58 protein-coding genes and 3 pseudogenes (2 of these 61 cut by a window edge) are annotated in these 57,671 nt (G+C 42.2%); 45 read left to right on the forward strand and 16 right to left on the reverse strand.

The genetic code is table 11. The features are described 5' to 3' along the window. On the reverse strand, nucleotides 1-1,264 hold the 5' portion of the coding sequence (locus ACWJJS_RS09730; RefSeq protein ID WP_043867149.1) for a S8 family peptidase. 65 nt of this gene lie to the left of the window's left edge; the window shows 1,264 of its 1,329 coding nt (coding positions 1-1,264); it begins with the start codon at nucleotides 1,262-1,264; the stop codon falls past the left edge of the window. A 178-nt stretch (nucleotides 1,265-1,442) separates the two neighbouring features. Here ACWJJS_RS09730 and ACWJJS_RS09735 point away from each other — a divergent pair. From ACWJJS_RS09735 to ACWJJS_RS09745, 3 genes and pseudogenes are all read left to right on the forward strand, one after another. Then, nucleotides 1,443-1,678: pseudogene (locus ACWJJS_RS09735) on the forward strand (hypothetical protein). Nucleotides 1,679-1,933: 255 nt separating this feature from the next. Next, nucleotides 1,934-2,641, forward strand: a complete 708-nt coding sequence (locus ACWJJS_RS09740) for a poly-gamma-glutamate hydrolase family protein (RefSeq protein WP_146283508.1) — start codon at nucleotides 1,934-1,936, stop codon at nucleotides 2,639-2,641. Nucleotides 2,642-2,701: 60 nt separating this feature from the next. Next, nucleotides 2,702-3,154: an OsmC family protein gene (locus ACWJJS_RS09745; protein WP_070081858.1), complete on the forward strand. Its 453-nt coding sequence runs from the start codon at nucleotides 2,702-2,704 to the stop codon at nucleotides 3,152-3,154. Between the two features lie 13 nt (nucleotides 3,155-3,167). On the opposite strand, the gene erbB is transcribed toward ACWJJS_RS09745, so the two are convergent. From erbB to ACWJJS_RS09760, 3 genes are all read right to left on the reverse strand, one after another. Then, nucleotides 3,168-3,521 carry an SMR family multidrug efflux transporter EbrB gene (erbB, locus tag ACWJJS_RS09750; RefSeq protein WP_003154073.1) on the reverse strand — a complete coding sequence of 118 codons (354 nt, stop codon included), beginning with the start codon at nucleotides 3,519-3,521 and terminating at the stop codon, nucleotides 3,168-3,170. Between the two features lie 16 nt (nucleotides 3,522-3,537). Further along, nucleotides 3,538-3,852, reverse strand: coding sequence for an SMR family multidrug efflux transporter EbrA (gene erbA, locus ACWJJS_RS09755; RefSeq protein ID WP_003154071.1), 315 nt, complete (start codon nucleotides 3,850-3,852; stop codon nucleotides 3,538-3,540). Nucleotides 3,853-3,990: 138 nt separating this feature from the next. Further along, the gene (locus tag ACWJJS_RS09760; RefSeq protein ID WP_015239898.1) at nucleotides 3,991-4,296 is read right to left on the reverse strand and encodes a hypothetical protein; all 306 of its coding nucleotides are present in this window, start codon (nucleotides 4,294-4,296) and stop codon (nucleotides 3,991-3,993) included. Nucleotides 4,297-4,396: 100 nt separating this feature from the next. On the opposite strand from ACWJJS_RS09760, the gene ACWJJS_RS09765 reads away from it, so the two are divergent. The 9 genes from ACWJJS_RS09765 (at nucleotide 4,397) to ACWJJS_RS09805 (ending at nucleotide 11,165) form a co-directional block, all read left to right on the forward strand. Next, nucleotides 4,397-4,801 carry a YmaF family protein gene (locus ACWJJS_RS09765; RefSeq protein WP_070081859.1) on the forward strand — a complete coding sequence of 135 codons (405 nt, stop codon included), beginning with the start codon at nucleotides 4,397-4,399 and terminating at the stop codon, nucleotides 4,799-4,801. 98 nt (nucleotides 4,802-4,899) lie between these two features. Further along, complete coding sequence (gene miaA, locus ACWJJS_RS09770; RefSeq protein WP_015388203.1) at nucleotides 4,900-5,844, forward strand: tRNA (adenosine(37)-N6)-dimethylallyltransferase MiaA; 945 nt, start codon at nucleotides 4,900-4,902, stop codon at nucleotides 5,842-5,844. A gap of 39 nt (nucleotides 5,845-5,883) precedes the next feature. Beyond that, nucleotides 5,884-6,105 (forward strand): RNA chaperone Hfq, encoded by a 222-nt coding sequence (gene hfq, locus ACWJJS_RS09775; protein ID WP_003154064.1) that lies wholly within the window; start codon nucleotides 5,884-5,886, stop codon nucleotides 6,103-6,105. Between the two features lie 96 nt (nucleotides 6,106-6,201). Beyond that, on the forward strand, nucleotides 6,202-6,477 hold the full coding sequence (locus ACWJJS_RS09780) for a YmzC family protein (RefSeq protein ID WP_025649429.1): 276 nt from the start codon (nucleotides 6,202-6,204) through the stop codon (nucleotides 6,475-6,477). An 82-nt stretch (nucleotides 6,478-6,559) separates the two neighbouring features. Beyond that, on the forward strand, nucleotides 6,560-6,775 hold the full coding sequence (locus tag ACWJJS_RS09785) for a hypothetical protein (RefSeq protein ID WP_003154062.1): 216 nt from the start codon (nucleotides 6,560-6,562) through the stop codon (nucleotides 6,773-6,775). A 259-nt stretch (nucleotides 6,776-7,034) separates the two neighbouring features. Then, entirely contained in the window at nucleotides 7,035-7,427 is a 393-nt protein-coding gene (nrdI, locus tag ACWJJS_RS09790) for a class Ib ribonucleoside-diphosphate reductase assembly flavoprotein NrdI (protein WP_003154061.1), read from the forward strand. After that, the gene (nrdE, locus tag ACWJJS_RS09795; protein ID WP_003154060.1) at nucleotides 7,387-9,489 is read left to right on the forward strand and encodes a class 1b ribonucleoside-diphosphate reductase subunit alpha; all 2,103 of its coding nucleotides are present in this window, start codon (nucleotides 7,387-7,389) and stop codon (nucleotides 9,487-9,489) included. The genes nrdI and nrdE overlap by 41 nt, the downstream gene beginning before the upstream one ends. Before the next feature lie 17 nt (nucleotides 9,490-9,506). Continuing rightward, nucleotides 9,507-10,496, forward strand: coding sequence for a class 1b ribonucleoside-diphosphate reductase subunit beta (gene nrdF / locus ACWJJS_RS09800; RefSeq protein ID WP_024085331.1), 990 nt, complete (start codon nucleotides 9,507-9,509; stop codon nucleotides 10,494-10,496). Nucleotides 10,497-10,544: 48 nt separating this feature from the next. Further along, a complete protein-coding gene (locus ACWJJS_RS09805; RefSeq protein ID WP_454023517.1) occupies nucleotides 10,545-11,165 on the forward strand; it encodes a hypothetical protein in 621 nt (206 codons plus the stop codon). A gap of 49 nt (nucleotides 11,166-11,214) precedes the next feature. Here ACWJJS_RS09805 and ACWJJS_RS09810 read toward each other — a convergent pair whose 3' ends face one another. Next, nucleotides 11,215-11,973: an N-acetylmuramoyl-L-alanine amidase gene (locus tag ACWJJS_RS09810; RefSeq protein WP_015388201.1), complete on the reverse strand. Its 759-nt coding sequence runs from the start codon at nucleotides 11,971-11,973 to the stop codon at nucleotides 11,215-11,217. 306 nt (nucleotides 11,974-12,279) lie between these two features. On the opposite strand from ACWJJS_RS09810, the gene spoVK reads away from it, so the two are divergent. From spoVK to glnA, 5 genes are all read left to right on the forward strand, one after another. Continuing rightward, the gene (spoVK, locus tag ACWJJS_RS09815; protein WP_015417523.1) at nucleotides 12,280-13,248 is read left to right on the forward strand and encodes a stage V sporulation protein K; all 969 of its coding nucleotides are present in this window, start codon (nucleotides 12,280-12,282) and stop codon (nucleotides 13,246-13,248) included. Between the two features lie 129 nt (nucleotides 13,249-13,377). Further along, nucleotides 13,378-14,640, forward strand: a complete 1,263-nt coding sequence (gene hflX / locus ACWJJS_RS09820; RefSeq protein ID WP_454023518.1) for a GTPase HflX — start codon at nucleotides 13,378-13,380, stop codon at nucleotides 14,638-14,640. Between the two features lie 16 nt (nucleotides 14,641-14,656). Next, nucleotides 14,657-15,922: a methionine gamma-lyase family protein gene (locus tag ACWJJS_RS09825; RefSeq protein WP_003154050.1), complete on the forward strand. Its 1,266-nt coding sequence runs from the start codon at nucleotides 14,657-14,659 to the stop codon at nucleotides 15,920-15,922. A 109-nt stretch (nucleotides 15,923-16,031) separates the two neighbouring features. Further along, the gene (locus ACWJJS_RS09830) at nucleotides 16,032-16,436 is read left to right on the forward strand and encodes a MerR family transcriptional regulator (protein WP_007410366.1); all 405 of its coding nucleotides are present in this window, start codon (nucleotides 16,032-16,034) and stop codon (nucleotides 16,434-16,436) included. A 57-nt stretch (nucleotides 16,437-16,493) separates the two neighbouring features. After that, nucleotides 16,494-17,828, forward strand: a complete 1,335-nt coding sequence (gene glnA, locus ACWJJS_RS09835; RefSeq protein ID WP_003154048.1) for a type I glutamate--ammonia ligase — start codon at nucleotides 16,494-16,496, stop codon at nucleotides 17,826-17,828. A gap of 228 nt (nucleotides 17,829-18,056) precedes the next feature. Here glnA and ACWJJS_RS09840 read toward each other — a convergent pair whose 3' ends face one another. Next, nucleotides 18,057-19,151 (reverse strand): L-dopachrome tautomerase-related protein, encoded by a 1,095-nt coding sequence (locus ACWJJS_RS09840; RefSeq protein WP_454023519.1) that lies wholly within the window; start codon nucleotides 19,149-19,151, stop codon nucleotides 18,057-18,059. A gap of 540 nt (nucleotides 19,152-19,691) precedes the next feature. On the opposite strand from ACWJJS_RS09840, the gene ACWJJS_RS09845 reads away from it, so the two are divergent. Next, entirely contained in the window at nucleotides 19,692-21,083 is a 1,392-nt protein-coding gene (locus tag ACWJJS_RS09845) for an MFS transporter (protein ID WP_060386956.1), read from the forward strand. A gap of 42 nt (nucleotides 21,084-21,125) precedes the next feature. Further along, the gene (xynB, locus tag ACWJJS_RS09850) at nucleotides 21,126-22,727 is read left to right on the forward strand and encodes a xylan 1,4-beta-xylosidase (RefSeq protein WP_171463513.1); all 1,602 of its coding nucleotides are present in this window, start codon (nucleotides 21,126-21,128) and stop codon (nucleotides 22,725-22,727) included. 162 nt (nucleotides 22,728-22,889) lie between these two features. On the opposite strand, the gene xylR is transcribed toward xynB, so the two are convergent. Then, complete coding sequence (gene xylR, locus ACWJJS_RS09855) at nucleotides 22,890-24,044, reverse strand: transcriptional repressor XylR (RefSeq protein WP_146283496.1); 1,155 nt, start codon at nucleotides 24,042-24,044, stop codon at nucleotides 22,890-22,892. A gap of 263 nt (nucleotides 24,045-24,307) precedes the next feature. Between xylR and xylA the strand changes: the two genes are divergently transcribed. The 3 genes from xylA (at nucleotide 24,308) to ppsA (ending at nucleotide 30,338) form a co-directional block, all read left to right on the forward strand. Further along, entirely contained in the window at nucleotides 24,308-25,645 is a 1,338-nt protein-coding gene (gene xylA / locus ACWJJS_RS09860) for a xylose isomerase (RefSeq protein WP_454023520.1), read from the forward strand. A 133-nt stretch (nucleotides 25,646-25,778) separates the two neighbouring features. Beyond that, nucleotides 25,779-27,278, forward strand: a complete 1,500-nt coding sequence (gene xylB, locus ACWJJS_RS09865; protein WP_167860161.1) for a xylulokinase — start codon at nucleotides 25,779-25,781, stop codon at nucleotides 27,276-27,278. Between the two features lie 462 nt (nucleotides 27,279-27,740). Beyond that, complete coding sequence (gene ppsA / locus ACWJJS_RS09870) at nucleotides 27,741-30,338, forward strand: phosphoenolpyruvate synthase (RefSeq protein WP_454023521.1); 2,598 nt, start codon at nucleotides 27,741-27,743, stop codon at nucleotides 30,336-30,338. Between the two features lie 514 nt (nucleotides 30,339-30,852). On the opposite strand, the gene ACWJJS_RS09875 is transcribed toward ppsA, so the two are convergent. Together ACWJJS_RS09875 and ACWJJS_RS09880 are read right to left on the reverse strand one after the other, a co-directional pair. Next, complete coding sequence (locus ACWJJS_RS09875; RefSeq protein WP_003154037.1) at nucleotides 30,853-30,951, reverse strand: YjcZ family sporulation protein; 99 nt, start codon at nucleotides 30,949-30,951, stop codon at nucleotides 30,853-30,855. Nucleotides 30,952-31,453: 502 nt separating this feature from the next. Next, nucleotides 31,454-31,876, reverse strand: coding sequence for a hypothetical protein (locus tag ACWJJS_RS09880; protein ID WP_003154036.1), 423 nt, complete (start codon nucleotides 31,874-31,876; stop codon nucleotides 31,454-31,456). Between the two features lie 115 nt (nucleotides 31,877-31,991). On the opposite strand from ACWJJS_RS09880, the pseudogene ACWJJS_RS09885 reads away from it, so the two are divergent. From ACWJJS_RS09885 to ACWJJS_RS09900, 4 genes and pseudogenes are all read left to right on the forward strand, one after another. Beyond that, nucleotides 31,992-32,142: pseudogene (locus ACWJJS_RS09885) on the forward strand (class 1b ribonucleoside-diphosphate reductase subunit beta); the annotation flags it as partial. A 216-nt stretch (nucleotides 32,143-32,358) separates the two neighbouring features. Continuing rightward, nucleotides 32,359-32,544: a hypothetical protein gene (locus tag ACWJJS_RS09890; RefSeq protein ID WP_058906042.1), complete on the forward strand. Its 186-nt coding sequence runs from the start codon at nucleotides 32,359-32,361 to the stop codon at nucleotides 32,542-32,544. 578 nt (nucleotides 32,545-33,122) lie between these two features. Further along, complete coding sequence (locus tag ACWJJS_RS09895; protein WP_014305054.1) at nucleotides 33,123-34,037, forward strand: helix-turn-helix transcriptional regulator; 915 nt, start codon at nucleotides 33,123-33,125, stop codon at nucleotides 34,035-34,037. A gap of 63 nt (nucleotides 34,038-34,100) precedes the next feature. Beyond that, on the forward strand, nucleotides 34,101-34,601 hold the full coding sequence (locus ACWJJS_RS09900) for a DinB family protein (RefSeq protein ID WP_014305055.1): 501 nt from the start codon (nucleotides 34,101-34,103) through the stop codon (nucleotides 34,599-34,601). A 150-nt stretch (nucleotides 34,602-34,751) separates the two neighbouring features. Here ACWJJS_RS09900 and adhP read toward each other — a convergent pair whose 3' ends face one another. Beyond that, entirely contained in the window at nucleotides 34,752-35,768 is a 1,017-nt protein-coding gene (gene adhP, locus ACWJJS_RS09905) for an alcohol dehydrogenase AdhP (protein ID WP_454023522.1), read from the reverse strand. Nucleotides 35,769-36,232: 464 nt separating this feature from the next. On the opposite strand from adhP, the gene ACWJJS_RS09910 reads away from it, so the two are divergent. The 10 genes and pseudogenes from ACWJJS_RS09910 (at nucleotide 36,233) to ACWJJS_RS09955 (ending at nucleotide 44,862) form a co-directional block, all read left to right on the forward strand. Continuing rightward, nucleotides 36,233-36,388 (forward strand): hypothetical protein, encoded by a 156-nt coding sequence (locus tag ACWJJS_RS09910; protein ID WP_232484479.1) that lies wholly within the window; start codon nucleotides 36,233-36,235, stop codon nucleotides 36,386-36,388. 559 nt (nucleotides 36,389-36,947) lie between these two features. Further along, nucleotides 36,948-37,151: a hypothetical protein gene (locus ACWJJS_RS09915; RefSeq protein ID WP_166706265.1), complete on the forward strand. Its 204-nt coding sequence runs from the start codon at nucleotides 36,948-36,950 to the stop codon at nucleotides 37,149-37,151. A gap of 267 nt (nucleotides 37,152-37,418) precedes the next feature. Beyond that, on the forward strand, nucleotides 37,419-38,531 hold the full coding sequence (locus ACWJJS_RS09920; RefSeq protein WP_454023523.1) for a WD40/YVTN/BNR-like repeat-containing protein: 1,113 nt from the start codon (nucleotides 37,419-37,421) through the stop codon (nucleotides 38,529-38,531). A gap of 304 nt (nucleotides 38,532-38,835) precedes the next feature. Then, complete coding sequence (locus ACWJJS_RS09925; protein WP_166706263.1) at nucleotides 38,836-39,279, forward strand: hypothetical protein; 444 nt, start codon at nucleotides 38,836-38,838, stop codon at nucleotides 39,277-39,279. A gap of 181 nt (nucleotides 39,280-39,460) precedes the next feature. Continuing rightward, nucleotides 39,461-39,877 (forward strand): UPF0715 family protein, encoded by a 417-nt coding sequence (locus ACWJJS_RS09930; RefSeq protein ID WP_454023524.1) that lies wholly within the window; start codon nucleotides 39,461-39,463, stop codon nucleotides 39,875-39,877. Between the two features lie 35 nt (nucleotides 39,878-39,912). Beyond that, on the forward strand, nucleotides 39,913-40,674 hold the full coding sequence (locus tag ACWJJS_RS09935; RefSeq protein WP_454023525.1) for a GNAT family N-acetyltransferase: 762 nt from the start codon (nucleotides 39,913-39,915) through the stop codon (nucleotides 40,672-40,674). Between the two features lie 217 nt (nucleotides 40,675-40,891). Beyond that, nucleotides 40,892-41,434 (forward strand): GNAT family N-acetyltransferase, encoded by a 543-nt coding sequence (locus ACWJJS_RS09940; protein ID WP_454023526.1) that lies wholly within the window; start codon nucleotides 40,892-40,894, stop codon nucleotides 41,432-41,434. Between the two features lie 665 nt (nucleotides 41,435-42,099). Further along, a pseudogene (locus ACWJJS_RS09945) lies at nucleotides 42,100-42,730 on the forward strand (DUF3885 domain-containing protein). A gap of 224 nt (nucleotides 42,731-42,954) precedes the next feature. Beyond that, nucleotides 42,955-44,028, forward strand: coding sequence for an LLM class flavin-dependent oxidoreductase (locus ACWJJS_RS09950; RefSeq protein ID WP_146276839.1), 1,074 nt, complete (start codon nucleotides 42,955-42,957; stop codon nucleotides 44,026-44,028). Between the two features lie 213 nt (nucleotides 44,029-44,241). Beyond that, nucleotides 44,242-44,862, forward strand: a complete 621-nt coding sequence (locus ACWJJS_RS09955; protein WP_003154023.1) for a lytic polysaccharide monooxygenase auxiliary activity family 9 protein — start codon at nucleotides 44,242-44,244, stop codon at nucleotides 44,860-44,862. Between the two features lie 164 nt (nucleotides 44,863-45,026). Here ACWJJS_RS09955 and ACWJJS_RS09960 read toward each other — a convergent pair whose 3' ends face one another. The 4 genes from ACWJJS_RS09960 to ACWJJS_RS09975 all read right to left on the reverse strand — a co-directional run bounded on the left by ACWJJS_RS09960 (nucleotide 45,027) and on the right by ACWJJS_RS09975 (nucleotide 49,468). Continuing rightward, nucleotides 45,027-45,125: a YjcZ family sporulation protein gene (locus ACWJJS_RS09960; protein WP_003154022.1), complete on the reverse strand. Its 99-nt coding sequence runs from the start codon at nucleotides 45,123-45,125 to the stop codon at nucleotides 45,027-45,029. 788 nt (nucleotides 45,126-45,913) lie between these two features. After that, nucleotides 45,914-46,450 (reverse strand): hypothetical protein, encoded by a 537-nt coding sequence (locus tag ACWJJS_RS09965; RefSeq protein ID WP_017417867.1) that lies wholly within the window; start codon nucleotides 46,448-46,450, stop codon nucleotides 45,914-45,916. A 285-nt stretch (nucleotides 46,451-46,735) separates the two neighbouring features. Further along, entirely contained in the window at nucleotides 46,736-46,882 is a 147-nt protein-coding gene (locus tag ACWJJS_RS09970; protein WP_164672386.1) for a hypothetical protein, read from the reverse strand. A 168-nt stretch (nucleotides 46,883-47,050) separates the two neighbouring features. Further along, the gene (locus ACWJJS_RS09975; protein WP_416406352.1) at nucleotides 47,051-49,468 is read right to left on the reverse strand and encodes a peptidase G2 autoproteolytic cleavage domain-containing protein; all 2,418 of its coding nucleotides are present in this window, start codon (nucleotides 49,466-49,468) and stop codon (nucleotides 47,051-47,053) included. Nucleotides 49,469-49,846: 378 nt separating this feature from the next. Here ACWJJS_RS09975 and ACWJJS_RS09980 point away from each other — a divergent pair, with 378 nt between their 5' ends. The 4 genes from ACWJJS_RS09980 to ACWJJS_RS09995 all read left to right on the forward strand — a co-directional run bounded on the left by ACWJJS_RS09980 (nucleotide 49,847) and on the right by ACWJJS_RS09995 (nucleotide 52,454). Next, a complete protein-coding gene (locus ACWJJS_RS09980) occupies nucleotides 49,847-50,281 on the forward strand; it encodes a dUTP diphosphatase (RefSeq protein ID WP_003154017.1) in 435 nt (144 codons plus the stop codon). 276 nt (nucleotides 50,282-50,557) lie between these two features. Continuing rightward, nucleotides 50,558-51,379: a poly-gamma-glutamate hydrolase family protein gene (locus ACWJJS_RS09985; protein WP_094246900.1), complete on the forward strand. Its 822-nt coding sequence runs from the start codon at nucleotides 50,558-50,560 to the stop codon at nucleotides 51,377-51,379. 108 nt (nucleotides 51,380-51,487) lie between these two features. Then, nucleotides 51,488-51,637, forward strand: coding sequence for a hypothetical protein (locus ACWJJS_RS09990; protein WP_003154013.1), 150 nt, complete (start codon nucleotides 51,488-51,490; stop codon nucleotides 51,635-51,637). Then, entirely contained in the window at nucleotides 51,624-52,454 is an 831-nt protein-coding gene (locus tag ACWJJS_RS09995) for a prohibitin family protein (RefSeq protein ID WP_003154011.1), read from the forward strand. The genes ACWJJS_RS09990 and ACWJJS_RS09995 overlap by 14 nt, the downstream gene beginning before the upstream one ends. 27 nt (nucleotides 52,455-52,481) lie before the next feature. Here ACWJJS_RS09995 and ACWJJS_RS10000 read toward each other — a convergent pair whose 3' ends face one another. After that, nucleotides 52,482-52,931: a YndM family protein gene (locus ACWJJS_RS10000; protein WP_454023527.1), complete on the reverse strand. Its 450-nt coding sequence runs from the start codon at nucleotides 52,929-52,931 to the stop codon at nucleotides 52,482-52,484. Between the two features lie 141 nt (nucleotides 52,932-53,072). Here ACWJJS_RS10000 and ACWJJS_RS10005 point away from each other — a divergent pair, with 141 nt between their 5' ends. After that, nucleotides 53,073-53,501, forward strand: coding sequence for a hypothetical protein (locus ACWJJS_RS10005; protein WP_070081879.1), 429 nt, complete (start codon nucleotides 53,073-53,075; stop codon nucleotides 53,499-53,501). 339 nt (nucleotides 53,502-53,840) lie between these two features. On the opposite strand, the gene lexA is transcribed toward ACWJJS_RS10005, so the two are convergent. Continuing rightward, entirely contained in the window at nucleotides 53,841-54,461 is a 621-nt protein-coding gene (gene lexA / locus ACWJJS_RS10010; protein ID WP_003154004.1) for a transcriptional repressor LexA, read from the reverse strand. Between the two features lie 156 nt (nucleotides 54,462-54,617). Between lexA and yneA the strand changes: the two genes are divergently transcribed. From yneA to tkt, 4 genes are all read left to right on the forward strand, one after another. Then, nucleotides 54,618-54,929 (forward strand): cell division suppressor protein YneA, encoded by a 312-nt coding sequence (yneA, locus tag ACWJJS_RS10015; RefSeq protein ID WP_003154001.1) that lies wholly within the window; start codon nucleotides 54,618-54,620, stop codon nucleotides 54,927-54,929. A gap of 15 nt (nucleotides 54,930-54,944) precedes the next feature. After that, a complete protein-coding gene (locus tag ACWJJS_RS10020) occupies nucleotides 54,945-55,595 on the forward strand; it encodes a YneB family resolvase-like protein (RefSeq protein WP_454023528.1) in 651 nt (216 codons plus the stop codon). 68 nt (nucleotides 55,596-55,663) lie between these two features. After that, on the forward strand, nucleotides 55,664-55,897 hold the full coding sequence (locus tag ACWJJS_RS10025; RefSeq protein ID WP_003153997.1) for a DUF896 domain-containing protein: 234 nt from the start codon (nucleotides 55,664-55,666) through the stop codon (nucleotides 55,895-55,897). A gap of 166 nt (nucleotides 55,898-56,063) precedes the next feature. Further along, nucleotides 56,064-57,671 carry the 5' portion of a transketolase gene (gene tkt, locus ACWJJS_RS10030; protein WP_007611727.1) on the forward strand. The gene runs 396 nt beyond the window's last position, so the window shows 1,608 of its 2,004 coding nt (coding positions 1-1,608); its start codon is at nucleotides 56,064-56,066; its stop codon lies beyond the right edge, outside the window.

Here is a 57,671-nt window from a genome sequence, read left to right on the forward strand (position 1 = left end):
TTGTCCATTGATCCGGACTTTGTTTGATCAATGTTTTCACTTCGTCAGGCGAAAGCTGCGGGTTTTGCTGAAGGATTAAGGCGGCGATGCCCGCACAGATCGGAGTGGCCATGGACGTGCCCGAAAGACTGAAATACAAGGAGCCTACTCGGTTTGATTTCTGTAATTTGTCAAGATATGAACGCGGAGAACGGAGAGATACGATATCGACCCCGGGCGCAAGAATGTCAGGCTTCTCTTTTCCGTACACCGTCGGGCCGCGGCTTGAGAAAGAAGCGACCGTATCGTCCTCATTGCTGGCTGTATCATTGTCATCATAGGCGCCTACCGTGATGACCTTCTCGCTGACACCGGGGCTTGAAATCGTTTGAGCTTCCGGACCGGAGTTGCCCGCGGCGACGCAGACGACGATTCCTTCATTCCATGCCTCTTCAACGGCCTTGACGAGCGGGTCGTCCGTTTCTTTATCATATCTGAGCGCATCTCCGCCCAGTGACATGCTGATGATTCTGATCGGATTCTTTGTGTGTTCTTTATTATATTGTATGCACCATTCCACACCTTCAATGATATCAGCCAAGGTTCCTGATCCTGATTTGTTTAAAACCTTGACTCCGATCAGATCGGCTTCCGGCGCCGGCCCCTGATATTTACCCGAAGATGAAGCGCCGCTGCTTGCGATATCACCGGCGCAATGGGTGCCGTGCCCGTTGTCATCATACGGTTCTGTCTTTTGATTGACAAAGTCCGCAAATCCGATAATCCTGCCTTCTAAATCGGGATGCTGATAGATTCCGGTATCAATAACGGCGACGGTTACGCCTTTTCCTGTTAATACGGTGCCGTTACGGGTCACTTCTTTTGCATGAGACGATTCAGCTGCCGTATCAAGGAGAGCTTTTACTTCACGGTTTAAATAGATTTTACGAATATCCCGGCATTGCGAAAGAAGCATGTGAAGGGCGGACGGAGTGACTTCGGCGCTGCAGCAGTTGATTGTTTGAAACTGCTTTTTTATGGTGCAGCGTTTTTCTTTTGATAAGACCTGTCCTGTGCTGTGAAAACCGGATTCATGGCAGCCCTCTTCAAATTCAATGATGACTGACATTTTCTTTCTGTTTTTCACCTTTTTTTCGAAAAAATTGTGCAAAAAGCAAGGTGTCCATTTGAAAGGTTTATATAACTGTAATACGTTTTCTCTGAGCGGCCAGTCCAGCTTATGAGCATTTGACCGCACCATTTGTACCATTGAGTAACCAAACATATATACTTTTCCTCCCATTCTGGCGATTCTCTCTATACCATATGAACAGGCCGTATGTTCGGTCAGTTTGTTTGTCCTTCAGGAGAGCTGGTTACTTGCGGCTTTTTCAGGAGAAGAAATCGAGTTGGATCGGAACGTTTGTTCGTTTATGATGAATCCGGCGGAAGGAGGTATACACATGAACATAATATTGAGACATTCCTTGGAAAAACAGCTTCCGATTGATATTATATATATATGAAAAAAGACGGCTCCGTTTCAAAACGGACCATTATGATAAAAAAAGGGGATGAGCGGGCTGTAACGGCATTTTGCTGTACAAAAAGGCAGATGAGAACTTTTTTGACGGGCTCCATTCTGTCCTGTGCATTTGCTTCGGGAGGCGGATATTCATTTTTAAAAGCGTATTCTTGATGCCGTCCGTTTCCGGCCGTGAATCTCCCGCCCCTGAAAATTCGGGCGTTCCTCCCTTTTTTTTTGCCCTCTCTCAACCTTTTTTCACTGATGCTCGGCATTTGAGCGCTTGAACCGTGACAATCCATTGATTTTTCGAAACCGGGAAGTTTTTCACTGATGATAATGTTAATAGAATGTTAAGATAAGACCTATTGACAAAAATCCATATAATGAATATTTCATTTTTCAGAAAGGAGCAAAGAAGGAGAGCTGATGAAAAGAATTTTACTTAATGTCATCATTATCGTAGCAATGGTCTTACTAATAAGATGTGCTCATTATGCGTCAGACCCTGATCCCTCGAATTCTTCTGATACATACACAGATTTTAAAGATCTGGCTGAACATGAAGACCCCGATGATTATCATATATCGTACAATAAGCGAAAGGGGAGCCCCGTATTGATCATGTCGCCGCACGGAGGGAGAATTGAGGGCGGGGTGAGCGAGATCGTCCGCTCTTTCAGGAATGATTATTCAACCTACCTGTTTGAGGGATTAAAAGCGCATGATAACCAGACTCTTCATATTACGAGCACCAAGTTCGATGAGCCTTCAGCAGTCGAAAGCATTAAGCAGCACCATTATGTTATCGCAGTTCACGGTTATAAAGGCGACGAGAAAAATACTCTTGTCGGAGGAAGCGACCGGAAGCGGGCGAAAAAATTGGTGAGAGCTCTCAAACGAAACGGATTTCCTGCAGAATTGGCAACCTCAAAAACCGGTCTGGCCGGGGTTGACACCGAAAATATCAATAACCAGGCGCAAACCGGGCTTAGTATACAGCTTGAGATCAGCAGAGAACAGCGGGAAGCGTTTTTTGATAATTTTGATTACCGCGAAAGGGAATTCACAAAAACGGAGGAATTTTACCGGTTTGTCCGTACGATAAAAAGAGTGATCAATCAAGAGTATTCGTGAGCTTAAAAAAAGACAAACCAGTGAAAGGTGAGTAAACTGAAAAAAAAGGAGGTTTGTCCCTTGGCAAAACATCACTTTTATTTAAAAGCAAATTGGCCCGGAAATCGCAATGACGTCGGCGATATTAAAAGCGGCCGGCTGGAAACGGCTGTGTCCATTCCTAAGGAAATGGACGGACCCGGAGAAGGCACAAATCCTGATGAAATGCTGCTTGGAGCGGCCGCGACCTGTTATATTATAACGCTTGCGGCGATGATGGAAAGAAGCGGTCTGGATAAAGAAGATCTACATATGGAATCTGAAGGAATTGTAGACGTCACGAACGGTGTGTTCACGTACCAGAAAATCATTCACCGCCCGTTTATATTATTAAAGCCGGATGCAGCCGAAACGGACTTTACGCTCGCCAGGAAGTTAGCGCAAAAAGCGGAGTCCTCCTGTATGATTTCACGAGCGATCCAAGGAAACGTGGAGATGGAGCTTGAGGTTGAAGTAAAAGCTGCCCGCGCTTGACGAGTTCAAACGGTCAGCTCCGGGCCGTTTGATTTTTTTTAGCTTTTTGAGACTTGGAACGGTTCAGCAGGATGACGCCCGTGATGACAAAAATAAGCCCGATCATCATTTTGGCTGTCATGGCTTCCTTAAAAACAAAAAAGCCGACAATTGCCGTTAAAGCCGTGCCGACACCTGACCATGTCGCGTATGCGGCGGATAAATCAAGGCTTTTCAAAGAGAAGCTCAAAAACATAAAAGAGGCTCCGATTCCGGCAATGACGCCGAGAGCGGGCCATAAGTGCGTAAAACCGTCCGACAGCTTCAGCATCGTGCTTCCAAACACTTCTGATACAATGGCTAATGCCAGGCAGAGTAATCCTTTCATATCATGCTTCTCCTTTCTACCAATTCATCAGAATGACACCGGCCAATAAGAATACAAGTCCGATGACGGCCTGCTTGTCCAGTTTTTCATGAAACCATTTCGCTCCGATAATGGATGCGAGCACCGTTCCGGCTCCGCTCCATGTTGCATAGGATAAGCTGAGCGGAATGAGATTCAGTGTCAGTGAAAGCATATAAAAGGCCAATGAATAGCCTGCCACTACAAGCGCGCTTGGCAAAAACCGCGTAAATCCGCGGGAGACCTTCAGCATGGCCGCGCCGATTGACTCTGATAAAATAGCAATTGTGAGGAAGATATAACCCAGAATCATATCAAATCCCCCTCTCATCATAATCCTTATGCCTTTTGTTTAAGGCAGTAAAATAAAATAATATCCGAACTTTGCCCGCCAAGTCAAGACATTAGGCCTATATAAAAAGGCCCCTGAAAGGAGCCCTTTTTGATTGTCTTAGTAGTAATACGGATAGTAAGGGTAGCCGTAACCTCCGTACAAATACGGGTTGAACAAAGCGCTTCCGACAAGCCCCCCGACAAGCCCTCCGACAAACGGTCCGCCGTAAAAACCAAACGGCCGTCCGAACCCGCCAAACCAAGGGCGGCCAAACCAAGGCCGGCCAAAACCAAAACCCGGCCGCCCGAAGCCGAATCCGAATCCGGGACGCCCGAACCCGAAGCCCGGCCGTCCAAACCCAAATCCGGGCCGTCCAAACTGTCTCATATCACTATCTGCTTCGTATGTGTATTCTTCATTCATAATTTAGGTACCTCCAAGAATAAATTTGAGATGATAACAGAGTATTCAGCCCACCAATTTTTGATTGGGCGTTTATCAAAAAATAAAGGAGTGAGCTTTTGTGGGCCTGTATCAGTCCGATTGGTCAAAAAAACCTCCGCACACACACGCATACCGGGCTGTTACGGATGTAGTGCAGGGGCATTACCATGTGATCGAAGGCTTTTCGCAGCCGGAGAACGGCAGCAATACAGATGAGCATACACATTTCTATACGGGCATCACCTCGTTTGAAAACGGCCATTTTCATAGGTATTACGGCATTTCCGGCCCTGCCATCCCGAGGGTTGACGGAACACATTACCATGAGCTTTCAGAGACCACCTTTGCCGCCTACAATGAGCCGATTCAGATCCAGCACGGCGGCGTCGTTTACGATCCGCGGGAGAAAGGACGGAAAACGCACCGCCATACGCTCAAAGGAAAAACGAGAGAGGTTGTCGGAAACGAGCCGATCGGGTGGTAGCGGATGTTTAGCGCTCAGGAAAAAGGGCAAAATGGATAGGTGCCTGAAGAAATGAATGCTATAATTAGGGGGAGATTTATAAAAGAGAGTGATACATATTGAAAAATAAAAAACAGCCTGTCGTCATACTCGTCGGACCGACGGCAGTCGGAAAAACAAAACTAAGCATCGGACTCGCGAAAATGCTGAATGCGGAAATCATCAGCGGAGATTCCATGCAGGTATATAAAGGGATGGACATCGGAACGGCCAAAGTCACCGAAGAAGAGACAGAAGGCGTGCCGCATCACCTGATTGATATTTTGGAGCCGTCCGACACTTTTTCAACGGCGGATTATCAGAAAATGGTAAGGGGAAAAATCACCGAGATTGCCGGTAGAGGAAAGCTGCCGATGATTGTTGGGGGGACGGGTCTGTACATTCAGTCCGTGCTGTATGACTATACGTTCACGGAAAACTCCGGCGACCCTGTATTCCGGGAGCGCATGGAGAAACTGGCGGCTGAAGAAGGGGCGGAAGCGCTTCATGCCAAGCTTGCGGCAGCCGACCCGGAAGCGGCGGCAGCCATTCATCAAAACAATACGCGAAGAGTCATCCGCGCGCTCGAAATCCTGCATGTATCGGGAAAAACAATGTCAGAGCATCTTAAAACCCAAAAACGGGAGCTGCTTTACAATGCGGTTCTTATCGGTCTTACAATGGACAGAGAAGTGCTGTACGGCCGGATTAACGAGCGCGTTGACCTGATGCTGGAAACCGGCCTTCTTGACGAAGTAAAGCGGCTGTATGATATGAATATCCGGGACAGCCAATCGATTCAGGCAATCGGCTATAAAGAGCTGTATGAATATCTTGATGGAAAAGTGCCGCTCCCTCAGGCTGTGGAGCAATTAAAACAAAATTCAAGGCGATATGCGAAACGCCAGCTGACCTGGTTTCGCAATAAAATGCCCGTTTCATGGACAGATATGACGCCGCCTGTTGATATTGAGCAGAAAAAAAAGGAAATTTTCGAGTGCATAGCAGGAAAACTGGAAATTTAATCGAAACAGTATTGTATTGAGAACCAAGGAGGACGAAACATGAAACCGATTAATATTCAAGATCAGTTTTTGAATCAAATCCGAAAAGACAATACGTTCGTCACGGTGTTTTTACTCAACGGCTTTCAGCTTCGCGGCCAGGTAAAAGGCTTTGACAACTTTACCGTTTTGCTCGAAACGGAGGGGAAGCAGCAGCTTATTTATAAACATGCCATCTCCACGTTCGCCCCGCAAAAAAACGTCCAGCTTGAGCTTGAATAGACTTTTTGACAAAGACCATGAACAATGGTCTTTTTCTATGCGCGTCTGTATATTGCAGGCCGTATATCGGAAAGATAAAAGGGGGTACGGAAAATCGTGTTCGAAAGTGAAAATGAACTGAGAAGAATCAGGATTACGCTCGTTTGGATCGCTGTTTTTTTGCTGTTTGGAGCTTGCAGCAATCACGAGACGGTGGTGACGGATGATGACGGCGGCTTGGCGGATGCCGAACCGCAGACAGAAGGCATGGTGCAGCTGGAACATAATCGTTTCGGCATTGTCGAGGACGGTTACTTAAAAATATACCGCTATGATGAAAAAACGAATAAAATCGAACTGAAAAAAGAAACGGCGCTGGATGAGCTTGAATAAATTTCACAAGCGTTCGAATTTACAAAGCGGGCCGCACAAGCTACACTAAGTACTGACATTGATCATGCAGAGGGTGAGACGATTGAAACACAAGGTGATAATCAACCATTGGGAAGAAACTTGTGAAGATGATTCCTGCTATGAATATGGAACCAGCATCATCGTTGACGGCAAAGAACTGATCAGAGAGGCTTCCATCACAAGCGCTCTGAAAGCCGTACTGAAAGAAATCGGTGCTGATGTGGAGATTGAAGAAACCGTTGAAAGCGAAAAAAAATGTGATTCTTACAAAAAATAAGAATAAAAGTCTAGACTACTAAGCAGTTTTTTTTCATGTTATGATAGACATCGGCTTACACATGACACCTTGAGTAGGATGAGAGATGATTCTCGTTCTGCTCTCTTTTTTGGGCGTTAATCGGGCCGGAGCCAAAGTCCGCTCTTTCAAAAATATGAATTTTTTATAAATCGATCTCAATATGTTGTGTTTTTCTCAGAGGTTAGTATACTATATATAGTGTTAAGAGATTCATTATTTTTGATAGGTCGTGATAAGGATGGTTCAAATCATATTTGATTCAAAGACAGGGAATGTTCAGCGTTTTGTGAATAAAACAGACTTTCAGCTGATCCGCAAGGTGGACGAAACGGACCACGTGGACACTCCGTTTGTTTTGGTCACCTACACGACAAACTTCGGTCAGGTACCGGCATCAACACAATCATTTCTCGAAAAATACGCCCATCTCTTATTAGGAGTCGCTGCGAGCGGCAACAAAGTATGGGGCGATAACTTTGCAAAAAGCGCCGATACCATCTCTAGACAATATCAGGTGCCGATCTTGCACAAATTTGAACTCAGCGGCACATCTAAAGACGTTGAATTGTTTACTCAGGAGGTAGAAAGAGTTGTCACAAAATCAAGTGCCAAAATGGATCCAGTTAAATAACGAAATCATGATCCAACAAGATGGAAAATTCCAGTTTGATAAAGATAAAGAGGCTGTACATAGCTATTTTGTAGACTATATCAATCAAAACACAGTTTTCTTTCACGATTTAAAAGAGAAGCTGGATTATTTGATTGAAAACCAATACTACGAAGAGGAATTCTTAAGCCTTTATTCTTTTGAAGACATTAAAGAAGTGTTTAAGACAGCTTACGCTAAGAAGTTTCGTTTTCCTTCCTTCATGAGTGCGTTTAAATTCTATAATGACTATGCTTTGAAAACGAATGACAAGAAAAAAATCCTCGAGCGTTATGAGGACCGGATCTCAATTGTTGCGCTGTTCTTCGCAAACGGCGACACTGAGAAAGCAAAAGAATATGTGAACTTGATGATCAATCAGGAATATCAGCCAAGCACACCGACATTTTTGAATGCCGGCAGAAAACGCCGCGGAGAACTTGTGAGCTGTTTCTTGCTCGAAGTCAATGATTCCTTAAACGATATTTCACGGGCGATCGATATTTCCATGCAGCTGTCTAAATTGGGCGGCGGGGTTTCTCTTAATCTGTCCAAGCTCCGCGCGAAAGGTGAAGCGATTAAAGATGTTGAAAACGCCACAAAAGGTGTTGTAGGCGTCATGAAGCTTCTTGATAATGCGTTCCGCTACGCTGACCAAATGGGGCAGAGACAAGGCTCAGGCGCGGCATACCTGAACATTTTCCACCGGGATATTAATGATTTTCTTGATACGAAAAAAATCTCGGCTGATGAAGATGTCCGCGTTAAAACCCTTTCCATCGGCGTCGTGATTCCGGACAAGTTTGTCGAGCTTGCGCGTGAGGATAAAGCCGCTTATGTCTTTTATCCGCATACGATTTATAAAGAATACGGCCAGCATATGGACGAAATGGACATGACGGCGATGTATGAGGAGCTTGTCGACAACCCGCGCGTCAAAAAAGAAAAAGTAAATGCGCGCAAATTGCTTGAAAAGCTTGCCGTTCTCCGTTCTGAGTCAGGCTATCCGTACATTATGTTCCAGGATAACGTAAACAAAGAGCACGCGAATAACCACGTATCAAAAGTGAAATTCTCGAACCTTTGCTCTGAGGTGCTTCAGGCGTCACAGGTTTCAGCTTACACAGATTATGACGAGGAAGACGAAATCGGCCTGGACATTTCCTGCAACCTTGGTTCTTTAAATATTTTAAATGTCATGAAACATAAATCGATTGAGCGCACGGTGAAACTCGCGACGGATTCCCTGACTCATGTCTCCGAGACGACGGATATCCGCAACGCGCCGGCAGTCAGACGCGCAAACAAAGCGATGAAGTCGATCGGTCTAGGCGCGATGAACCTGCACGGCTACCTTGCCCAAAACGGCATCGCTTACGAAAGCCCGGAAGCAAGAGACTTCGCGAATACGTTCTTTATGATGGTGAACTTTTATTCCATCCAGCGTTCAGCTGAGCTTGCAAAAGAAAAAGGCGAAACGTTTGAGCATTATGAAGGCTCCACTTATGCAACGGGAGAATATTTCAATAAATATATCGAAAAAGAATTCTCGCCGGCATACGAAAAAATCGCTGCGCTCTTTGAAGGCATGCACATCCCGACAATCGAAGACTGGAAAGAGCTGAAGGCGTTTGTCGCTGAAAACGGCATGTACCACAGCTACAGACTGTGCATCGCGCCGACAGGCTCCATTTCCTATGTCCAATCCAGCACGGCGTCCGTTATGCCGATCATGGAACGGATCGAAGAAAGAACATACGGAAATTCAAAAACGTATTACCCGATGCCGGGGTTAGCGTCTAATAACTGGTTCTTCTACAAAGAAGCTTATGATATGGATATGTTCAAAGTGGTGGATATGATCGCGACAATCCAGCAGCATATCGATCAGGGAATCAGCTTTACCCTGTTTTTGAAAGATACGATGACAACTCGTGATCTGAACCGTATTGATCTGTATGCCCACCATAGAGGCATCAAAACCATTTACTATGCAAGAACGAAAGATACCGGGCAGGACAGCTGTCTTTCTTGTGTCGTTTGATTAAAGGAGAGTTAACAGTGACAAAAATTTATGACGCAGCAAACTGGTCAAAGCATGAAGATGATTTCACCCAAATGTTTTACAACCAAAACGTAAAGCAGTTTTGGCTTCCGGAAGAGATCGCATTAAACGGCGATCTTCTTACTTGGAAGTATTTGGGTAAAAATGAGCAGGATACGTACATGAAGGTGCTCGCCGGCCTGACACTGCTTGATACAGAGCAGGGGAACACAGGCATGCCGATTGTGGCCGAGCACGTCGAAGGCCATCAGCGAAAAGCGGTTCTTAATTTCATGGCGATGATGGAGAACGCGGTGCACGCAAAATCATATTCAAATATTTTTATGACGCTTGCTCCGACTGAAACGATCAACGAAGTATTTGAATGGGTTAAACAAAATAAATATCTGCAGAAAAAAGCGCAAATGATTGTCGGGCTTTACAAAGCCATTCAAAAAGATGATGAAATTTCACTGTTCAAAGCGATGGTTGCTTCCGTCTATCTGGAAAGCTTCCTTTTCTACAGCGGTTTCTATTATCCGTTATATTTCTACGGACAAGGAAAACTGATGCAAAGCGGTGAGATCATCAACCTGATCCTTCGTGACGAAGCGATCCACGGTGTATACGTCGGACTGCTGGCACAGGAAATATACAATAAACAAACAGAAGCGAAAAAAGCGGAACTTCGCGAATTTGCGGTTGAGCTTTTAGAAGAGCTTTATCACAATGAGCTTGAATATACAGAGGATCTCTACGACCAAGTCGGGCTGTCTCATGACGTAAAGAAATTCATCCGCTATAACGCCAATAAAGCTTTGATGAACTTAGGGTTCGATCCTTACTTTGAAGAAGAGGATATTAATCCGATCGTATTAAACGGATTAAACACCAAAACAAAATCACATGATTTCTTCTCCATGAAAGGGAACGGCTACAAAAAGGCGACGGTAGAACCGATTAAGGACGAAGATTTTTATTTTGGCCAAGATGAAGAGCAGATATAATATCTGCTCTTTTGGCTTGAGTGGAGAGGTAAGACAGGAGGAACGGGCATGAACAAAATGGATGAAATCATCTTGGCTGCACCGCGGAGTGACGTCTTTCAAAACGAAATGCTGACATTTCAGGGAGTCAACAGCCAGGATGAACGTATCATAAAAATTATGGCTCAGATTGAGGCGCATTTTTTTGAAATCAGAAGAGGCGACGCGGAAGAGGACCCGCGATTTAAACAGCCGATTCCGTATGTCGCCATCCGCCGTGATGATGAGGTATTTGTGTATGAGCGGCTCGCGGGCGGAGGGGAATCGCGCCTCCATAATAAGCTTTCTCTCGGCTTCGGCGGACACATGAACCCTATGGAAGGGGCGGCTTCATTTTCGGAAGTGCTGAAACAGAACACCGACCGGGAGCTGGCGGAAGAACTGTACATTCGCGAGGAGGACAAACAAAACATTGTCACACTCGGCCTGATCAATGATGATGAAAACGATGTAGGGAAGGTGCATATCGGCATCCTTTCTGCGCTCCAGTTAGCGTCTGCGGCACAAGTCGAAGTGAAAGAAAAAGATCAAATCGCCGGGTGCTGGATGAAACTGAGCGAACTGAAAGAGGAAAATGTGTATCAGCGTCTTGAAGCTTGGTCTCAGTTTGTCGCCGATATACTTCAATAACAAAAAACCCCCGTTCGTCCCAAAAAAGGGAGAGCAGGGGTTTTTTCATTTAGTCTTGCACAATGAAGGCATCAAATCCGGCTTTTTCGGCCCGCGCTGCCAACGCTTCAGCATAATCTCTGGAAGAGAATGCGCCGATCTGCACTTTGAATAAGCCGCCTTTTGGAAGCACAATCGCGTCAAAACCTTTAGACACCGCATCGGCGGCAAGCGCATCAGCATTTGCTTTCACTTTGAATGCGCCGATTTGCACTTTATATAAGTCAGCCTTTTTTTTTAGACCGAAAGCTTGCTCCAAGCCCTTGGCATGTCCTCTTGCAAGGCTTTCAATAAAACTGGCTGTTTTCAGTTTGTTTGCATCAGCTGACGTATCAACAAAACCATTCTCCGTCAAAATCGCCGGCATACTTGTCTCCCGCAGCACATGGAAGTTGGCTGTTTTTTTTCCGCGGTCATTAAAACCCGATGCTTGAATTACTTGCGTGTGGACGGCTGATTGGTAAGTCGAGGTCGGCGCTCCGACACCGGGGTAAATATAGCTTTCGAATCCGGTTCCGCCTCCTGAGTTAATATGAATGGATAAAAAATAATCTGCGCCCCAGCTGTTGGCGGCATCCGTTCTTTCCGTCAGGCTGACCGTCTTATCGCTTGTCCTGCTCATCGTGACAGAAACTCCTTCATACTCATTCGTCAGAATCGTGCGCAAAGCCAGCGCGATCTCCAGCGTGACCGCTTTTTCCTGAAGTCCGTTTCCGGTTGCACCTGAATCAGTTCCGCCATGACCGGGGTCTATAAAAATTTTAACCATTCTCCATCACCTCATTACAGCATATGATGATATTCAAAAGGTGCTTGTACGGCTGTCATTCATGAAAAAAATGAGAAATACACCCAACATTTCCCGGAAAATAAAAATAAATGGTTTGTCCTCCCGTTTTTGCTGAATACAATAAGAAATGAAAAATATTTCTCGGGAAAGCGCAGGATTCAACATCATTCCCGAAGAGAACGGAAAAAGTGACAGATAAAGAGGAAAACGGGCCTCATGATGATAGGCGGATGTCACAGAACCGCTTCATCATGAGTAAGATAAAGAGAGAACAGAGAGGTGAGCATGTTGGAGCGCGCTGTAACCTATAAAAATAACGGACAAATTAACATCATTCTTAATGGCCAAAAGCAAGTGCTGACAAATGCAGAAGCTGAGGCGGAATATCAGGCCGCCCTGCAAAAAAATGAAGCCAAGCACAGCATTCTGAAAGAAATTGAAAAAGAAATGAACACATTAGTGGGTATGGAAGAAATGAAACGCAACATTAAAGAAATTTACGCGTGGATATTCGTCAACCAAAAACGGGCCGAACAAGGGCTGAAAGTCGGAAAACAAGCTCTTCATATGATGTTCAAAGGGAACCCCGGCACCGGGAAAACCACCGTCGCGAGACTGATCGGCAAGCTTTTCTTCGAGATGAACGTTCTTTCCAAAGGACATCTGATCGAAGCGGAACGTGCCGATCTCGTCGGTGAATACATCGGACACACGGCGCAAAAAACGAGAGATCTGATTAAAAAATCGCTTGGGGGCATTTTATTCATTGATGAAGCATACTCACTTGCAAGAGGCGGAGAAAAGGATTTCGGTAAAGAGGCGATTGATACGCTTGTCAAACATATGGAAGACAAACAGCATGAATTTATTCTGATCCTGGCAGGGTACTCGAGAGAAATGACACATTTCCTGTCATTAAATCCCGGTCTGCAATCGCGCTTCCCTATCAGCATCGATTTTCCGGATTACTCTGTCACTCAGCTGATGGACATCGCAAAGCGCATGATAGCAGAGCGGGAGTATCAATTAAGCCAGGAAGCCGAGTGGAAGTTAAAAGATTACTTAATGACAGTGAAAAGCACGACAAGCCCCATTAAATTCAGCAACGGGCGCTTTGTCAGAAACGTGATTGAAAAATCAATCCGCGCTCAGGCCATGAGACTTTTAATGGGAGACCAATACTTAAAAAACGATTTAATGACGATCAAGAGCCAGGATTTACTTATAAAAGATGAGGCGGCAGCTCACGAATAGACCTCTCAGCCGGTTTGAGGGGTCTCTTTTTTATTTCTCTCTTTAAAACCCGCCGGATGTGTGGTATACGCCCTGCGGGTTTGGTATGATAGTACTACTGCCCAATACGACACAGAAAGGAACATCCATTTGAACGAACAGGAAGGAAAAATAGAAACGGTCATTTTGGTCGGCTGCCAGCTTCCGCACATGACAGATGAGCACTTTGAACATTCCATGGAAGAGCTTGCTTCATTGACAAAAACGGCTGACGGAACGGTGCTGACCCGGATTACGCAAAAACGGAACAGAGCGGATGCCGCTACATACATAGGCAAGGGGAAAGTAGACGAGCTGAAGGCGCTGTGTGAAGAGCTTGAAGCGGATCTGGTTATTTTTAATGATGAACTGTCACCGAGCCAGCTTAAAGCACTCGCCACTGCAATTGAAGCGAAGATCATCGATCGCACGCAGCTTATTTTGGATATATTCGCAAAAAGGGCGAAGACGAGAGAAGGAAAGCTTCAGATCGAATTGGCCCAGCTTCAATACGCGCTGCCGCGTCTGAGCGGACAAGGAATCAATCTCTCAAGACAAGGCGGCGGAATCGGGACGAGAGGGCCCGGTGAGACAAAGCTTGAAACAGACCGGCGCCACATTAGAAACCGCATACACGAAATTAACGTGCAGCTGTCAACGGTTATCCGCCACAGAAGCCGTTATCGGGAGAGACGCAAAAAGAACGGCGTGCTTCAGGCTGCACTCGTCGGTTATACCAATGCAGGAAAATCAACGTGGTTCAATCAATTAACAAGCTCAGACAGCTATGAAGAAGATCTGCTGTTTGCAACACTTGATCCGATGACGAGAAAGATGGCGCTCCCAAGCGGCTACAGCGTCCTTTTGTCTGATACGGTCGGCTTCATTCAGGATCTGCCGACGACGCTTATTGCCGCTTTCCGTTCAACGCTTGAGGAAGTGAAGGAAGCAGACTTGATCATTCATGTCATTGATTCATCCAATGAAGATTATGCCGGGCATGAACAGACTGTCCTCGGTCTGTTAAAAGAGCTTGAGGCAGACGACATTCCGGTGCTGACCGCTTATAACAAACGTGATGAGACACTTCCTGACTTCATCCCGACAGCTGGAGAAGGCCACATCATGATCAGTGCCAGAATCGCCGGGGATGAAGCGAAACTAAAAGCGGAAATCGAAGCTTATTTGCGCCGGGAGCTGATGACGCCGTATGAAGTTCATGTGCCTGCCGCCGAAGGCAAATTGATGTCACGCATCAAATCAGAGACCATGATCGACAGCCTTTATTTTAATGAAGAAAATGAACGCTACGAAGTCTCAGGTTATGTACAGGAAGAACAAAGCATACTCGGAAAATTGAAGAAATTCATGTAAGGAAGGTATACACAACATGTTTGACACACTGACCCACGGCGCTCTTTTACAAAAAACCGCCGAAGAAACAGAAGCGGAAATCTCCGCCGTTCATAAAAGAATAGAAGAAATCAGTGAACGGAATGAATGGAGAGTCCTGCAAAGCTACAGAAAACATAAAGTAAGCGATACGCATTTTACGCCTTCAACCGGATACGGTTATGATGACATCGGACGAGATACACTGGAGAAGATCTATGCTGATGTGTTCGGAGGAGAGGCGGGACTTGTGCGGCCGCAAATCATTTCGGGTACGCATGCGATTTCAATCGCGCTCTTCGGTGTGCTGAGACCCGGGGACGAATTGCTTTATATCACAGGCAAGCCTTACGATACACTCGAGGAAATCGTCGGAGTAAGAGGCGGGGAGTATTCAGGCTCGCTTAAGGAATTTCAAATCGGATACAATGCAGTCGATTTAACATCAGAAGGCAGAGTGAACTTTGAAGCAGTCCGGGCTGCAATCCAACCGAATACAAAAGTGATCGGCATCCAGCGTTCAAAAGGATATGCGAATCGTCCGTCTTTCAGAATAAATGAAATTGAAGAGATGATTCGTTTCGTAAAGGAAATCAAAGAAGATGTCATTGTTTTTGTGGACAATTGCTACGGAGAATTTGCAGAAGAGCGGGAACCCTGCCACGTCGGAGCGGATCTTATGGCCGGCTCCCTGATTAAAAACCCGGGCGGCGGCCTTGCTAAAACGGGCGGCTATCTTGTAGGGAAAGCCAAGTGGATTGAGGCCTGCTCTTACCGGATGACCTCCCCGGGAATCGGAAGTGAAGCCGGGGCTTCGCTTTATTCACTGCAGGAAATGTATCAAGGTTTCTTTCTCGCTCCGCATGTAGTGGCGCAAAGCTTGAAGGGAGCGGTATTTACCGCCCGTTTTCTTGAAAAGCTCGGCTTTACGTCAAACCCTGCATGGAATGCGCCGAGAACGGATCTGATTCAATCAGTTGAGTTTCAGGACCCTGATAAGATGATCGCTTTTTGCCAGGCGATACAATATGCCTCACCGATTAATGCGCATGTGACGCCTTATCCGAGCTATATGCCGGGATATGAAGACGATGTCATTATGGCAGCGGGCACTTTCGTACAGGGAGCAAGCATTGAATTATCAGCAGATGGACCTATCAGACCGCCTTATGTCGCGTATGTCCAAGGAGGATTAACCTACGCGCACGTGAAAAATGCGATTTGCAGCGCCGTAAATGCTTTAATGGAAAAAGAGCTGATTTAGGCCGGTTGCAATTTTCAAAGAATTTGATGTTAAGATTCCTTACATTGTATTGACACAAAATATAACATCACCTATAATGAGACTAAGATAAGAAAAGGAGGAAATTGAGATGAGTGATAACATTCGCCGCTCAATGCCTTTATTTCCAATTGGGATTGTCATGCAGTTAACAGAACTTTCTGCCCGGCAAATTCGATATTATGAGGAAAATGGATTGATATTTCCAGCGAGAAGCGAAGGAAATAGACGATTATTTTCATTCCATGATGTAGATAAACTGTTAGAAATCAAAAATCTGATTGAACAAGGCGTCAATATGGCGGGGATCAAACAAATTCTGGATAAGGCATCTGCCGAACCGGAAGAAAAATCCGAAAAAACCGCCAAACCGATGAAGCACAATCTGTCTGATGACGAACTCAGAAAGCTTCTGAAAAACGAACTGATGCAGGCAGGCCGTTTCCAGCGGGGAAATACTTTCCGCCAAGGTGACATGTCCCGATTCTTTCATTAATCCGTTAGCAACTGTTTTGCTATATACATTTACCTTTTAGAGGAGGAGTTTTACGAAATGGCAAAGTACACAAGAGAAGACATCGTAAAATTAGTAAATGAGGAAAACGTAAAGTATATCCGCCTTCAATTCACAGACATTCTCGGAACGATTAAAAACGTGGAAATTCCTGTGAGCCAGCTTGAAAAAGCACTTGATAATAAATGCATGTTCGACGGTTCTTCCATCGAAGGTTTCGTCCGTATCGAAGAGTCTGATATGTACTTATATCCTGATCTGAACACTTTTGTAATCTTCCCGTGGACGGCTGAAAAAGGTAAAGTAGCACGCTTCATCTGTGACATTTACAATCCGGACGGCACGCCGTTCGAAGGTGACCCGCGTAACAACCTCAAACGGATTCTGAAAGAAATGAAAGAACTCGGTTTCAGCGATTTCAATCTTGGACCTGAGCCTGAATTCTTCCTGTTTAAATTAGATGAAAAAGGCGAACCGACGCTTGAATTGAACGATAAAGGCGGATACTTCGACCTGGCTCCGACTGACTTGGGAGAAAACTGCCGCCGCGATATCGTGCTTGAGCTTGAAGAAATGGGCTTTGAAATCGAAGCATCTCACCATGAAGTTGCTCCGGGTCAGCACGAAATCGATTTTAAATATGCCGGTGCCATCCGTTCTTGTGACGACATCCAAACTTTCAAACTGGTTGTCAAAACGATCGCCCGCAAACACGGTCTGCATGCGACATTCATGCCAAAACCGCTGTTCGGCGTAAACGGTTCCGGTATGCACTGCAACCTATCACTCTTTAAAGATAACGTTAACGCATTCTTTGATAAAGACGCTGATCTTCAGCTGAGTGAAACAGCAAAACATTTCATTGCCGGTATCGTAAAACACGCGACAAGCTTTACGGCTGTCACAAACCCGACAGTGAACTCTTACAAACGCCTTGTTCCGGGCTATGAAGCACCTTGCTACGTGGCATGGAGCGCGCAAAACAGAAGCCCGCTGATCCGTATCCCGGCTTCCCGCGGCATCAGCACGCGTGTTGAAGTCCGCAGCGTAGACCCGGCGGCAAACCCGTACTTGGCGTTAAGCGTATTGCTTGCAGCAGGCCTTGACGGAATCAAAAACAAACTTGAAGCACCGGCTCCGATTGACCGCAACATCTATGTCATGAGCAAAGAAGAGCGCATGGAAAACGGCATCGTAGATCTTCCGGCGACACTGGCGGAAGCTCTCGACGAATTCAAATCAAACGAAGTCATGGTTGCAGCGCTCGGCGAGCACCTGTTCGAACACTTCATCGAAGCAAAAGAAATCGAATGGGATATGTTCCGCACACAGGTTCATCCGTGGGAGCGCGAACAATACATGTCTCAATATTAATCTCTCAATCCCTTGGCACTATTGGTGTCAGGGGATTTTTAAATTTTGGGTCATAAGATTAAAAGAACAATATTTTTGGTCCTTGACCAAAATATGACCAAAAAAAATTGAAGTTATGAATCTAACTCCATAATTGAGGACACGTATTTATTGTAATCCCTTATTCGGTTTAGGATGAAGGCTACATGAAGCCAATTATGCTCTAAAATGAACCGGCCATTTTTATTTTCAAAAAGCAGGAGCAGGAAATTCATCAATTTTGATACGAAGTAAACTATAAGGTTTCTGTCGTAAGTCTTTTCCATAATGAAATCTAGCTTGCCGGTGTAATTGGTTCACGATGACGTATAAGTATTCATCCGGACCAATCGAAAAAGTATCCGGCCATAAAATTCTCGGATCATGTGCGATGGTTTGCATTGTGCCATTCGGCAGTATTTTTCGAATACTATTGTTCTCATAATCTCCGGCATAAACGGCTCCTTTTGCATCTGTAATCATTCCATCAGACGCGCCTTTTTCTCCCCAATACGCCACATGATAAAGTAAATCCATGTCCGATATATTTCTATCTCTCAGGGCTTCTGTTGAGATAGAGAACAAATGGCGGCTGGTCAGGGGACAAAAAAATAATACCTTTCCGTCAGGAGAGATCGCAATACCGTCGGATGCCAGCCTAAATGGGGAAGTTGAACCATCCTTGTTACGATTCATCAAAATTTTTCCTTCTACTTTCGGTATAAAAGAGGAATCCGGTGAAGTTGGATTTGCTCCATTTAACCGTCTAAATGCGTTTCCGGTTTCTAAATCAACGACGATAATAGCTCCTGGTCCTTTGGAAGAAGAATCCGTTATATAGGCATAACCTGCAGTTCCGACACGAAAATCAAATCGGACATCATTCAGGTAGGTTGTTGGAAGGACAACATCTTCTGTAAAGGTATACACTCTTCTGATTGTATTGGTTTTTAAATCAACAGCGACTAATTTTGCCCCGCCTTTAATTGGTTCAGAAAAATTGGGCGCCGCTGTATCTAGTATCCAAAGCGTTCCTCTTCCATCAGCAACTACACTTTGGACACTGATGAAAGTCATTTTGATATTCTCAAAGTTAACCAAATTGGTTTGTGAATCAGGATAAGGCTGCAATTTATCTCCAATTATTTCCGCTACCGTAAATTTAACATCGTCTCCCCATTTCGGAAAACAAATGAATATACGACCGGTTTCTGAGACAGTAACACCGGTAGGCATAGCTCCATAAAATGCATAAACCAGTTCTAAATCACCAAAATATTTTTCAAAAGGCAGCATAGGTTTCATAATATCCTCCTCAACCAATTAAACGGGATATCACTTATATATGATTCGCATTTTTTTAAGTGCATGTTTCTTAATAAGTTTTTCTAAACAAAAGATGATGGAAGTGCTTATCATTTAATAAATCAGTCAGGTGACACATAGGGTTTTTACTTAACGTCTGTCGAAGGAGCCGGCAATTACAACATGGTATGTCCTTTGATCGGTTTTAAATTTTCTGAAAAAAGAGTTGAAAAAGCAGAAAAGATTTTATAATATGAAATCAAGTTAGTTTGTTCGATCAACAAACTAATAAACCACTTTAATTGTCCTTCATGTAAAGGTCTTAAATGGGAGGGGGATAAGAGGCTCGATTTAATTGGAGGTATATATAAAACGAAAGCCAAGCTTTTATCCTGTTCACTATGATGAAAATGCTCTGTGAAAGTAAACCGCTATCATTTTTTGAAAGCGCTTTTATAAAGCCTTAACTGGCCGATAAAATTGAAGAAATGTACCATTCATCATGTTCCTTATGTAAAGGATCGAAAAGGGGAGGAAATCATGCTCAGTGAAAATGTAAAGAAGATCAGCATGGTTGAAAAAGTTGGATATGCGTCTGGAGATTTTGCATGTAATTTAATTTATGCAACAGTGTCTACTTATCTTTTGTTCTTCTATACAGATATATTTGGTTTACCGGCAGCAACAGCCGGTACGATGTTTTTAGTGGTTAGAATCATCGACGCTCTCGCTGATCCTTTTATTGGAACGATAGTAGACAGAACAAATAGCAGGTTTGGACGCTTCAGACCGTATCTTTTATTCGGAGCTTTTCCATTTGTCATATTGGCAATACTCTGTTTTACAACCCCGGATTTTTCGGATATGGGGAAATTAATATATGCCTATATCACCTATGTCGGTTTATCGCTTACATACACAATGATAAACGTGCCATATGGCGCGTTAACCTCTGCAATGACCCGAAATAATCAAGAAGTTGTTAGTATAACGTCTGTCCGTATGTTATTTGCGAATCTTGGGGGACTTGTCGTTGCATTTTTTGTTCCCTTGCTGGCTGCTTATTTAAGCGATACTTCCGGCAGCGAATCTCTTGGCTGGCAGCTAACCATGGGTATTATGGGAGTTATAGGCGGGTGCCTTTTAATCTTTTGTTTTAAAAGCACAAAAGAGCGTGTCACGCTTCAAAAATCTGAAGAAAAAATTAAATTATCGGATATATTTGAGCAATTTCGTGTTAATCGGCCTCTAGTTGTATTAAGTATTTTCTTTATTATTATTTTTGGAGTGAATTCAATCAGTAATTCGGTTGGCATCTATTACGTAACGTATAATTTAGAAAGAGCGGATTTAGTGAAGTGGTACGGTTTGTTGGGAAGTTTGCCTGCTTTGGTCATTTTACCGTTTATTCCAAAGCTTCATCAATTATTAGGGAAGAAGAAATTACTAAACTATGCATTATTACTGAATATGATCGGCCTCTTAGCTTTACTGTTTGTTCCGCCAAGTAATGTATTCCTGATACTTTCCTTTCGATTGCTGGCCGCTGCAGGAAGTCTCACTGCCGGGGGATATATGTGGGCGCTTATTCCTGAAACAATCGAATATGGAGAGTATAAGACCGGGAAAAGAATGGGCGGTCTCATATACGCTATTATCGGATTTTTCTTTAAATTTGGCATGGCCTTGGGAGGGGTTGTACCGGGTTTGGTTCTTGATCAGTTTGGATATGTGGCAAATCAGGTGCAAACGCCGGAGGCATTGACGGGAATTTTAATTACAGCAACCATTATTCCCGTGTTCTTACTGGTTCTGGCCATGATTGATATTAATTTCTATAACTTAGATGAGAAAAAATATAAAAACATGGTTCGAGAATTAGAGAATAGAGACAAAGTTTATTTGGATCATATTGACGATTTCAAAGCTTAAAACATGATGAGTCAACAGAAAATAGCTGAGGAGGAGTTCAAAATGAAGATTATCAATCCAGTACTTAAAGGATTCAACCCCGATCCGAGTATTTGCAGGGTGGGAGAGGATTATTATATCGCTGTATCTACATTTGAGTGGTTTCCGGGAGTCCAGATACACCATTCAAAAGATTTAGTCAATTGGCACTTAGTTGCACATCCATTACAGAGAGTTTCGCAATTAGACATGAAAGGAAATCCTAATTCAGGCGGGGTCTGGGCGCCATGTTTAAGTTACAGCGACGGAAAGTTTTGGCTGATCTATACGGATGTTAAGGTCGTAGATGGCGCCTGGAAAGATTGCCACAATTATTTAGTGACTTGTGACACGATTGATGGTGATTGGGGGGAGCCGATCACATTAAACAGCTCGGGGTTTGATGCTTCTTTGTTCCACGATACGGATGGGAAAAAATATTTATTAAATATGTTATGGGATCAGCGTATTGATCGGCACTCCTTTGGAGGCATTGTCATGCAGGAATATTCTGATAAGGAGCAAAAACTGATCGGTAAACCGAAAGTGATATTTAAAGGAACTGAAAGAAAGCTGACGGAAGCGCCGCATCTTTATCATATCGGGAACTATTATTATTTATTAACCGCAGAAGGAGGAACGCGGTTCGAACATGCTGCTACAATTGCCCGTTCTGCAAATATTGAGGGGCCATATGAAGTTCATCCTGATAACCCAATCTTAACGTCATGGCATGCGCCGGAAAACCCATTGCAAAAATGCGGGCATGCATCTATTGTTCACACACATACAGATGAGTGGTATTTAGCCCATTTAACGGGACGTCCCATTCATCCGGACGATGATTCAATTTTTCAGCAGAGAGGATATTGTCCTTTGGGCAGAGAAACAGCTATACAAAAGCTCTATTGGAAAGATGGCTGGCCTTATGTAGAAGGCGGAAAAGAAGGGAGCTTGGAAGTGGATGTGCATTCTATACCTGAAACACTGTTTGAAGACACGTATCCGGAAGTTGATGAATTTGAGGATGCAGCATTAAATATTAATTTTCAAACATTAAGAATCCCTTTTACGGAGAAATTAGGTTCATTAACTCAAGAGCCAAATCATTTACGATTATACGGCCATGAATCCTTAACTTCGACATTTACTCAGGCATTTGTAGCCAGACGCTGGCAAAGTCTCCATTTTGAAGCGGAAACGGCTGTTGCGTTTTATCCGGAAAATTTTCAGCAAGCCGCTGGTTTGGTGAACTATTACAATACAGAGAACTGGACGGCTCTTCAAGTCACGCATGATGAAGAACTCGGCCGTATTCTTGATTTAACGATATGTGATAACTTTTCTTTTTCACAACCGTTAAAAAATAAAATTGTGATTCCCCGTGAAGTCAAGTATATCTATTTAAAAGTGAATATTGAAAACGAAAAATATTATTATTTCTATTCATTTAACAAAGAAGATTGGCACAAAATCGACATTGCATTGGAATCGAAAAAATTATCAGATGATTACATCCGCGGCGGGGGATTCTTTACAGGAGCTTTTGTAGGGATGCAATGCCAAGATACGAGCGGTCATCATATTCCGGCCGACTTCAGATATTTCCGTTATAAAGAAAAATGAATGTCCGCATGAAAAAGGAGCTTTCTATTTTGGAACTCCTTTTTCATATTAGAATGTGCCTGTGTGGAAAAACACGTCAGATATGCTCCCATTCAGGATGAAAATAACAAAACAAAAAACCCATCTTTAAAGATGAGCGTAAAACATAGAAGTTTATACATTTCAGTTATGAACCATGTCGAGAAAATGATCAATAACAATAGAGGACATTCCTAAAGCGGGTGCATTTTTTCCTAAGAAAGATGGTAATAGTTCATAGCTATTGTCTAGGTGGGAATAAACCCTGGACGACACTTCGCTTTTAATTGAATGTAAAACCATAGGATGCGATTCAATGATGCTGTTTCTTAAAATGATGGCTTGCGGATTGAATGTATTTAAAATATTGGTCAGGCCTATTCCTAAATAGAAACCAAAATTCTGTAATGCATGTAAAGTTCCAATATCATTCAGATGGGCGAGGTCTATGATATCTTGAGTGGACACTTTTTTCTCTTTCGTCTTTAGAGATTTTATTAAAGCCTTTTCTGAAGCATACAATTCCCAGCAGCCTCGGTTTCCGCAACTGCATTTCGGACCATTAAAGTCTATTGTCATATGTCCCATTTCTCCAGAGAATCCGCCAACCCCTCTGTATAAATCATTGTTTATAATAACGCCGATTCCTATCCCTGTACCGATACTTGCATAAATCATGTTATCGTGATTTTTGGCAGCACCAAATACTTTTTCTCCATATGCGCCGGCATTTGCTTCATTTTCAATAAAAACGGGCATATTGAACTTCTTTTGGATGAAAGATTTTAAGTCAATATCTCTCCAGTTGGAGTTCGGAGCGAAAACAATTTTTTGATTTTTATCAATTAACCCGGGAACGCATATGCCTATACCAATAAGCCCGTACGGAGATTGCGGCATATTTGCAATAAAGTGATGAATCATATCTATTAAAATGTCTTTCGTTATTTCTGGAGAATTGCATTCCAAATGGTGGTGTTGGTCAAGGACGATCGTCCCTTCAAGATCTGTTAAAATGCCATTAATATAATCCACGCCAACATCTATTCCTACGGAATATCCTGCTTTTTTATTAAAAACAAGCATGACAGGTCTTCTGCCGCCGCTTGATTGTCCCTGACCTATTTCAAATACGAGGTTTTCTTTCATTAATGTGTTTACCTGTGACGAAACAGTTGATTTATTTAATCCGGTCATTTCAGATAATTTTGCTCTTGAAATAGGAGAATTCTTAAGTATTTCGTTTAGTAATAACTTTTGGTTAACTTTTTTGACAAAGGCTTGATCAGCGATATCCACTTCATCCACTCCATTTGTATAATCTTTAAATTAAGTTGAACGTTCTGTGTTATCGTGCGAAACGCAGTACATAGCGAATGCAACCTTTATTATATCTAATGTGTTCGTAAAAAACTAAAAAAAATATTGAAAATACTGATGAGGTTATATAAGATGAAAATAAGTTAGTTTGTTTAGGCAACAAACTAATATATAACATGACATAAAAGCATCTGTATTTGAATGATCATGTTTAGAATTTATTTTTAAGGGGGAAATCACACATGGCTCACTCTCATTCTGGTTCAGTCGGCTATTTTGAAAGCGTAAACAAAGTGATTTACGAAGGGAAAGATTCCACTAATCCTTTAGCATTTAAATATTATAATCCTCAAGAAGTAATCGGCGAAAAGACAATGAAAGAGCATCTGCGATTTTCTATTGCCTATTGGCATACATTTACCGCTGACGGCACAGACATGTTTGGCGCAGCTACGATGCAGAGACCGTGGGATCACTATAAAGGCATGGATCTGGCGAGAGCGAGGGTAGATGCAGCGTTTGAGATGTTTGAAAAACTGGATGCGCCATTTTTTGCTTTTCATGACCGGGATATCGCACCGGAAGGAAGTACGTTAAAAGAGACGAATCAAAATCTGGATATAATCGTGGACATGATAAAAGAGTACATGAGAACAAGCAGCGTTAAGCTATTATGGAATACTGCAAATATGTTCACGAATCCCCGTTTCGTCCATGGTGCCGCGACTTCTTGTAATGCAGATGTATTTGCGTATGCCGCAGCCCAAGTAAAAAAAGGATTAGAAACAGCAAAAGAGCTTGGCGCTGAGAACTATGTATTTTGGGGCGGACGTGAAGGGTACGAAACTTTGTTAAATACCGATTTAAAATTTGAGCTTGATAATATGGCCAGATTTATGCATATGGCAGTGGATTATGCGAAGGAAATCGGGTATACAGGGCAGTTTTTGATTGAACCAAAACCAAAAGAGCCGACCACCCATCAATATGATACGGACGCAGCAACAACCATTGCCTTTTTAAAGCAATACGGCTTAGACAATCATTTTAAATTAAATCTCGAAGCCAATCATGCCACATTAGCCGGGCATACATTCGAACATGAATTACGCATGGCGAGAGTGCATGGCCTTCTTGGCTCTGTTGACGCGAATCAGGGTGATCCGCTTTTAGGCTGGGACACAGATGAATTTCCGACAGATTTATATTCTGCGACATTAGCAATGTACGAAATCCTGCAAAATGGCGGTCTTGGAAGCGGAGGATTAAACTTTGACGCAAAGGTCAGGAGATCTTCTTTTGAGCCTGATGATTTACTATATGCCCATGTTGCAGGGATGGATACATTTGCAAGAGGATTGAAAGCCGCACACAAGTTAATCGAAGATCGTGTGTTTGAAGATGTGATTCAACACCGTTACCGCAGCTTTACTGAAGGGATTGGCCTTGAAATTGCAGAAGGAAGAGCTGATTTCAATACGCTTGAGCAATATGCGCTGAACAATCAGCCAATTAAAAACGAATCAGGGAGACAGGAACGGTTAAAAGCGATATTAAACCAATACATTTTACAGGTATAACAAATGAAAAAAGAAGTTCCAGATCCCGCTGTAAAAAGATGCAGGCAGCCAAGTTCCCAATTGCCCGTCATGAAGTTACTGTTATGGCGGGTCATTTCAATGGGGATCTATTTAGAGAGGAAGGAGTGAAAAAATGAAGTATGTCATTGGAATAGACCTTGGAACGAGTGCCGTTAAAACCATTTTAGTCAATCAAAACGGCAAGGTTTGTGCAGAAGCGTCCAAAAGTTATCCGCTCATCCAAGAGAAGGCGGGATATAGTGAGCAAAATCCTGAAGACTGGGTGCAGCAAACAATTGAAGCATTGGCTGAATTGATTTCGATATCCAACGTTCAAGCCGGAGATATTGACGGGATTAGCTATTCAGGACAAATGCATGGGTTAGTACTGCTTGATCAAGATCGGCGGGTGCTGCGTCATGCGATTCTTTGGAATGATACTAGAACGACGCCTCAATGCAGCAGGATAACCGAGACATTTGGCGATCATCTGCTTGATATCACAAAAAATCGTGTCCTTGAAGGGTTTACATTACCTAAAATGTTATGGGTGAAGGAACATGAGCCTGAACTTTTTAACAAAACCGCTGTTTTTCTGCTTCCGAAAGACTATGTGAGATTCCGCATGACCGGCGCCGTTCACACCGAATACTCCGATGCGGCAGGAACGTTACTTTTACATATGACCCGCAAAGAGTGGAGCGATGAGATTTGCAATCAATTTGGTATTTCAGCGGAAATTTGTTCTCCGCTGGTTGAATCCCATGACTGTGTAGGATCGCTGCTTCCGAGCGTTGCGGCGAAGACAGGGCTGCTCGAAAAAACAAAAGTATACGCTGGGGGAGCAGATAATGCTTGCGGTGCTGTCGGAGCCGGTATTCTTTCTTCGGGAAAAACATTATGCAGTATCGGGACGTCAGGAGTCATACTTTCCTGTGAAGAAGACAAAGAAAGGGACTTTAAAGGGAATGTGCACTTTTTTAATCATGGAAAGAAGGATTCTTTTTATACGATGGGAGTCACGCTCGCTGCAGGGTACAGTTTGGACTGGTTTAAAAGAACGTTTGCGCCGAACGAATCGTTTGAACAATTATTGCAGGGCGTGGAATCTGTTCCGATAGGAGCAAACGGACTGCTGTACACTCCTTACTTGGTCGGTGAAAGAACGCCGCATGCTGATTCATCTATTCGGGGAAGCTTGATCGGAATGGACGGAGCCCATAAAAGAGAGCACTTTTTGAGGGCGATAATGGAAGGTATCACATTCTCTTTATATGAATCAATTGAGCTATTCCGCGAAGCGGGAAAATCAGTTGATACGGTTGTCTCTATTGGCGGGGGAGCTAAAAATGAAACGTGGCTTCAAATGCAGGCTGATATTTTCAATACGAGGGTGGTTAAGTTAGAAAATGAACAAGGTCCGGCCATGGGGGCTGCGATGTTAGCCGCCTTCGGAAGCGGGTGGTTTGACTCTCTTGAAGAATGTGCAGAGCAGTTCATTCATGAAGCAGCTGCATTTTATCCAAAAGAACAAAATGTTCAAAAATATAAAACACTATTCGAGTTGTATAAGAACATTTACGTTCACACAAAAGATCTCAATACAGCTTTAAAGAGCTTTCGACAAACCTAATTTTCAGGAGGTCAGTTGAGGGATATCAAAGCAGCGGCAGCGCTAATATAACTTCAAATGTGTTAACTATTGAAGGAAACAGATAAGCATTCTTGTAAGTTGTGACTGCATCAGTCTAAACTCATATGACGATGAAATGAGAAGTATACACACAAAACATCCCCTCACATTGCGTGAGGGGGATGTTTTTTATTATTGAGATTTTCCTGTTTCTTGAATCCGTGGAGATAGCCTTTCTGCAATGGATTCGCAGGTATTACTCAACTTCAGGAGTTCCTTAGAAAATGAAGAAAGAACCTCGCCAAATTGGCCAGGTTCTTTTTATATTGCACAAAAACAGACACGGTGATATAATCAGAACACGCACGCTTTTTGTGTGAAAGGTCATAGTTATCCATCTTATATTATGATTATATCATGCTGAAAAGCTCTTGTCAAATTTTTTTGAAGGGGAGATATAGAATGAGTTCTTTGGTTCTCGGCATTCACGAAATTGAAAAAACACAGCCTTTGCTCATTGGAGGAAAAGGGTTACATTTAGGGGAATTATCAAAAATCCAAGGAATACAAGTACCGGAAGGATTTTGTGTCACAACCGCAGGATATCAAAAAGCCATTGAACAAAACGAAACGTTACAAGCGCTGTTGGATCAACTGACCATGCTGAAAGCGGAGAATCGCAATCAAATTAGTGAAGTCAGCAAAAAAATCCGGCAAACCATTATGGAAGCAGAAATTCCTTCAGATGTAGTCAAAGCAGTCGCTTGCCATCTCTCCCGGTTCGGCGAAGAACATGCCTATGCCGTACGTTCCAGTGCGACAGCTGAGGATTTACCGCATGCCTCTTTTGCCGGTCAACAAGACACCTATTTAAATATTACCGGCCTCGATGCGATCTTGCAGCATATCAGTAAATGTTGGGCGTCCCTATTTACGGATCGCGCGGTCATTTACCGTATGCAAAATGGATTTGATCACAGCCAAGTTTATTTATCCGTTATCATCCAAAGGATGGTGTTCCCTCAGGCTTCGGGGATTTTATTTACCGCTGATCCGATGACCGGAAACCGAAAGCTGCTATCCATTGATGCCGGTTTTGGACTTGGTGAAGCACTTGTCTCCGGCTTAGTCTCTGCCGATTGTTATAAAGTACAGGACGGGCAAATCGTCGATAAGAGAATAGAAACTAAAAAATTGGCTATCTATGGACGAAAAGAAGGCGGAACGGAAACACAGGAGATCGCTCTTGATCAGCAAAAGATTCAAACACTGACTGATGAACAAATTTTACAGCTGGCACGTATCGGGAGACAGATCGAAGCTCATTTCGGCCAGCCGCAAGATATCGAATGGTGTTTGGACCGCGATACTTTTTATATTGTCCAAAGTCGTCCGATCACAACGTTATACCCCGTTCCTGAAGCGCACGATCAAGAAAATCACGTCTATATCTCTGTCGGTCATCAGCAAATGATGACGGATCCCATAAAACCCCTTGGATTGTCTTTTTTTCTGTTGACGACTGCTGCACCCATGCGTAAAGCCGGCGGAAGGCTATTTGTCGATGTCACACATCAACTGGCATCCCCTAATGTCAGAGAAGTTTTCTTAAAAGGTATGGGGCAGCACGATCCGCTCTTAAAAGACGCACTTATGACCATAATAGAGCGACATGATTTCATTAAGCCGATACATGATAAAACGGCGCCGATTCCCGGCAAAGGCAATGCAGATATGCCGGATCAAGCTGAAAATGATCCTGCAATTGTTTCTGATTTGATTAAGAGCAGTCAGGCATCGATAGAAGAGTTAAAACAAAACATCCAGACGAAATCAGGATCTGATTTATTTCGTTTTATTTTGGAAGATATCCAGGAATTAAAGAATATTTTATTTAATCCAAAAAGTTCGGTGCTGATTCGAACTGCAATGGATGCTTCATCATGGATTAACGAAAAAATGAACGAGTGGTTAGGTGAAAAAAACGCAGCAGATACGCTTTCTCAATCTGTACCCCATAATATTACTTCAGAAATGGGGCTTGCGCTATTGGACGTCGCCGATGTGATCCGTCCTTATCCAGAAGTAATTGCCTATTTAGAGAATGTAAAAGATGATCACTTTTTGGATGGGCTGGTGAAGTTTGAAGGCGGGCGGGAAACCCATGACGCTATCTATGCTTATCTCAACAAGTACGGAATGCGATGTGCCGGAGAAATTGATATCACAAGAACTCGATGGAGCGAAAAACCAATTGCACTTGTCCCTATGATTCTTAATAATCTCAAAAACTTTGAGCCAAATGCCAGCCAGCGGAAATTTGAGCAGGGGCGGCAGGAGGCGTTGAAGAAAGAACAAGAGTTATTAGACCGATTGAAGCAATTACCGGATGGTGAACAAAAAGCTAGAGAAACTAAACGAATGATCCAAATCATCCGGAACTTCAGCGGATTCAGAGAATATCCAAAATACGGCATGATCAGCCGCTACTTCGTTTATAAGCAGGCTTTACTGAAAGAAGCCGAACAACTCGCAAAAGCGGGGGTTATTCATGAAAAAGAAGACATATACTATCTCACTTTTGAAGAACTTCAGGAAGTCGTACGCACAAATAAATTGGATTACCAAATCATCAGCACACGAAAAGGCGAGTACAAAGTATATGAAAAACTATCTCCGCCGCGTGTTATCACGTCTGACGGTGAAATCGTTACAGGCGAGTACAAACGAGAAAATCTCCCGGCCGGAGCGATTGCCGGGCTGCCCGTTTCCTCGGGAGTCATAGAGGGCAGGGCACGGGTTATTTTAAACATGGAAGATGCCGATTTGGAAGATGGGGATATATTAGTTACCCCCTATACTGATCCCAGCTGGACACCATTGTTTGTGTCCATAAAAGGCCTGGTCACTGAAGTTGGCGGACTGATGACCCATGGAGCGGTTATCGCGCGTGAATACGGCTTACCTGCAGTTGTTGGAGTTGAAAATGCAACCCAATTGATAAAAGATGGGCAGCGAATCCGCGTTCATGGAACAGAAGGCTCTATTGAAATATTATAATAGCGGGTGTGTGCACGTCACCAGCTATTTCCCGCATATTAACTGACAAATACCGAACAAAAAGAAAAGCCGGAACCTTTCAGAAGAGGAATCCGGTTTTTTATGTGAAAATGATTTAATGTGAGAACACCGCATTTTGTGGGCGGACCCTTACAAAAAAGATTCAGTGGCTAAATCTAACGATGACAATTTTATAAAGGTGAGTAATATCCTTTTTAAGTTCACAGCCTCTGTAATCCTGATGAATTAAAAATGCCTTAGTTTTTTAACAACTATTTAGGGGTTTTGTTCATGAACAAGTCTTTATTCTGAATTGAATTGTTCGCCTTATTCTTCATAGCGGCAATATTGGCGCAGGCAGGGGAGAAAACTCTCCCGCTTACCAGAGTGAAAATAAAAAATGTTTATCTTAGATAGATTTTTTTAAAAAGTAAAAACGCCATAAAACTTCTTATGGCGTCTGTCCGAACTAAGGGATGCAATGTTTGGGAGACGAATATAAATCGTCAATGTGCTAGAAAAGGAATGCAGCACCTACAATGATTAACAAAATGAAAAGCACAACGATCAATACGAAAGAACTTCCACCGTAATTTCCACCGTAGTTCCCCATATTATTGCCACCTCCTGTTGTTAGGATAGTACATAATATGCCGGACGATAAATTTCGACATAGATTTAAGTCTAAATAAGAAAAAATGGATATTAAGCCTAAAATGAAGAGCTTCTAAGAATATGAAATAATGGAAAGAGAGAAATGGATGGGACGGGTTGCTGTTTAAAGAGGAGGGATATGGCTCAACATGCAATAAAACTGTGGATGAAAGTGGTGAGCCATGAAGTTACTTCATCATGCAGAGCCACATACGAAGAGGTACAGGGAAATTATAGTTAACGAAAATATTCATCATTTCCCGGGCAAGCGCAGTATACGACAAATCAAAACAAATCACAAAGGGACGGAAGGTACGATACAAGGAGGCTGCTTGCGGGTTTGTGGTGCAGATAAAGTTTCCGTTTCAAAAAGGTCATATGTTTATTCGACACTTTACGTTTATTCCTGCAGAATGCTTGGAAAAGAAAGTCGGCAAAACTGCCGACTTTCCTAACGGAATTTAGATCTCAACAGATCTAAAGAAACCATCGACACTATCACCGGTGCCGCTATCATATTTCAGGATGTATTCTCCTTTTTGGTTAACGCTGAATTCTTGAATGAACGTTTTCCCCGCATTTAGTGTCGTAGAGGATAAGAGTGTATTCCCATTAGGATAATTAATGGTGAATTTGAAAGATTTGCTGCCGTCATTCGCTACAAAAACTCTGATTTTTCCTGGAGAGCTGCCTTGATAGTTGAATGAAATCTTACCGGTACCGCCAGAAAAAGGCTGACACGCAATATACGGAGCGTCACATGACCAACCGGCAGGTTTCATGACTTTATCTTGATTCGGCAAAGATTTTGCAGAAACATCTGCAGCCCCCATTAGCGGAATTAACCCAAAAGCAAGAGCGCCGGCAATAATTTTCTTTTTCATTCGTATTCCTCCTCTTAATAGTGAATGTGATACAGTTATAAATTTACAATATTTATAAAATAATTCCTTCTTTTTCAAGCTGAGAGAAGAAGAAAAATTTAAAGAGGACAAATAAATGTCACAAATTAACAATCCATGCACTGCAGTAAACTGGTCAATGCATGAAGATGACTTCACTCTAATGTTTTACAATCAATATGAAACGCAGAGATTGCATTGAACGGCGGTCTCCTTATTGGAAGTATCTTGGAGTTAAAGCAGGCGATCGTTAACCCTGTGCGGGAACATCAGCGTATCTGCCAGTTCAGAATAAGGAAGAAGCCTCCTAATTAAGTGAGTATATCATTTAGGCAACGTTGACCGAAGCGGCTGCGGATCAACTGAAACGAAGTATATTCCCAGGCAAGTAGTATTTCTTTAACGTGAAACTTTTATAAAGCATTAACGTATTACTTTATAAAGGTAAATAAGGAGGCTTCTGAATGGGATTAAAAAATTTCTTTAATACTGAGTTAACATGCTCTATCTGCGGAAAAACATTAAAATCAGGGGATGAGATAACAGCTTATCTTACACTTCCAAGTGAGAAGAAGATGCCTGTGGGGAGAATGGACAAAGTGTTAAGCAAACACTCTGATAAGGTCTGCTGTAAAGTGTGCAGTGAGTAGGTTTAGTGTTATGAGGAACCTCTGGCGGGTTTCCTCATAACAAATATCAACCAATTAAATTAGAAAAAAGCGAAATTGTGATGATTAAAGTAGATAAAGAACTGAGGGATACCAAAGGGATCATTTTTCGTTTACTTTGCTTTTTTGAAGGTTTGTTTAGCTCGTGGATCACTGCACCCCATAAAAGCGTGGATGCTAAAATGATAAGACTCATATGTAACAACACTCCCTTGTTTTTAAGAATTTTACCATATTTATCATAAGGATGTCGATAGAACGAACATCTCTATAAAAAGAAGATTTTTATCTAAAATTGTTGAGAGATTCAGTGAACTATTATGTAGATTAAATTGAGCCTCAAATTACTCAGTGAAGAGAACAGGCGTTTTATTGAATATCAGATGAAGCGATAGAAGGGTTTATCAGGGTCACAAAGTATATGGTAATTCGCGTATTATGCGGTTGGGTGGAAAAATTAAGCTTTCTGCGTGGTATCTTGAAGTGACAGGAGGTGAACGGCATAAATGTGTCAGAGTAAAAAGAGCACTTCCAACCCTAATAAGGAAAGGAATTGAGAATTGAAATTAGAACGTTTGTTATCAATCATTTTCAAGCTCTTACATAATGAAATTTTATCTGCTTCCAGTTTAGCTGATGAATTTCAAGTATCAACGCGGACAATTTATAGAGACATCGAAGCGATTTGTGCAGCTGGAATACCAGTCGTTTCATACCAAGGGGCTAACGGCGGTTTTGGGATAATGAGAGGATACAAATTTGATAAAAGTTTAATCGGTTCTCATGATGTATTGAATTTAATTACAGTATTAAGCAGTTTGTCGAGTGTTTTTGAAGATAAAGAAGTTGAACACACGATAGATAGATTAAAATCTCTGGATACAAGCGAAAACAGCGGGACTTTGTATGTTAACTTGGAAAGCCTTAGAACAGAACCGAATTCATTAATCCGGCTGCGAAAAGCTATACAGGAAAAAAAGGCAGTACGCTTTGATTATGTCAGTAATAAAAATGAATTTACATCACGTGAAGTAGAACCTATCCACCTTCATTATAAGTTTCGTAATTGGTATGTATATGGCTTCTGCAGAGAACGTCAAGATGATAGAGAATTTAGAGTATCACGTATGATGAATATAACGCTTACTCAAGAAGAGTTTTTGCGCAGTCACAAAGTGAAAGATGAACCATCTTATTCAGAATCCGACCTAGGAGGGTTTGCGGATGTAGTCATTTGGGTTAATCCTAATTCCATAGCTAAAGTATTAGATCAATTTCAGAACGCTTCAAAAGTCATGAACAGAGATGGAAGTATGACGTTTACAATCTCTGTGTATCGGCCTCAGCATGCCGGATGGCTTAAATCAATTCTTTTGAGCTTTGGCAGTGGCGCTAAAATTATAAAACCGCTGGAACTGCAATCAATTTTAATGGATGAAGCCGAAAAAATAATGAAAATTTATAAAGATGTATGACAATCTGCTGTCATATATCTTTTTTTATAATCACAAGTATCAACTTTAAAGGAGAGATGTTAAATGAACCATGCGAAAAATATGTATCAGTATCATGTGTGGGCGAATAAAGCGTTATTAGAAAGAATAAAGGAATTACCAAGTAATGTCCTTTATGAAGAGGTTCACAGTTCATATCCTACAATTGCTCAAACGTTCAGTCACATCTGCGCGGTGGATGTTATGTGGCTGCAAGTGCTTAAAGGAATAGACATGCAGGAAGCATTGGAAGGTTCTGTGGCTTATGCGGAAAGAGCTCATTTATATTCTGCAGATGAATTTGCAGCGTCTTATGAAGAACTGGCTTCACAGTTTGAAGAATGGATGAATAGCCAAACAGATTTAGAACAAAAAATGAACTTAAATAATCCTTGGTTAGGTTACAGAGAAACTGCTTACTCAGAAATTTTATTCCATGTTGCCAATCACGGAACTTATCATCGGGGCAGCATAACAACTATGTTAAGACAGCAGGGCTACGCTTCGGCAATGAATGACCTTGCATTATATTGGTATCAGGGTTAGTTCAGAGAGTACTTGCAAAATGAATAACCGCTGAATGGTCTGTAGAGCTTCTTTTCTGAACTAAATGACAAAGTCTCATTCAGTCTGGGTGGGGCGCAGAGCAAGAATAGAGATCAAAGGCTGCCGTATCATTCCCGGCAGCCTTAATGATTAGGAAGTAAAATCGATAACCATGCGGCCGGTCACTTTGCCTTGCTCCATTTCTTCAAAAATATCATTCACATCTTCAATCGGGCGTTTTGTAACTTTAGGTACAACTTTACCGTCTGCAGCAAATTGAAAAGCTTCCTTCAGGTCTTCTCTGGTACCCACTAATGAACCTACTATCTGAATTCCATCTAACACGAGACGGGGAATATCTAAATCCATTTTGTCCACCGGTAAACCGACGGCGACTATGCGAGCTCCTGCTTTTACAACATCAATCGCTTGATTGAAAGGGGTTTTAGAGACAGCCGTGATGACCACTGCATCAAGCCCTAAATCGTTAGTCACTTCTTTTGCTTTAGCGACGGGGTCTTCGTTTAAACTGTTTACAACCGCATCAGCGCCTAAGCTCTTAGCAAAATTCAATTTTTCATCGCTAATGTCGAAAGCAATTACTTTAGCGTTAAAGACATTTTTTGCATATTGAACAGCCAAGTTGCCTAAACCGCCGACTCCAAATACACCGATCCATTGACCTGGCTTAATTTCACTGACTTTAACGGCTTTATAAGTTGTTACACCTGCACAAGTAATGCTGCTTGCTGCTGCAGGATCCAAATTTTCCGGCACCTTTATTGCATAATCGACCGCTACGATTGCTTCTTCAGCCATTGCGCCGTCAACTGTATAGCCGGCATTTTTTACATCACGGCACAAGGTTTCACGGCCTGTTAAGCAATATTCGCAGCGGCCGCAGCTTTCAAACATCCAGGCAATAGAGACGCGGTCGCCCTTTTTCAGGCTTGTTACGCCTTCACCAATCTCAGTCACAATGCCTATTCCCTCATGACCTAAAGTGACGCCGGTAACATCCCCGAAATCAGCATTTTTAACATGCAAGTCAGTATGACATACACCGCAGTATTCCATCTTAACTTTGGCTTCACCATGCCGCAAAGGACGTAATTCTTTTTGTACGATCGCTATACTTTTGTCTTTTGTTGCTACTACAGCTTTCAAATCATACACCCCTTTCAAATATTCGCAGAAAATTTTTACTTATCTTACAATTTAGCACACTGCTCTTATTTTGAAAACCCTTACATTTTTGCAGGCAAGTGTCTCTACAAAAATTGAGGGAGCTATGCAGGGAAGATTCTATGGATGATTTGTCATCTCCAAATGCACAGAATTTACATATATACATAAAAAGATACGTTTTGAAAGGAGGCTTTTTTTGAGCGATAAAAAGCTGACGGAAGATAAATTTGACAATCACTGGCTCACTAAGTTTTTGCCCTTTATCAGCCCTAACCCTGTTACATCATTTAATCCGGTTCAAAGATACCTTAAAATCGATAAAACTTCATTCATAAGTCCGTTTTCCAGCGTGAAAGGAGACGTGAGTTTAAGTAGCGCCAAATGCTGCTATTCGTGCGATTGGTTCAAATACAAATCTTAAAGAGGGAGTCATTTTACATGATTTGTTAAAACAATTTGTTTCAATCAAAGATAAGGCATATTCTATTTATATCGGAAACAATGTAAGTGTCGACATGATGATCTCATTCATGGCCCTTGTCATCTTGGAAATCACACGTTCACCGGACGAAAAGCAAAATGCGAATATCCTGAATTAAATTTATGCATGAGAATTGGCGCTCCACGATGCAAGGCCAGATAAGTTTTGGGAAGAGTCAGATTTCACTCAGGGATTCACACAGGGAAGAGTTAAAAGCTGTTCATCGGATATTTGTGGGGAAGCTGCAAGAAGGGTCGAAGGTGAGCAGGGCGGCGGATTAAAACTGACCTTTCCGCAAATTTATTCCAGCAGGACTGACAGGAGGATACAATCACGGGAATGAGCCTAAAAGCTGCTCTTTTATGATGCTTCTTTGACGCTTTAATGGGAAACGCAGCACTCATGGTTCTGCTGGATAAGACAGCTTTTCTTATACAATTAGACATCTTGAAATTTACTTATTTTTACATAACTGTTGGAAATGGTCTTTCCATCTGAGATAATAAAATTCATCTTGATTGATACATGGGGGAGTAAGGATGGGCCGTTTTTAACAAGCGGCACGCAAACCATTTTACAAACAAATTCCTCAAGCGGTTTTTATAACCGAAGAAATTAGTGCTTTGGATAAACGCTGTAAGAAGGACTCTCTGTTTAAATAAACGAGGTGAAAATCAATGAATGGTATAGAATTCTTAGAATCTGTGTCGCGACTTGGACAACTTATTTTGGTGTTTTCCTGCTACGCCGTTTATTGGAAATTGGGTAAAACGAAAAGGGAGCGAAGACTTACAAAATTCGAAGCTTTGCTTAGGTTCTTTGTAATGTTTGGTCTATGTGCATGGGGGCTGTCGTTTCTTGCTTTGAATTTGTGGTCGTAATCTTTCTGTCGATATTTGACTTGATGGGCTGTTACACCACTTTACACTTTCGGGAAACTCACTAGATATTATCTTCTGATACTGTCTTTAGTGATTCAATAAACGATGTAATATTGTATTTAAAATATTATGTGCGAACATCCATCATGAGAACCGGACGTATTCCGAGCGTATTTATAGGCAAATTGACTTTTTTATGATGATGTGTTAATATTATGCAGTAAAAATATTGAACTATTATGTGATTATTAGATTACGGAGGTACATATGAATAGAAAAAGTAGTATGTTAATGAAAATAGTTTCCTCAGTTTCTATCTTGGGCTGTGTAGGTTTTGTAACTGAGTCAGGTTCACAAACTTCTTTTATGAATAACGTAGCTTCTGCTGCGGAAGCAGGCATTCTTCCTAGTGAAAATGCTTCATTATTATCTGAGTCGGGAGATATAAGTCATTATCATTTTGTTAATTCTAGTTCTGTTTTTAATTATGCTGATAACAAATGGGTTTATAAATCATCTACAACACCAATTAAAGATGTTAAATCATTTGATGGCAAAAACCTATATGCTACTGCGGACGATGGTTATTATGCAAAAATACTGAAATGGAATAATAGTTTAAAAGTATGGGATCAACTTGCGAGTTTTAGAGGCGGGCCAATTTTTGATTTAATCAAAACAAGTGATAATAAATTTGCTGCCGGTGGAGGAGAATCACGCAGATATGGGACCAGTTCAACAATTTTCACATCAATTGGCGGTGATGAGAATTGGTCACAGAAAGTCAGTGGTTATAAATCCAAAGAGTCAAGTTACACCACGGGTGGCTACTTAGGTGTCGTGTACACTGGAGTTGCGATTGATGATAAGATTCTTATGTTCGGTAACTCATATGCTACAAACTATATAAGTGAGTCTTCAGATGGCATTAAATTTACCAGAAAAGGAAGTTTTGATGGTGAATATTTTGATGCTATTTACAATGGAGATAAGGTGGTGGCCGTAGGACAACAAGCAGGAGGGACATTTAGCGATTATGGTTTAGTTGCTGTTTCATCTGATAAAGGCGAAAGTTTTCAAACGACGGTACTGGGGTATAATGCTCCTCTGAATTCTGTTACTTATAAAGATGGAGTATACATTACTGTAGGAGATCTTGGATCAATTTATTATTCTGAGGATGCGCACAATTGGACTAAAGCATCTTCCCCTACAGCCAACAAACTAAATGATGTTGAATGGGATTACGTAAATAAACGTTTTGTTGCAGTAGGGGATTCCGGCACTGTTTTATTCTCCTTAGACGGAAAACGATGGATTTCAGTAAACAGTGGAATAAAAAATAATATTACCAATGTTGTTATGATGGAAAACTCATAATGACAAATGAAAAAAGCAATACCTTTTTAGGTATTGCTTTTATTATATTAATTCGACTAATTCTACCACTTAAATCAGCTGTTTAATTCGTGAGGAGAGTTATATATTGAGGTATATTAAGTTACTTAGCTATACTTTTTTGCAGACCTATGTGTCAAACATAGTATCCTCCCTCTATAACCAAGCTGAATATGTTCCTTATTTAATAATTAGTGGCGTGTTGATAGGCTATTTTAGTTTTGTAATTAGTCTATAAATGCTCTTTAATATTTTGTTAAATAATGTATGATAAGGAAGTGGGGGGATGAATATGAAAAAGATAGGGTTGGGTATCGCAGGAGTTTTTTTAACATGGTGCTTGGGGATCGGAACTGTTTCGGCCAAAATGACAAAAGATGAACATAAGGTCAGCTTTAAAATGACAGAGAATGAAACAGGTTTCTTTATGGCTGACGACAAAAACCTTCATTATTGGCCGACTAAGCTGGGATACAGGTTCACCATCTACAATGCTGACGGATGTACATTGAATATCAAACTGCAGAGAATTACACTGGCAGGATATGATTTTACCCTTAGTGAAAAGAATTTCAGGGGTAATCATTTGAACTTGAGCGCGGCTGATAAGGTGAATGGTGATGCAAACAGAAATCATTACTTATTGATCACAAAAGGAGCCGGCTGCGGAGATGTGTGGATTAAAGGCTTTTACGGATTCGAACACGATGAGCCGGATGCAGATTGGTGAGCGATACACAGTCAAGGTATTTCCTTGACCTTTTTTAATGGCAATAAAATTTCTGGATATTAAGATAGTGAATTGATGATCTGCCAAAAAAACATAGATCTTTTAAAGTGATGGATATATACTGATTTTAAAAATAGGTAAAAAATGAGAAATGTATTTTTATAAAAAGCAGGTGAAATATATGGGAGCGGCGTCTTGGAGCAAAAGGCAAAGCTATACTTACACATTGGCTTTTTCAAGTTTGTCGTATGGTTTGATTTTCGGGCTATATATGTTTGTATACTCGGGTTTTGTGCCAATTGCATTGGTTACTATAGTTATCATTGCTTTTTACGCATTGATTACTTACTTTTTGTTTGCTGTTCCTGTGCAACTATGGCTAAGAAAGAAGCCTAAAAAGTTTAGTTTGGTTCATCTTTTCATTTATACAGCAGTCGCTTTTTTAGCTGTGTTCTTGTTCTGGCACATAGGTAATCCGTCAATTGATTTCACGGTTTTCAGAAGTTTCATTTATTACATAATGAGCATTGCTGCTGCGTTCATATATTGGTTCTGGGACTCTATATTTCTGAGAAATTACAATGTTCACCGGAAGTAAAGCTGATGTTTTCAAAAGAAAGCGGGTGAGGAAAAATGGAATACATTGAGTTGACCAGGGACAATATTGATGACAATCATATTTGCTGTGCATTAGGTACGAAGCAATATGAGGATGCGGTAAATGAAAAGAAGAGCTGGCTCAAAGATCGGATGAGTGATGGCTTGGTGTTCTACCGCCTAAACGAACGGGCCAAAGTTTTTATTGAATATTTACCTGCAGAAGAAGCGTGGGTCCCGGTAAGCGCACCTAATTTTATGTTTATTAATTGCCTTTGGGTCTCAGGTAAATATAAGAATAACGGACATGCGAAACACTTGTTAGAAAAATGTGTGTCAGATGCAAAATCCCGCGGTATGGATGGGATAGTTCATATAGTGGGGAAGAAAAAACTCCCTTATTTAAGTGATAAGCATTTCTTCGAGCATATGGGATTTGCTGTGCAAGATGAAGCAGAACCCTATTTTCAGTTGGTGTCACTGACGTGGAATGAACATGCACATCCTCCTGTATTTAAAAAACAGGTGAAAAGTAATTCCGTTAATGATGAGGGAATCACAATATTTTATACAGTTCAATGCCCATTTGCAGTCGGAGTGTTAAAGGATTTAAAGGAACTGACTGAAAAGAAAGGACTTCATTTTCAGGCCCGGCGAATATCGTCAAAAGATATGGCGCAAAAATCCCCGGCAGTTTGGACGACTTTCAGTATGTTTTATAATGGGACATTTCTCACTCATGAGATGATGAGCGTAAATAAGTTTGAAAAAATACTCAATAAGCTTTTAATGGCTTAACTTTGTTTTATTACTATTGCTCGTTTCTATATTCGATACTGAGGGTTTTTCACGAAAATTGTTCAGTACTTTACATTGCGGGCGGCAAATGAATGATTATTGTTTTTGACAAAGATGATAACACCCATCATTATAGTAAAAATAGATTGTGATAAGTTCTTCAACAAACGAAGAAGTTCTTTTCAAAGGTCGATAACAATGAAACAGGAGACTGCAAATGAAAAAAATTGAAACCCATCGCTTAATTTTAAGAAATTTTACCGAGAAAGATGCGCAAGGTCTGTTGGAATATTCGGCACATCCGAGAGTGAATTGCTTTCTTGATGACAGAATATCTACGTTAGAAGAAGCTGCCGTAAACGTTCAAAAAAGAAGCCGAGATGACTCTTATATTGCAGTTTGTTTAAAAGACAGTAATGATCTAGTCGGAGAACTATTTTATTTAAAAGAAGAGCCAGATACCTATTCCGTTTGTTGGAATTTTAATGTCCGTTTTGAAGGGATGGGATACGCAAGTGAAAGTGCGAAGGCTTTCTTTGAGTATCTCTTTATGCAAAAAGAAGCAAGAAGGCTTTATGCATATGTTGAAGATGATAACTGCAGGTCACAAAAACTATGTGAGAGATTAGGAATGCGTAAAGAAGGTTATTTTCTTGAGTTTATTTCATTTACTGCCCACGAGGATGGAACACCTAAATATGAAAACACTTACCAATACGCATTGCTAAAGAAAGAATGGTTAAAACAAAAACATAGTTAATAGAATTTGTGGGGAAATAACCTCTCCTTTACCGAAAAAACCCTGCTGAAAGCAGGTTTTTTTGTATTTAAGTTAAATACTTCATTAGGTTACCTAGTAACGATCAAAAAGATTCAGCCTGAAGGTTGGGAAAAACATGAAAATCATTATAGCAATGTTGTAAAATTAGAGAGAGGATGATTGTGATGGACATTTTGCAGTTTAACGACAGAAGGAGCGGGAAGTAATCGAATCAGCAATGTTCAATTCATTTTGATGCATTTAAAGAAGCGCTTGAGGATGGAAAAGTGGTTGATAATCAAAATGTGAAAAGCAGGTCAGAGGCAACCTATTTTACGGTGAGACCGGAAATATTCTCTTCATCTTCTGATGCTGTTCAAAGCTGACACCTCTTGATGCTTATGTATAAGAAAATAATACCATTGAAATATATGTAACATCAATGAATAAGGTTGGAAACGGAGGGGTTCAAAGTTGGTGCGATCTTGTGTAAAAGAAAGGATCAGGATGAATGTGACCAGCATCCACCCTGACCAATGGGGTTCACAGTGTTCTATTTCATTGTATTCCAATCGGAATAATATTACAAGGGTGAAAAAGAAATAAGCGGAATGTTTTCGGCTTCTTCTGTCTCTGGAGCGGGAAACGGAAAGTGAGATGTTTGAATGAAAATAAATGATTATCTGAAGGAAAGGTTTCCGACTTTAAAATTAGTGCCCGGCATTTATCATCAATGGGACGTGGGAATTCATTTTTCTCTCGGCGGCAATATGTATCAATTTAATGAAAGCGGTGCTTTGAATCTTGAGTATTTTCAGCTTGTTCATCATCAAACCGCCGCACTTTTCAATGAGCTGTTTGAACATAGTGATGACATGTTCCTTGTTGCCAACGTATATAAGCACAAAACTCAAGGTAATCACGCGAGAAAATTAAAGGTTTATCAGCCGTTTCTAAAGTGTAAGGATGATTTATATCGGATCCAGTTGAAGACCTGCCCCTGTCCATTTGAAGAAGATGGCAGAAGAATATGAAATGCAGCAGTTTTCTTTATTATGTAAACGGAAAGATCTGCGTATTCCTCAATTACTTAAGGCAGCCGTCCACGAAGATTTTCCGCTGAAGCCAAGGTTCGGGGGCTGTTCCGTTGGGTATCCCGATGTTTTCTTTGTGAATATGACAAAAGATATTATTTTCTTTCTGTATGATGACAGAGGGTGTGAAGTCATCGCTCTTGATGCCGGAAGAATACGAAAGCTTTATGATCAATATCACGATTGGATTGAATTGGACTGAAAATGAACACATGAATTCGAATCCGCTTGTGCCGGCTTTGTTCTTGCCTAGTCCGGCTGCATGAGTATAATGGGCAGAATGAAGGGCGCCAGAAACTTTTTTTCCTCTTATATCGGCCTTCTGCATGTTAAGCTTCTGTATTTATTTTGAATGAATTCCTATTTATAAAACGGCTGAATAGAATAACATAAAAGCTTTTTTACACAGTGCAGGAGGAGAGAAATGTGAGGGCTGAACACCGTGATTGTATGGAAATTGGAATTTATTCATTTGCAGAATTATATCCCGATCCTCTGACAGGGAAAACAGTCAGCGCAAAGCAGCGGATAGATGAATTGATGAAGCTGGCGAAACTGGCTGACGACGCAGGGCTTGATGTATTCGGTGTAGGCGAGCATCATCGTCTTGATTATGCGGTATCTTCGCCGCCGGCCATCTTATCAGCGATTTCACAGATCACTGAAAATATTAAGCTGACCAGTGCCACGACTGTATTATCCACCGCAGATCCTGTCCGTTTATTTGAGGATTTTGCAACGCTTGATCTGATTTCAGACGGCCGGGCGGAAATCATTGCGGGACGGGGCGCATTTTTAGACTCGTTTCCTCTTTTCGGTTATGACGTAGGCTATTATAAAGAACTGTTTGAAGAACACATTGACCTTTTTTTAAAATTAAATTCGGGGGAAGAATCAGTTACCTGGAAAGGACGTTACCGGCCGCCGCTGCGCGAGGCAGAAATTTCTCCTCGGCCTTTTCGCGGAAGCATTCCGCTATGGTTAGGTGTTTCGGGGACTCCGGAAAGCGCAGAACGGGCCGGGCGTGCAGGTGCGGGCTTGGCATTAGCTGTACTGAGCGGTGATCCGATGTCATCTAAGCCGCTTGTTGAGAAATATCGGGAAGCAGCTTCTAAAGCCGGTCATCCTCCGGAAAATGGGAAGGTTGCCGTAACCGGACATATGTTCATTTCAAAAACGAATGAACAGGCAATACAAGAATTTTACCCGTATCATTCAAATTACTGGTCTCACGTTCATTCATATCACGGGATCGATGAGCCTTTAACGAAGGAAGATTTTGAGCGGGCGTCCGGAAAAGAAACAGCTTTATTTGTGGGAAGTTCACAGCAGATCATTGAAAAAATCATGCATCAATACGAGTTGTTCGGGCATCAGCGATTTCTCGCGCAAATCGATATAGGAGGTATGCCGTTTAAAAAAGCCGCGGAAAACATCGAACGATTAGCAGCGGAAGTAGCACCGGTTATCCGAAAAGAAACCGGCAAATCCAGCGAATGAAGTTCTGAGCAAAAGGGGCGGGCCGGTTTTTGGCAATCGCGGATTCGACAACAGAATCGGCCCGGCTTTTTCTTTATGATTATAAAAAACAAAGGGGAAAGCGCGAACCTCATTGCTTTTTCCTATCAAGAAAAGGAAGGTCATTTCATCCTCTATCGTGAAGTGTATATACCGAAAGGTTTTTATTAACAAAAGAGGGAGGATGATGCAGTAATGAAGGGTTTAGTCAAAGCTGCAGTTTTAACTGTTACTCTTGGGATTGGAGGCGCTTTCTATTCAAGTGATGCATCTGCGCACGGGTATATAAAAGAGCCCGTCAGCAGAGCGTACATGGGAGCTTTAGAGAAACAAACATTGGGCTGGACGGCCGCTGCGCAGAAATATGGCTCCGTCATTGATAATCCTCAGTCTGTAGAAGGGCCGAAAGGATTTCCGGCTGCAGGTCCGCCGGATGGAAGAATTGCGTCTGCAAATGGGGGATCGGGACAAATTGACTTCGGTTTAGACAAGCAGACTGCAGATTATTGGGTAAAACAAAACATCCGCGGCGGTTTTAACACCTTTACTTGGTACTACACGGCTCCTCATGCGACATCAAAGTGGCACTATTATATCACCAAGAAAAACTGGAATCCGAATAAACCTTTGTCAAGAGATGAATTTGAATTAATCGGAACGGTAAACCACGACGGTTCCAAGGCAGATACGAATCTGACTCATAAGATTTTTGTGCCGACTGATCGAAGCGGGTATCATGTCATTTTGGGGGTATGGGACGTTGCGGATACTTCCAATGCCTTCTATAACGTCATCGATGTAAATCTTACACAATAATCTATGAATTACTGATCGGCTGCATGTTGATTCATCGGCCGATCTTTTTAGTTTTAATGTGTGAATGAAAAGGGGAAAAACAGCAGAGCGCCATAAACATTTCATTTATGGCGCCGTACGATCATGGAGGTGCTGCTGACATGGATGCGGAGGTAAGAGGATTCTTAATAACCGCCGAGGAAAGAAGCCCCAACGATGATTAATAAAATGAATAGCACCACGATTAACGCAAAGGAGCTACCATAACCACCTGAGAATCCCATATAATCTCACCTCCTAAAGAGGATTAATACATACTATGCCGAAATGAAAAGTTTGATAGGGATGCTAGTCTACTTTTTGAAAAAAGGTTTTTTAGTCTATATTTCCTCCACATGGCCATCCGTTAAAATGAGTAAAAGCAGGAATCGTACTGCTTCCTGTAATAGAAACGGATAGGCTCATATATTGAGCAGTTGCGAAGAGGATGCGCAGTTGGCTTGTTTTTTTAAAAATGAAAATGTAACACACGCTATTAGGATTGGACCCTTTTGATTCAACGGAACAGGCTGAAGAAATGATTGGTTGGTTTCAAGAGCAGTAGCATGAAAAGAGGGAATGTGATGAGGAATAGAGAAAAAAGATGCGAAGGGCATAATCGGAACCATGTATCAAAACGGACTGCCTGATAATATACGCGTATACTCCATTCAGAATGGGAACGTTAACGATCTAAATAAAAGAACTTCAAGTGTTCTGCGGTAAATAAAAAAAGCCGATGAAGGCTTAAAATTGATTCGACGCTGTAAAGCATTCTTTTTGCTGTGCTTTCTGCAGACGGAGTTTGATTGTAAGAAACGATTCCGATCATCACTAACAAGATGATGAACACCAATATGCTCCACAACATTATTTTTAAAGACTTTGACATGGCACACCCTCACTTTGAAAGACTTACCGGGGCTGCGATCGGAGCCCGCACTTCAAGTATAGTCGTTATAACGGTGAAAAATGTGCAGTATCCCGTTATTAAAATAAAAACTTGCGGGCGCTGCCGCAAGTTTTCTCTGTATTAAGGTCTGTGGAATTCAATATGCTGATTATCACGATCGAACCATCCTCTGAATGCCCAATTGATCCAGCCCCCGTCTCCTTTGTTATCAAAGGAACCGTCTTCGAAGACCCAGATTCCGTAAGTAATGCCGTCATAAACGGCTGATCCGTAAAATTGAACGCCGTTAAAGCGGTCTTCATATTCTTGATTTAAATTGAACACCATGACGTTGTACTTCTGTCCTGATGCGTAAAATGTTGTTTCCATGACATTTTTTACCCAGCCGGTTCGGTTTTGATCTGACTTAACCGCTTCAGCAATGCGATCTGAAATTCCGAGAACATCTACGTTTACGTTCAGCCCGGCATCAACACCTGCTGCTTTTACGTTTTGGCCTGCTGTTTGGGGTAATTTACTTTCTAACGGATTTGCAACGGGTGAAACGTGAGGCGCGTTTGCATGTTCAGACTGACTGGCTGCTGAGGCACTGGCTGTGAAAGGAATTGTTAGAGATAAAGCTAAGCATGATCCGACTATTGTTCTGGCGATTTTCATGTCTATGACCTCCTGAGGAAATTTTTGAAAATTGTTGCAAATTCATGGTATCGCAGAGAAATTGACCAAGCAAAGAGTAGATTTTCTCAAAAGTCATGTCATTCTATTTGTGTTGTTTTCTGTAAATGAAATACTTTTCATTAGGCGAAAAGGGAAGAAAATAATAGAGTCTTTTTATGTATTGTGATAAGATGACCGGATTTTGGGTGAAAAAAGCCCGGAGAAACGCCATAATAAGAAAAACACCCGGGGTTTACCGGGTGTAAAAAGTGTTGATATGTCAAGTCAGCAGCATTTTTTACATTTTTTGCATTTTCTTTTATAAACAACGATGTAATCATAATCAAGATGCTTTTTATCTTGTTTCTTCTTTTGTTTAGGCTGCTTTGGCTGGTGATCATAATGTCCGTTCATACCCATATCCATATCCATACTCATATTCCTCCTTTTTTCATCTGACGGTAGTATTCTATGACAGAAAGCATGGATGGCTTGGACAAATGAAACGGTATGCTGAAAAAGAGGCATCTCATTCGGTATAAAAAACAGGATCATACCCGCCCGATAGAAAAGAGAGGAGATGATCCTGATATTGAGACCCTATTTGATAACCGCAATTGCAATGCCGTACCCTTTTTCAGCACTGTATAAGGCCGTCAGTTTCAATACCTTCCAGCCTTCCGCGGCTTTAGTCCCGATTCCGTTATGAGCCGTGATATAATCTCCCGGGCTGACCGTACTGTCGACCCGTACGTAATGCCGGCCGTTGAGTCCGACAATATGCCATTCGTCTCTGGCCGCGCGTGCTTCATAGTCAGCTTCAAGAGCCGGACTGCAGTCCGGGTTTTGTTTCGGTACGCGTACCGTTTCTCCTGTTTCTTCGTCAGTCACATTTTCGTATATGAAACCGCCGAACTCATTTGTCAAAAAGCGGCTTTGCCATCCGAAGCTTGCGGCTCCTGAGATAAAAGCGGCTGTTTCTGAAATGACGCCGAGCATATAATCTCCGACGTGAGCCGGTTCAATTTTTTCGCCTTTCACTGTGACGATCGTCCCGGCGGGAATCGTCTGGCCGGTTACACTTTCAAAATATTCTCCGTACCCTGACAGGGAAGAGGTGACAGCTCCGGCGAACGTACCGTGGCCGCCCGCTGAATCCAGTTTCCATTTGATGGACTGATGTCCTCCGGCAACCGTGTATGGTTCTTCCAATGTAATGCTTTCTGATGACAGAATCGTTCTGGAGACTTTGCCGCCTGTAATATGGACATTGTTTGAAGCGGCGATAAATGCCCTTGAACCTTCAGAACTTGAACCTCCGGAAGAGCTGATGATCGCATTTCTGTCACCCCTGGCCGTAATATCGCCTGTTCCCGCAATAACGGCGCTTGTCGGGTTGAATGCAAAACCGGAGCTGGTCGCGAGCTGTGCGCCTCCCTTTAAATTGACAGGGATCTGCTCATAAGTCTGTCCTTTTATAGATGCGGCCGCGCTGTAACCTTCCGCTTGCACCCCGAGAATGACAGCCTGACTGTTAGGGGACGTAATTCCGACGGAACCGCCGTCTCCGATCATTGTACCGTTCATAATATTTACGTTATATTGGCCTCCGCCGATTGAGATGCCTTTAGGAGAAGACTTGTATATATCAAAATTTAAAATTTTAACATAATCGGTTTTATTAGATCCGCCGGATATATTGATGTCAACCCCGGCTTGTGTAAAGCCGCGTATTTTAATGCCGTTGATCGTAATATTTTGACTGCGGTATTGAAGAGCCACGACTGGATTCCCGCCATAGTCGTATGAGGGATCACCAATAGCTGTGAATCCGTTTACATTAACGTTTTTATAGGCAGAGATGACCAGCGCCCTCGGGGTCACACCGTCATAGAGAGCATTGAATACCGGTTCAATCGCGGTGCAATCGGTTAAAGTAACATCATAAGCCGTCGTGCTTTCGGGATCTGAGGCCTGATGATGGCCGATATGACGAATATCAAATGAACGTACATCACGATACGAAACATGACCGATAATATGAACATTTTGAGAAGCCGGCCACAGGCTGTGCGCCTTTACCTCAATCCCGCGGATATTTCCGCTCGTATAGTTATTTAAAAGCCACACATGTTTAGAGCCGTCGTCAATTTCAATGCCGTTCGAGTTTGCGCTGCCCTCAGCATGCTCTGTGCCGCGGGGGTTTCCGGAATGGCAGTTGGAAATGAAAATATATTCGCTGTAATGGGTGGTAATGCCGTCGTCTCCGGCGCCGTATGCCACACAGTTATCAATCCATATATAACGGCAGCCGTCTTTCGTCCATTCTGTTTCAGGCAAATGATCGTAAGTCGGAGATGTAATATCTATACCATGCAGACCCGCGTTAACCGTTTCAACATTCTTAATCCAGCCGTATTGCACATTAGCAAACGTTAAACAGCTGGAAAACTGTCCTCCGGGGTTCCTGACTCCGCATTGACGATCAGGATTCCAGTCTAAAGTCATGTTCTGGACAAAAATATTACGGTTTCCATTTTCGTAATCATCGTTAGTAATGACCCATTCGTATGCGGGAGTGTCCTCATGAAGCTTAAGCACGGTAATCCCTTGTCCCTCACCGGAAATAGTAGTCCATGAGGGGAGTTTTATCCCTTGAACCAAAAATTCTCCTGCGGGAACATTTACTTTGACCCGGCCGTTCCCGATCGCTTTCCGAAAGGCTTCTGTATTGTCCCGGCCGTCAGGGACCGCTCCGTAATCCTCCACATTCACTTCCCGGGTGATTTTATTCATAAGCATTTCGTATTCTGTATCAAGCCGTTCTTTTAAAAGTGAGGTGACCATTCCTTCCGCCGTCACCCGGGCATCTGCGATCTCAAGATTATCATCCGTTGCGGAATGCTTAATAAAATTCTGCATCCTTGCTTTGAGATGCTCCAATTCAGAGGGCTGTGCAGGGCGAGACTGCAGTGGGGCGTTTAAAGACGGATCAGGAAAGTTTTTAAATTGAACCATTCTAAAGACACCTCTTTCTTTTGATATAAGCGCCTGAGGCAGGGGACAGAAAAGAATCGCGCGCCCTTTAAGCGCTTATTCTTCAAATTCTTTATTCAGAACGAAATTCCTTTTGAAACCAAGGTGAAATTTTAAAAAAGCTCTGTTGAAAGAAGGATATAAAGCTTTGCATTATTGTAATTGAAGCTGTCATGTGAAAATGGAGGGAAAAACTGATAGGAGGGGTCCTCATTTTAGGTTTATTCTCATTGTCTTCGCCGTGCTTCCTCTTCGGCTGCATATACACCAAAATCAGCATTCTTATCAGTTAAATGGTATAATGGGGCACGGATTGGTCATCAATACGACTGAAATAGGGAAGCAAAAGGAGCAGCGAACATGACTTTACAAATCAAAATTAAATATTCAGATGATACGCAAACGAGAATCAGTAAAATTGAACAGGGCGATTGGATTGACCTGCGGGCAGCTGAAGATATAACAATCAAAAAAGGTGAATTCAAACTTATCCCGCTTGGAGTTGCGATGGAACTGCCGGAAGGATACGAGGCGCATGTCGTTCCGCGTTCAAGTACATATAAGCATTTCGGTATCATTCAGACAAATTCAATGGGAGTCATTGATGAATCATATAAAGGCGACAATGACTTCTGGTTTTTTCCTGCATTCGCTCTTCGGGATACCGACATTTCCAAGGGGGAGCGGATCTGCCAATTCAGAATCATGAAGAAAATGCCTGAAGTGGAGCTGATCGAAGTAGACAAGCTCGGAAACAATGACCGGGGCGGACTGGGATCAACAGGCACGAAATAAAACGAAAAAAAGACTGCTTAACAGCAGTCTTTTTTTTATGGAAACAACAGTTACATTCAATTTGTTTCGGGGATTCTTAAATTGGGAAATCAAACAAAACTAAGGAGAAGGGTTTCATTTTTATCATTTAAGCTTTCCGTCTCTTTGAACAGAAAGACTTTCTTAGGTTAAAGGATAGAGGTTGTTTTGATGTTTTTATTCTTCAAGATGAACGGAGGTTTTGTCCAACGTATATAATATTGTGACAAAAGTGTAAACAAAAGAAAGGATGATGTTATGGAAAAAAGGGTTAGAAGAGTAGACCGTAAAGCAGCTGGCAAAGAGGCAGAGCAGAAGAAACCGTCCAAAGTCACCCTGTTCTGCCGTTCGCTTCAAAGGCTGAAGCATTTGTATTGTAACATAAACATACAAATGCCATCAATAACCAAAAAAGGAATTTTAGTTTTAATTTTACCGTTTTTGCTTCTGCCGTTCTTTCGGGCTGATGCCGCTTCAGATATTTACGGCAGTTTCGAGGAATTAAAGCTGAATGAAGATCCTTCCGATTTTTCCATTTCAACGCGGGAGCATGACCCTTCTGTCCTCATATTAGCTATACACGGCGGAGGCATAGAGCCGGGGACCAGTGAGTTAGCCAGAGAAATTGCCGAAAACCGGAGTTTATATTTATTTGAAGGGTTAAAATCAGCCGGTAATGCGGCTCTGCATTTGACAAGTTCGCATTTCGATGAACCTAAGGCCGTGCAAATGGTGAAAGAGCACTCTAATGTCATTTCATTGCACGGTTACGGCAGTGATGATAAAAAGATAAAAATCGGCGGTACAGACAGAGAACGGGCCGAACTTTTGACCGATGTGCTGAAACGGCACGGGTATCCAGCCGTTCTTCTTGGCACAAATGATAAATATGCAGGCGTCAGTCCGAACAACCTTGCCAATCAATCTTCATCCGGATTGAGTATCCAAATCGAAATGAGCACCGGCTTCAGAACATCACTATTTGACACTTTTACGCTGAAAAGCAGAGCATCCACACAAAATAAGACCTTTTATCAATTCACAAAAACGATTTCTGATTTTATCAGTGACAATTATTAATAAGCACGCCTATTTTGTCGGCGGGGCTTTTTCTTTTGAAATTTATGAAACTTTAAGTTCTTAAGATCGTATACATAATTGACAGGATGAAAGAAAAGAGGTGGGCAAATGAAAGTGATGATCGGGTCTATCATTCTTCTTGTCATCATCGGATTCGGTTTATGGCTGATGCTTAGTCCAATCTTTAAACAAGTGGGAAGCGGAGCCAAAAAATTAAAAAAGTCATGGGAGGAAGAAGATCAGCATGAGCGAAAATAAGCGCGGAAACACAAAAAAAATTCTCGGCGGTGTGATTATAGGTGCAGCCCTTTTAATTGCGGGCGTCACAGCGTCACTATTCATTGAAAAAATACCGAACGGTTATGTCGGGGTTGTATACTCACCGAATGGCGGGGTAAAATCCGACACATTGGACCAAGGCTGGCACTTAGTCGGATTATTTAATAAAGTGACGGAATACCCGGTGCGTATGCAGACAGTGAATAATGAAAATATAAAAGTGGCAACCTCTGACGGTAAAAATATTGAAATGGATATCGCTTACAACTATGTCGTGCAGCCTGATAAAGTAGTCGATCTGTTTAACAAATTCGGGGCGGTAGATGTGGAAACGATCGAAAATACATATTTAAAAACAAGGCTGTGGGATGCGGCGCGAAAATCAATCAGCAAATACTCGGTTATTGACACATACGGGCAAAAATCTGCAGAAGCCGCTGCCGATGTTCAAAAGAGATTTGCTGATGATATGAAGAGTCTTGGATTTTTAATTGATGATCTGACGCTTGGCGTACCAAAGCCGGATAAAGCCACACAGGAAGCCATCGATGCAAGGGTGAAGTCTTCACAGGAACTTGAACGGACACAAACTGAAATTAAAATAGCCGAAGCCGAAGCGAAAAAGAAAAAAATTGAAGCGGAAGGGATCGCTGACTATAACGAAATCATTAAGAAATCAATGTCCGATGAAATGATCAAATATAAATGGATTGAAAAATGGGACGGAAAAACGCCGAAAGCGACAGGCACAGACTCACTGCTGCAGCTGCCGCTGGACGATCAGAAGCAAAAATAAAAAGAGAAGGAGGCGATTGCCTCCTTTTTATGTTTTTTCCTGAGGGTCTTTTTCCGGCACTAATTCTTCAGACGCCTCGGTTTGATAGCTCCATAGCGTGCTATCCGTCTCTGTTGTGTCCTGGTAATCTTCGGGAAGTACATATTGCTGCAAATACCGGTGAAAAAATGCCTCAAAAACAGAAATGCAAAGTGCAGAGATAACCGATGCCGCGGCAGGAGAGACATTAAACCCGCCAATGTTCATCAGGAATATCCATAATATAATGAATGAAATTCCGAAATCAGCTGCAACGGCTGTGAAATTGCTTGTTCTCGGCAGAATCATGCAATCACCCGCAAAATAAGTGATTAAACTTAAGATCACTGTAATAAACAGAACGTTTAAAAAGGTTACTTGGTACATAAGATCCAGAACAATGTACAGTAAAGCAAGTGTGAGCGCAGTTTTAGAAGCGAAAGCAATTACGTGTCTCATTTGAACCACCTTCGTTATTTCGTTTAGTCTTCATTGTAAGCAATCCGCAAATTTTTAAACTGGTATATAGTGGTTATAAAGTAAAATGTGAATAGACATCACAGGATGCACAAGTTAAAATATGTAAAAAGGGGGATGCAAATGAAAAAATATTGGATATGTATTGCTGTTTTTTTATTATGTTTTAGCGGAATACACTCAGCTAAAGCGGCTACCACTGAATTCGGATCAAAAACAAGCTTCACTTTGGAGGGAAACGCAAAAGAGTTTCATATTGAAAATCCGGGGACTGTAGCTGCCGACGATTATTTTTTAGGCTATAAGTTCACCATAATGAACAACTCTTCGTGCGGTTTAAGCATGAAACTCCAGCGGATGGCGCTGAACGGAAATTTTTATACATTAAGTTCTAAAAACTACAGCGGCAGCTGGCTAAACCTCAGTGCCCAGGATAAAAAATCAATTGATCCGTATCACAAATACAGGATTCTGGTTGAAAGTTCTTCAAACGTCTGTGGTCCCGTCTATATTAAAGGGTTTTACGGTGTAGAATATTATCATTTTGATTGAAAATAGATACTCGCTAAAGGCAGCGGGTTTTTTTATATTTATATTTAACTTATTGCACTATGTACTAAATATTCATAGATGAATTTTTGACGTACCCGCCCAAAGAAAAGATAAACAAAAGCAAATTCATCACGCACAAATATACAAAGTTGAAAAATGGACGAAAAGTTTCTTGAGGGAAACATTATTAGTTGACTTCAAAAGTGTGATGTCGGATAATAAGAATGTAAGTTTTTCCTCCTTAGCAGGTTCGTTTCTTAAGCCAGGGCGAATCTGCTTTTTTTATGCAAAAAAACCCCTTACAGAGGGGTTTTTTACGATAAATGAAGTTTAATAGAATTAATGGACGGCTCTGAATACGCCGATCACTTTCCCCAAAATGCTTACGTTTTGCAGGATAATCGGCTCCATCGTCGGATTTTCCGGCTGCAGCCGCACATAATTGTCTTCTTTATAGAAGCGCTTAACCGTCGCTTCATCATCTTCGGTCATAGCTACGACGATTTCTCCGTTATTGGCCGTGTTCTGCTGTTTGACAATGACGTAATCTTTGTCAAAAATGCCGGCGTCAATCATACTTTCTCCCATGATTTCTAACATAAAGACATGTTCGCCCGGAGGAACCATCCGGTCAGGAAGCGGGAAATACTCGTCGATATTTTCAACAGCCGTAATCGGAATACCCGCCGTCACTTTCCCGATGACCGGAACGTTTACGACCTGGCTTTTCGGAATATGGACTTCTTCTTCATCCAATACCTCAATCGCCCTCGGTTTAGTAGGGTCCCGTCTGATCAGGCCTTTTGTCTCCAGCCGCGCCAAATGGCCGTGCACGGTTGAACTGGAAGCCAGTCCTACTGCTTCTCCTATCTCTCTTACAGAAGGCGGATATCCTTTCGTTTTTACCTCTTCTTTAATAAAACGCAGGATATCAAGCTGCCTTTTTGATAGCTTCGTCATATTTCGCACCTCAAAACGTCGATTTTAAGTAGATTATAGCATGATTTTCCTGACAGTACAAACATAGGTTCGAAAAAAACGATTGACAGAAACATTTGTTCGTATATACTGAAAGATATAAAAAGCGAACAAACATTCTTATCGGAGGTTATTTACATGGCGAAAGAATCTATCATATTTGTCGGGCTGTTTACTGCGATTTTAAGTGCCGCTATTTTACTTGTCTCATGTGCGGGAAATGATCAGTCCCTCAGCCAATATGTTAAAATAAAGGTTCAGGACGGCGATACACTCTGGTCACTTGCGGATCATGTAGCAGAAAAGAAACACATTAATAAAGAAGATTTCATTGAGTGGGTGACGGAGAATAATCATCTCCAAACTGCTGATATAAAGCCCGGAGACGAACTTATTCTTCCGGTTAAGAAGAAGCATCCGGCCGTATATCAGCTGGCCATTGTCAATTAGAGAGGAAAGAGAGAAATGAAGGCGCTCATTTATGCCCGCGTAAGCACAAACAAAGAACAGCAGCAAACGTCATTAAAAAGACAGGAAGAAGAGCTCAGTGAGATCGCTGCTGCAAACGGCATGGAAGTCGTGAAAGTCATTTCTGAGAAAGCCAGCGGTTATGAAATGGACCGCGACGGAGTATTTGAAATGCTTGATGAAATTAAAAAATCACATATTGACGCGATATTGGTGCAGGACGAAACGAGATTGGGAAGAGGAAACGCCAAGATTGCGCTTTTGCATTGTATTTACAGGGAGAACGTAAAGATATATACGACGGCTCATAAAGGTGAACTGGAGCTTTCCGAAGCTGATTCGATGGTACTTGAAATCGTCAGTATTGTTGAGGAATATCAAAGGAAAATTCACAATATGAAAATCCGGCGGGGAATGAAAAGAGCCGTGAAAAACGGCTACAAACCTGAACGGAATCTGAAAAACAGACATGAAAACAGCGGAAAAGAAAAAAAAGAGGTTCCGGTTTCGGAAATTATCAGGCTGAGAGCCAACAAGCTTACCTTTGCAGAAATCGCAGCGACCCTAAGAGGATTCGGCTATGACGTGTCCAAAGCCACGGTTCACCGGCGGTTTCAGGAATATAACGCAGACACAGAAGGCAGCTGACGCGCATCAGTTGTAAAAAAGACTGCGTTTTAGTAGTATATAATCAACACGCACCAAAGGAGCTTATTATGATTTCTAAAGAAAAAATCGCAAGAATTAACGAATTGGCTCAAAAAGCTAAATCAAACACGATAACGGATGAGGAAAAAGCTGAACAGCAAAAGCTTCGCCAGGAGTATTTGAAAGGATTCCGCTCCTCAATGAAAAATACGTTAAAGAGCGTAAAAGTGATTGATCCGGAAGGCAACGATGTCACCCCTGAAAAATTAAAAAGAGAACAACAGAAAAATAATCTTCACTAAACAGAAAGAATACGGCAATACGTATTCTTTTTTCGTATATACTAATATCAGGATGTGCTTTACGACAATTTTCAACAAGTTTATCTCAAATTTAAGCTGAAAGAGTTGAGAAAAAGTCAGCATCGCTTTATGATGAAAAGGTACAACAATAAGGAAGGGGATTATAATGGATACAATTGAAAAGAAATCAGTTGCCACCATTCGTACACTATCTATAGACGCAATTGAAAAAGCGAATTCCGGACATCCGGGCATGCCGATGGGAGCCGCTCCGATGGCATACACGCTGTGGACGAAATTTATGAATGTAAATCCGCAGAATCCGGGCTGGTTTAACCGCGACCGCTTTGTTTTATCAGCAGGCCACGGTTCAATGCTTTTATACAGCATGCTGCATTTAAGCGGATATGACCTCAGCATTGAAGACTTGAAACAGTTCCGTCAATGGGGAAGCAAAACACCGGGACATCCGGAGTTCGGGCATACAGCCGGAGTAGACGCAACGACCGGGCCGCTTGGACAGGGGATTGCAATGGCAGTGGGAATGGCAATTGCAGAACGCCATCTGGCTGAGACATATAACCGTGATTCATTCAATGTAGTTGATCATTATACATACAGTATTTGCGGAGACGGCGATTTAATGGAAGGCATTTCTTCCGAAGCCGCTTCTCTTGCAGGCCATCTTGAATTAGGCCGCCTGATCGTATTATACGATTCTAATGACATTTCCTTAGACGGCGATTTAGACCGTTCTTTCTCTGAAAATGTAAAGCAGCGTTTTGAAGCAATGAACTGGGAAGTTCTTTATGTTGAGGACGGAAACAACATCGCTGAATTGACGGCTGCAATTGAAAAAGCGCGCCAGAATGATAAAAAACCGACTTTGATTGAAGTGAAAACCACGATCGGTTTCGGTTCTCCAAACCGCGCGGGCACATCCGGCGTTCACGGCGCTCCGTTAGGACTAGAAGAGAGCAAGCTGACAAAAGAAGCGTATGCTTGGACGTTTGAAGAAGATTTTTATGTTCCGGAAGAAGTATACGGGCATTTCAATCAAGCTGTAAAAGAAGCCGGCTCGAAAAAAGAACAGGAATGGAATGAACTGTTCGCGGCTTATAAAGAAAAATATCCTGAGCTTGCTGAACAGCTGTCACTCGGCATGAAAGGCGAGCTTCCTAAAGACTGGGATCAGGAAGTTCCCGTTTATGAAAAAGGCAGCAGCCTTGCTTCCCGCGCATCTTCAGGTGAGGTGCTGAACGGGATCGCCAAGAAAATTCCTTTCTTTGTCGGGGGATCTGCTGACCTTGCGGGTTCAAATAAAACGACAATCAAAAATGGAGGAGACTTCACGGCCAAAGACTACGCCGGGAAAAACTTCTGGTTCGGTGTCCGTGAATTTGCGATGGGCGCTGCATTAAACGGAATGGCGCTTCACGGCGGCCTCCGCGTATTCGGCGGCACATTCTTTGTATTCTCTGATTATTTAAGACCTGCCATTCGTCTGGCATCATTGATGGGACTCCCTGTCACTTATGTATTCACGCATGACAGTATTGCCGTAGGAGAAGACGGGCCGACTCACGAACCGATTGAGCAGCTTGCTTCTTTACGCGCACTTCCTAACCTTTCTGTGATCAGACCTGCTGACGGAAATGAAACCGCAGCTGCATGGAAGGTTGCCGTTCAAAGCCAAGATCATCCGACAGCTCTTGTATTGACACGCCAAAACCTGCCGACGATTGATCAGCAGGCTGAAGAAGCGTATGCAGGC

This window comes from Bacillus sp. JK106 (genome assembly GCF_053663355.1).

Excerpts from the sequence above, each read along its gene's own strand:
- ACWJJS_RS09880 (WP_003154036.1), bottom strand. The coding sequence starts at position 31,876 with ATGAAAAAGAAAATTATTGCCGGCGCTCTTGCTTTTGGGTTAATTCCG.
- ACWJJS_RS09825 (WP_003154050.1), top strand. The coding sequence starts at position 14,657 with ATGTTTGACACACTGACCCACGGCGCTCTTTTACAAAAAACCGCCGAA.
- ACWJJS_RS09920 (WP_454023523.1), top strand. The coding sequence starts at position 37,419 with ATGAATAGAAAAAGTAGTATGTTAATGAAAATAGTTTCCTCAGTTTCT.
- ACWJJS_RS09960 (WP_003154022.1), bottom strand. The coding sequence starts at position 45,125 with ATGGGATTCTCAGGTGGTTATGGTAGCTCCTTTGCGTTAATCGTGGTG.
- ACWJJS_RS10025 (WP_003153997.1), top strand. The coding sequence starts at position 55,664 with ATGATTTCTAAAGAAAAAATCGCAAGAATTAACGAATTGGCTCAAAAA.
- xynB (WP_171463513.1), top strand. The coding sequence starts at position 21,126 with ATGAAGATTATCAATCCAGTACTTAAAGGATTCAACCCCGATCCGAGT.
- xylA (WP_454023520.1), top strand. The coding sequence starts at position 24,308 with ATGGCTCACTCTCATTCTGGTTCAGTCGGCTATTTTGAAAGCGTAAAC.
- yneA (WP_003154001.1), top strand. The coding sequence starts at position 54,618 with ATGGCGAAAGAATCTATCATATTTGTCGGGCTGTTTACTGCGATTTTA.
- ACWJJS_RS10000 (WP_454023527.1), bottom strand. The coding sequence starts at position 52,931 with ATGAGACACGTAATTGCTTTCGCTTCTAAAACTGCGCTCACACTTGCT.
- ACWJJS_RS09965 (WP_017417867.1), bottom strand. The coding sequence starts at position 46,450 with ATGAAAATCGCCAGAACAATAGTCGGATCATGCTTAGCTTTATCTCTA.
- lexA (WP_003154004.1), bottom strand. The coding sequence starts at position 54,461 with ATGACGAAGCTATCAAAAAGGCAGCTTGATATCCTGCGTTTTATTAAA.
- ACWJJS_RS09975 (WP_416406352.1), bottom strand. The coding sequence starts at position 49,468 with ATGGTTCAATTTAAAAACTTTCCTGATCCGTCTTTAAACGCCCCACTG.
- ACWJJS_RS09915 (WP_166706265.1), top strand. The coding sequence starts at position 36,948 with ATGAATGGTATAGAATTCTTAGAATCTGTGTCGCGACTTGGACAACTT.
- glnA (WP_003154048.1), top strand. The coding sequence starts at position 16,494 with ATGGCAAAGTACACAAGAGAAGACATCGTAAAATTAGTAAATGAGGAA.
- xylB (WP_167860161.1), top strand. The coding sequence starts at position 25,779 with ATGAAGTATGTCATTGGAATAGACCTTGGAACGAGTGCCGTTAAAACC.
- ACWJJS_RS10020 (WP_454023528.1), top strand. The coding sequence starts at position 54,945 with ATGAAGGCGCTCATTTATGCCCGCGTAAGCACAAACAAAGAACAGCAG.
- ACWJJS_RS09990 (WP_003154013.1), top strand. The coding sequence starts at position 51,488 with ATGAAAGTGATGATCGGGTCTATCATTCTTCTTGTCATCATCGGATTC.
- ppsA (WP_454023521.1), top strand. The coding sequence starts at position 27,741 with ATGAGTTCTTTGGTTCTCGGCATTCACGAAATTGAAAAAACACAGCCT.
- ACWJJS_RS09930 (WP_454023524.1), top strand. The coding sequence starts at position 39,461 with ATGGGAGCGGCGTCTTGGAGCAAAAGGCAAAGCTATACTTACACATTG.
- spoVK (WP_015417523.1), top strand. The coding sequence starts at position 12,280 with ATGTTGGAGCGCGCTGTAACCTATAAAAATAACGGACAAATTAACATC.
- ACWJJS_RS09925 (WP_166706263.1), top strand. The coding sequence starts at position 38,836 with ATGAATATGAAAAAGATAGGGTTGGGTATCGCAGGAGTTTTTTTAACA.
- ACWJJS_RS09955 (WP_003154023.1), top strand. The coding sequence starts at position 44,242 with ATGAAGGGTTTAGTCAAAGCTGCAGTTTTAACTGTTACTCTTGGGATT.
- ACWJJS_RS09840 (WP_454023519.1), bottom strand. The coding sequence starts at position 19,151 with ATGAAACCTATGCTGCCTTTTGAAAAATATTTTGGTGATTTAGAACTG.
- ACWJJS_RS10005 (WP_070081879.1), top strand. The coding sequence starts at position 53,073 with ATGAAAAAATATTGGATATGTATTGCTGTTTTTTTATTATGTTTTAGC.
- ACWJJS_RS09830 (WP_007410366.1), top strand. The coding sequence starts at position 16,032 with ATGAGTGATAACATTCGCCGCTCAATGCCTTTATTTCCAATTGGGATT.
- ACWJJS_RS09845 (WP_060386956.1), top strand. The coding sequence starts at position 19,692 with ATGCTCAGTGAAAATGTAAAGAAGATCAGCATGGTTGAAAAAGTTGGA.
- ACWJJS_RS09995 (WP_003154011.1), top strand. The coding sequence starts at position 51,624 with ATGAGCGAAAATAAGCGCGGAAACACAAAAAAAATTCTCGGCGGTGTG.
- ACWJJS_RS09890 (WP_058906042.1), top strand. The coding sequence starts at position 32,359 with ATGGGATTAAAAAATTTCTTTAATACTGAGTTAACATGCTCTATCTGC.
- ACWJJS_RS09805 (WP_454023517.1), top strand. The coding sequence starts at position 10,545 with ATGAACAAAATGGATGAAATCATCTTGGCTGCACCGCGGAGTGACGTC.
- ACWJJS_RS09740 (WP_146283508.1), top strand. The coding sequence starts at position 1,934 with ATGAAAAGAATTTTACTTAATGTCATCATTATCGTAGCAATGGTCTTA.
- ACWJJS_RS09760 (WP_015239898.1), bottom strand. The coding sequence starts at position 4,296 with ATGAATGAAGAATACACATACGAAGCAGATAGTGATATGAGACAGTTT.
- ACWJJS_RS09985 (WP_094246900.1), top strand. The coding sequence starts at position 50,558 with ATGGAAAAAAGGGTTAGAAGAGTAGACCGTAAAGCAGCTGGCAAAGAG.
- ACWJJS_RS09810 (WP_015388201.1), bottom strand. The coding sequence starts at position 11,973 with ATGGTTAAAATTTTTATAGACCCCGGTCATGGCGGAACTGATTCAGGT.
- nrdI (WP_003154061.1), top strand. The coding sequence starts at position 7,035 with ATGGTTCAAATCATATTTGATTCAAAGACAGGGAATGTTCAGCGTTTT.
- ACWJJS_RS09935 (WP_454023525.1), top strand. The coding sequence starts at position 39,913 with ATGGAATACATTGAGTTGACCAGGGACAATATTGATGACAATCATATT.
- ACWJJS_RS09900 (WP_014305055.1), top strand. The coding sequence starts at position 34,101 with ATGAACCATGCGAAAAATATGTATCAGTATCATGTGTGGGCGAATAAA.
- ACWJJS_RS09940 (WP_454023526.1), top strand. The coding sequence starts at position 40,892 with ATGAAAAAAATTGAAACCCATCGCTTAATTTTAAGAAATTTTACCGAG.
- erbB (WP_003154073.1), bottom strand. The coding sequence starts at position 3,521 with ATGAAAGGATTACTCTGCCTGGCATTAGCCATTGTATCAGAAGTGTTT.
- ACWJJS_RS09970 (WP_164672386.1), bottom strand. The coding sequence starts at position 46,882 with ATGGATATGGATATGGGTATGAACGGACATTATGATCACCAGCCAAAG.
- hfq (WP_003154064.1), top strand. The coding sequence starts at position 5,884 with ATGAAACCGATTAATATTCAAGATCAGTTTTTGAATCAAATCCGAAAA.
- ACWJJS_RS09980 (WP_003154017.1), top strand. The coding sequence starts at position 49,847 with ATGACTTTACAAATCAAAATTAAATATTCAGATGATACGCAAACGAGA.
- erbA (WP_003154071.1), bottom strand. The coding sequence starts at position 3,852 with ATGATTCTGGGTTATATCTTCCTCACAATTGCTATTTTATCAGAGTCA.
- ACWJJS_RS09875 (WP_003154037.1), bottom strand. The coding sequence starts at position 30,951 with ATGGGGAACTACGGTGGAAATTACGGTGGAAGTTCTTTCGTATTGATC.